The organism is Herbiconiux liangxiaofengii (genome assembly GCF_041927335.1).
Classification (GTDB): domain Bacteria; phylum Actinomycetota; class Actinomycetes; order Actinomycetales; family Microbacteriaceae; genus Herbiconiux; species Herbiconiux liangxiaofengii.
The window spans coordinates 170,774-228,094 of record NZ_JBHFHD010000010.1 but is presented as its reverse complement, the minus strand read 5'-3'; the positions used below and the strand labels follow the sequence as shown (position 1 = coordinate 228,094).

Sequence of the window (57,321 nt, the reverse complement as noted above, 5' to 3'; positions counted from 1 at the left end):
CCAGGGAGTCGACGTGGGAGGCGATCACGGTCGTCCCCTCCTCGCTCCACGGCGAGGGGCCCCACTTGTACCAGGAGGCGATGTCGGGGTCGTCGGGCAGCGCGAGCGCTCCGGCGTCGTCGACGCCCTCCGGGGCCACCGAGACGTCGATGCCGAGGTCGCCCACCTGAACGCGCACGGGCGGAACCGTGGGCGTGGGGGTGCCGAGACTCGCATCGGCGCGGGGAACGTCGGGCACGGGAACCGCGGGCGGCGTGGCGCCGGCCGCGGCATCCGGAGTCGGCGTGGGCGTCGCGGTCGCGGCCGGGCTGGACACGGGCGGAACCGGCGACGACTCGGCTCCGCCGGCGGCGCAGCCCGAGAGAAGCACGACGCAGGCTATGACGGATGCCGCGGCCGGGGCGAGTGCCCCGGCCGCGGTGCTCCCGGCGTGCCGACCGATCAGCGCGAGGCCTTCGCCAGGGCGCGACGGCGGGTGACGGCGCCGGCAGCGGCGGCGATCAGCGCGAGGACGGCCGCCCCGATCCACAGGCCGGTGGCGTCACCGGGCTGGTTGGTGGCCACCAGGCCCGCGGAACCGGCCGGAACGCCGCCCGGGGTGGAGTGCAGGCCGTCGATGGTCTGCGTGGCCAGGGCGAGGTTGCCCGCCTCGAGGCTGCCCCAGGCGTAGACGATCGTGTTCGTGCCCTCGGCCACGTTCACGTCGGCCGGGCCGATCACGGGGGTGGTGGTGCCCGTTGCGGCGACGGCCGCCGACACGGTGCCGGCCGGAAGGGTCAGCACCGACTCGGCCGGGTTCGACAGGTTCGTGATCACGGGCGCTCCACCGGCGAGCACGTCGACCGCCGGGGCGGCAGCCACGTGGCGCACCGTGAGGCGGCCCTCGCCGGCCGCGAGGGTGGCGGTGTCGTTGGTGAACAGCGTGGCCGTGGGGTCGCCCGCCGCGTTCAGGTGGGCCACGGCGGTGTAGTTGCCGCCGGCGGCCAGAGGCAGGTCGATCGGGCCGATCAGCGGTGCGCTGGCGTCGGCCGCATCCGAGGCCGTGATGGCCACCGAGTACGTGCCGGCCGGGAGCGGCAGCGGGCCGGCGAGGGTGCCGGGGGTGAAGTCGTCGAGCGTGAGCGCGTTGTTGACGTAGACGTCGACGGTGACACCGGGAACCGCGTGCAGCACCGACAGCGACGCGTCGCCGTCGGCTGCGGCGGCGGGCAGTGCTGTGCCGACGGTCACGAGGGCGCCGGCTGCGATGCCGGCGATGAGGGTCTTGCGCATGAGTACCTCCTGATGATGCTCCGGGGAGCAGCGGGAAATTGACTTACACCCCCCACTTCTCCCCGAACCGCCCGTTTGGATGCACACTCATGAACTTTTTTCGCGCCGACCTGTTCACGTCGGTGTGGGACACTCTGCTCATGGCTAAAGACGTGACCGACGAAGACACCATCCAGCAGGTCGTGGAGCGCCTGCAGGAGAAGTTCCCGAACACCCCGAAATCCGAGATCGAGCAGGCCGCCCGGGCCGAGCTCGACGAGCTCGCCGGACGCCCGGTGCGGGACTACCTCGCCATCCTGGTGGAGCGCGCCGCGAAGAAGCGGCTCAAGAAGTCGGGTGCCGAGAAGGCCTAGCCCTGCCGTCGGTGTCGAGATGGTCCGACCACGAACGCGTCGGCTCGAACCCGAGCAGCCGCCTGGCCTTCGCGATCGAGATGCCGGAGGCGTCTACCCGGTCGAGCTCCCGCAACGGGATGCTGGTGCCGTAGTACCGCTTCAGGATCTCGGCGAAGTCGTGGCCGCCGGCGTTGTCGGGCGAGGCGATGTAGAACACCTCGTGGCCCTCGAGCTCCGACTCGGCCGAGAGCACGATGGCGTCGGCGAGGTCGTCCACGTCGATGTAGCTCCAGAGGTTCGCGGTGAGCACCGAGGGGTCGCGCACCTGGGGGCCGAGGTTCAGTTCGTAGTTGTCCTCGTTGTGCACGGTGCTCGGTCGCAGCGAGATGGCGCGGATGTCGGATCTCCGCACCGCCGCATCCATCAGCTGCTCGCCGAACAGCTTCGACAGCGCATACGGATCCTGCGGCAGCAGCGGGTGCTCCTCGTCGACCGGCGCGTAGTGCGGTAGGAACGGCCGCTCGGGGAAGAAGTTGCCCACGATGCTCTCGCTGGAGACGTTCACGAAGCGCTTCACCCCGAAGCGCACGGCGGCCTCGATCATGTTGAAGGTCGACATGAGGTTGGTCTGCATCACCACGTGGGCGGGGTTGCCGGTGGGCTGCGGGATGGCGGCGATGTGCACCACCACGTCGGCACCGGCCGTCACGGCGAACGCGGAGCCGGCATCGGTGAGGTCGGCCATCTGGTAACGGCCGGGCACCACCACTCCGGCGTCGAACACGGGCCGCAGGAGGTCGACGCCGAGCACGTCGTGCCCCGCGTCGACGAGGGCCTGGGTGGCGGCCCGGCCGACCTTGCCGCGTGATCCGGTGACGACGATCTTCATGGGTTCTCCTTGCATCGGGGGTTGTCGCCGACGCGGGACGTCGGCGGACCCTCCGAACCCTCCCACGCCGCCGCGGCAACGCCAACGCCCTGGCGCGAAACGGGACGCGCCCGACTGGGGGCCCGGGCGGTAGCGTTTCCGGGGTGAGCATCGACGACAGCACTCCCGACTGGTGGAAGGGCGCGGTGGTCTATCAGATCTACCCGCGCAGCTTCCAGGACTCGAACGGCGACGGGATCGGCGACCTGCGCGGCATCCGGCAGCGGCTGGATCACCTGGAGACCCTCGGGGTCGACGTGATCTGGCTGTCGCCGGTGTACCGGTCGCCGCACGCCGACAACGGCTACGACATCAGCGACTACCAGGACATCGATCCGGCCATGGGCACCCTCGACGACTTCGACGAGCTGCTCGCCGACGTGCACCGGCGGGGCATGAAGCTCGTGATGGATCTGGTGGTGAACCACACCTCCGACGAGCATCCGTGGTTCGTCGAATCGCGCTCGAGCGTGTCGAACCCCAAGCGCGACTGGTACTGGTGGCGGCCCGCCCGCGAGGGCCACGAACCCGGAACCCCCGGCGCCGAGCCCACCAACTGGGAGTCGTTCTTCTCGGGGCCCACCTGGGAGTACGACGCCGCCACGGGCGAGTACTACCTGCACCTGTTCGACCGCAAGCAGCCCGACCTGAACTGGGAGAACCCCGAGGTGCGCGAGGCCGTCCACTCCATGATGCGGTGGTGGCTCGACCGCGGCGTCGACGGCTTCCGGATGGACGTGATCAACCTCATCTCCAAGAACCTCGCCCTGCCCGACGGCGAGGTGGCGCCCGGGGCACGGCACGGCGACGGCACCCCGCACTACACCGGCGGCCCGCGGCTGCACGAGTTCCTGCAGGCGATGCACCGCGAGGTGTTCGACGGGCGGCCGGGGCTCATCACGGTGGGCGAGACCCCGGGAGTCACCATCGAGGAGGCCGTGCTCTTCACCGACCCGGCGCGGCGCGAGGTCGACATGGTGTTCCAGTTCGAGCACGTGGGGCTCGATCACGGCCCGCTCGGCAAGTTCGGTGCGCGCCGCCTCGAACCGGGCGAGCTCGCGGCGAACCTCACCCGCTGGCAGCAGGCCCTCGCCGACGTGGGCTGGAACAGCCTCTATCTCGCCAACCACGACCAGGCCCGATCGGTGTCGCGCTTCGGCGACGACGGGGAGCACTGGCGGGCCTCGGCCACGGCGCTCGCCACCATGCTGCACCTGCAGCGCGGCACGCCCTACGTGTACCAGGGCGAGGAGATCGGCATGACCAATGCGCCGTTCGCGAGCATCGACGACCACCGCGACGTGGAGTCGCTGAACTGGTACGCCGAGGCGACGGAGTCCGGCGTGAGTGCCGAGCAGGCCCTTCGCGGCCTGGCCTCGATGAGCCGCGACAACGCCCGCACTCCGGTGCAGTGGGACGCCACGCCCTCGGCCGGCTTCACCACCGGCACGCCCTGGATCGCGGTCAACCCCCGCAACGACCGCATCTCGGTGGCGGCTCAGGATGGCGACGAGCACTCCGTGCTCGCGCACTACCGCGCGCTCATCCGTCTGCGTCACGAGCTGCCCGTCATCGCCCGTGGCGACTTCGAGCGGCTCGACGTGGGCGACGACGCGATCTTCGCGTTCGAACGATCGCTCGGCGACGAGCACCTGCTGGTGCTGGCGAACCTGTCGTCCACGCCGCGCAGCCCGCGGTTCGGCGACGCGCGGGCAGCGGACTGGGAGGGCACTCCCCTGCTGCTCGGCAACCTCAGGCAGGCGGCGTCGGCGGCCGACGATCTCGCCCCGTGGGAGGCGAACGTCTTCCACCGGTAGACGCGACGGACACGGAAGGGCGGGCCATCCGATCGGATGACCCGCCCTTCGTCGCCTGACCCCGCGCTACGGTGCCTGTCGGCGGCGCCGCGCGATCAGGAACGTCGCCGCTCCGGCACCCAGCACGAGCAGCGCGATCCCCGCGATCAGCGCGGCCTGGCTGCCGGTGATCGCGAGCCCGTCGCCCGAGGAGCCACCGGCCTGGTCGGAGCCCGGCTGACCCGGTCCGGGTTCACCCGTGCCCGGCCCGCCACCCGTGCCGGGGCCTCCACCCGTACCGGGGCCGCCGCCCGTACCGGGGCCGCCCGTCCCCGGATCAACCACGGTCACCCCGAACACCGACGCCAGCAGCGTCACCGCGGTGACGGCGTCGCCGCTCAGCAACTCGTGCTCGGCGTCGGCCGTGACGGCCTCCGACCGGTCGCCCGTGACATCGGTGCCCGCCACCATCGCGTCCTGCGCCAGGTCTCGGATGACCGAGACCAGCTCGTCGGCGGCAGCGAGGGTCGGCGCGTCGACCCCGGCGAGGCTCTCGGCCGTGGCGTCCGTCGCCGTTGAAGCGTCGCCCTGGGCGGCTCCCGTGAGCGCCGCCGCGGCCTCCGCCCCGCGCTGGGCGGCCGATGCCCGCGCCTCGTCGGAGTCGATCACGGCTCCCGCCGCATCCCACACCGGAGCCGCCACGAAGGCGTCAACCGCGGTGCGCGCCGAACCCTCGGGCAGCGCCGCCGACAGCGCCTCCAGCCGCGCCTTCGGGGCATCCGTGCGCTCGCCCCAACCGTAGGCGAACGCGGGCTGGTACGCCTCGTCACCGACGTTGATCGGCACCTGGGCGGCGTCGGCCGGCCAGGTCAGGGGCAGCCGGCCGGTGAACGGGATGTCGCCGAACAGCGTGTCGGCCACTCCGGCGCCCTCGCTGCCGGGGAGGAACGAGGCCACGAGACCCGAGATCTCCGGCAGCTGGTCGGTGACGATCTGCGACCGGCCCGACACCACCAGCACCACGCACTCCATCGCTCCGCACACGGTGTCGATGGTGGCGCGGTCGGCGTCGGTGAGCGAGAGGCTGTGCCCGTTGTTGCCGACGTCGCCCTGACCCTCCGCGTACGGGGTCTCCCCCACCACCACCACGCCGACGTCGCTGCCCGTCATGGGAGCCGAGGCGTCTTTCGAGTAGGTGATCGTCGCATCCGGAGCCACCTGCTTCATGCCGTTCAGGATGCTGGTTCCCGTCGTGGCGGTGGGGCCGGAGCCGCCCTGCCAGGAGATCGTCCAGCCGCCCATCTGGTTGCCCAGGTCGTCGGCGTTCGATCCGGCCACGTACACCGAGGCGTCCTTCGCCAGCGGCAGCACGCCGTCGTTCTTCAGCAGCACCTGCGACTCGGCGGCGGCCTGGCGCGCATCCGCCCGGTGGGCCTGGCCGCCGAAGCGGTCGGCCGCGCTGCGATCGGCGAAGGGCTGCTCGAACAGGCCGAGCTCGAACTTCTGCGTCAGGATGCGCTCCACCGCGTCGTCGACCCGGCTCTGCGGGATCGTGCCGCCCGTGGTCACCGCGGTCTCGACCGCCGTGATGAAGGCGTCGAAGTTGTACGGCGCCATCGCCATGTCGAGTCCCGAGTTCACCGAGCGAACCACCTTCTCGGCGTAGGTACCGCCCGGCAGCTTGTCGATGCCCTCCCAGTCGCTGATCAGGAAGCCGTCGAAACCGAGCTCGCCCTTCAGCAGGTCGGTGTTCAGTGCCGTGTTCTCGTGCATCCGCACGTCACCGGTTCCGGCGATGTCGACTCCCGAGTAGGAGGGCATGATGCTGCCCACCCCGGCCTCGATGGCGGGCAGGTACGGGTCGACGTGCGTGCGGCGGAAGTCCTCGAGCGACGGCGACACCGTGAGCCCCTGGTCGATCGGATACCCGTTGCCGGCCTTCGTGGGGTCATAGCCCGTGCCGCCGTCGCCCACCCAGTGCTTCGCCGTGGCGAGCACCTCGTCGGTGGCCGACTTGTCGCCGGCGCCGTCACCCTGCAGGCCCACGATGCTCGGAGCGGAGAACGATTCGACCAGGGCCGGGTCCTCGCCGAACGACTCGTAGGTGCGGCCCCACCGCTCATCGCGGCTGACGCACAGACACGGCGCGAAGGCCCAGTTCACGCCGGTGGTCTTGGTCTCCACCGCCGTGTCCTCGGCGAGCTGCTGCACGAGGGCCGGATCGCGGGTGGCGCCGAGCCCGATGTTGTGCGGGAAGATCGTGGCGTCGATCACGTTGCTGTGGCCGTGCACGGCGTCGGCGCCGTAGAGCAGCGGGATCTGGAGCGAGGTCGACAGCGCCTGCTCCTGGAATCCGTCGATCATGTCGGCCCAGGCCTCTGGGGTGTTCTCGGCCGGGGTCGAGCCACCTCCCGAGAGGATCGAGCCGAGCCCCAGATCGGCGATCTGGCCGGGTGAGGTGAGACCGAGCCGCTCGGCCTGGGCCATCTGGCCCACCTTCTCGGCCAGGCTCATCCGGCTCATCAGATCGTCGACCCTGGCGGCGGTGGGCAGCGACGGGTCGAGGTAGGGCAGACCATGGGCGTTCACCACCACGCGAGGGTCGGCGGCCGGCAGCTGGGCGCCCTGCGCGTCGAGCACCACGGGGATGCTCCGGGCCTGGTCACCGGCCGACGCCGCAGCCAGGGCGGTGACGTCGAAGGTCTGCGTCGAACCCGACACGGTGCCCGCCGCGAAGGTGAGGGTGCCGCCGAACGACGCCACATGGGTGCCGATCTCAGCGGTCCCGGTACCCGGCGCGTAGGTCACCTGCACCGCATCGGTGAGCGGGTCGCCGTTCGAGGTGGTGAGGGTCACCCCCACCGGCGCGGTCTCGCCCGGGTTCAGCAGGTACACGTCCTTCGAGGTGGTGACCGTGAGGTTCGCCGCCTGCTCGGGGGTGCCGTAGAGCTGCACGTCGTCGACGGCCCAGTTCGTGCGCGTGGGCTTGCCGGGCGCGAACGTGATGGCGAAGCCCCAGGCGCTCGTCAGGTCGAGGGAGCCGTTCTGGGTCTCGGCGCTGCCGGGCTGGTAGCCGCCGATCGAGAAGGCGCTGAACGGCAGCTCCACCAGCTTCCAGCGACTCGTCGAGCTGCCCCAGTTGTCTTTGAAGGTGGCCGCCCAGAGCTCGGAGTGCTCGCCGTCGGGGCCACCGTCTTTGAGCTCGACCTTGATGTCGTCGCCCGCCGTGGGCGAGGCGGGGTTCGAGGCCTGGGAGGCGTACCACCAGAACCGCAGGCCCTGGTAGCTGCTCCAGTCCTGTGACGACGCGAGGTTGTCGCTGAATCCCGCGTAGCCGCCCGAGGGGATGAGGTAGCTGCCCGAGAGCACGCGGTTGTCCGGTACGTCGCCCCGCTGCTGCGCAGTCACCTCCATGCTCGCGAGACCCTCGTCGGAGCCCCAGGTGAAGAAGCCCACCGGGTTCGTCGACGTGCCGATCGGCATCTCGCCCTGGAAGTCCTCGAGGGTGGTGGCCCGTTCGAAGGTGGAGAAGTCGTCGAACGACCAGGTGCCGGCGCCGAGTCCGGTGAGGGTGACGGCGAATCCGGTGGAGGCCGACGGGAGGAAGCGGGCCGGGCTCGAGTGGTCGTTCTTCAGGCGCAGGTCGGTGAAGAGCACGCGCACCTCGCGCCAGCCGGTGCTGTCGTCGACGAGGCTCTGGTCGAACAGCTGGCCGCCCGACTTGACCTCGTAGCCGAGCGTCTTGCCGCTGCCGGTGCCGAGGAACCAGAAGCTGAAGCCGTCGGAGGCCGACCAGTCCTGGGCGGCCGTGTCGTTGGTGAAGCCGAACCAGTCGGCTGCCGAGGGCGTTCCGCCCACGGTCGCCACGAGCACGTGGTTGTCGACCGCCGCGCCCGGGATGCCGTCGTCGACGGCCGTCGTGAGCACCGGTTTCACGGAGTCGGCGCTGGCCCAGGTGGAGTAGTCGGAGGGCACTCCGGCCTCGAAGTCCTGCAGCACCGTGCGGGCGCCGTCGTTCGGGAGCTCGCCGGTCGGGCGGACGGTGACGACGGCGGTGCTGCGCGGGCCGATGACGATGCCGTCCGAGGGCTCGGAGAGGCTCAGCATGAAGGTGCGCTCGGGGGTGAGCGCTCCCTGCGAGACGGTGGGCACGGTGACGGCCGCCGAGGTCTGGCCCGCCGGAACGGTGATCACCTGGTCGACGGCGGTGTAGTCGGTTCCCGCGGTGGCGGAACCGTCGGTGCTGGTGACCCGCACCGACTGGTCGGCATCCGAGGGGCTGTTCAGCGTCACGTTCAGCTCGGCGTCGCCTCCGGCGCCGACGGAGACGGCCTGCGCCTCGAACCCGGCGGTGGGCACGGCCACCGAGCCGTGCACGGCGAGGGTGTAGACCGAGTAGCCGTAGTAGTGCAGAACGGGCGCCTCCCACGTGGCGGCCGCGCGCTCGAGCATCGCCAGCCGCACGTAGCGGGCGTCGACCGGGGCGTCGAACACCACCTGCTCGGTGCCGCCGACTCCCGCGGTCTCGCTCGCGGCGGTGCTCCAGCTGGCGGGGTCGTCGGGGTTCGAGGTGGCGACCTGCACGTCGTAGGCCACGGCGTAGGCGGCCTCCCAGGTGATCTCCACGTCGGTGACGGTGGCCGTGGAGCCGAGGTCGGTGGTGAGCGACGCCGTGAAGGTGGTGTCGGAGTCGGGACCGTTGCCGCTCGCCCACCGCGTGGCCGCATTGCCGTCGGTGGCGTTCGAGGCGGGGAAGCTGCCGTCCTGGTCGTTCTGCGAGGCCGAGGCGGTGGTGGTGCCCGCGCGCGCGAGGTCGGGGGCGGCCGCGTTCGCCGTCTGGCCGGCCACGAGGCCCGCTCCCAGCAGGGCGACGGAGAGCCCGGCCGCGAGAAGCCCTCGCAGAGGTCGGCGTCGGGATGTTCGGGCGGCGAGCCTCTGGCCGGGTGCGGGCACTGTCACTCCTTCATGACGAACCGTTCTGATTCGAACGGAACGTCAAGTACAGCCCGCGAATTTGTCCGGCGGAAGGACGAAAGCGCGGTCGTCGCCGGGCGGATGTCGCCGGAGGCCCACGCCGCGGAGAGCGCCCGATCGATGATGCCCACGAGCTCCGACCGCTCGCCGAGCACCGCGGCCCGCACGTCGACCCGCGAGGCGCCCGCATCCGGCCCGGCCGTCCCTCCCCCGTCGGCGGCCTCACCCCCCGGCAGGTACCGCTCGAACGCCTCCCGTACTCCGTCGACCAGGGCGGCCGAGCCCCCGAAGGTGCCGCCGAGGATGACCGTCTCCGCATCGATGAAGGCGCACAGCTGCGCGATGGCGCGCCCCACCCGCAGCCCCGCCAGACGGTGGTCGGGAAGACTCTCGGCCACCACGGTCTCGAGGCAGCCGCGCCGGCCGCAGCGGCAGAGCGCTCCCCCGGGCACCACCTGGATGTGCCCCATCTCGCCGCCGGTCCCCCGAGCACCCGACAGCAGCATCCCGTCGACCACGAGGCCGGCCCCGATGCCGTGACCGAGTTTCACGTAGAGGAGGTTGTCGAGCGTGCCGTCGGCACGGGCCGGATGGGCGCGGTGCCCGTGCACCCGTTCGCCCCAGGCCCCGAAGTTCGCGTCGTTGTCGGCCACGAGGGGGCCGGAGATGCCGGGGGGCCGCGCCCGAGCGGCCTCGGCGTGCTGCCAGCCGGCCAGAGCGGCCGGGGCCCGCACCGTTCCGGTGGCCTTCATCACCGGGAACGGCAGCGACACCCCGAACGCCTTCACCTCGGCGGCCACCGCCCCCGCCTCGCGGAGCGACTCGGCCGTCATCGCGTGCACGCGGCGGAACGTCGGCGCCGACCCCTCGTCGACCGGGAACGGGATGCGGCGCTCGGCCAGCACGCCCCCGTGCAGGTCGCAGGTGGCCACGGTGAGATGCCGGTGCCCGATGTCGGCGGCCACCACGACACCGCGCTGGGGCGCCAGCTCGAGCACCGAGGTGGGGCGGCCCCGGCGCGCGCGGAGCGCTCCGGGGGCATCGGTCGGTAGCGGGTCGACGCGCCGTTCCACCACGATCCCCTGGGCGATCAGCTCGGCGACGCCCTGCGCCACCACGCTCCGCGACAGCCCGGTGTGCTCGGCGATGGCCTTCCGCGTGGTGCGGCCCGCGCGCCGGATGAACTCCAGATGGTCGCCGTGCCCCGGCCCACCCGCTGCTGCTGTCACCGCGCATCCCCCTCGATGGCCGACCTCGTGCACCCGGCGTCGCCTCTGACGTCGGGGGCATCGCCGCCCCCGAACAGGGCACGCGACATCTCTCATTGAAACACACCCAGCGGCCCCGCAGACTGGCGGGATGAGCTCCGTATCCGGCGACGACGCCGTGTCCTCCTCCGTGCGCCCCCACGACGCCCTGGCGGCCGTGTTCGACGGCGATTCGCTCCTCGACGACGAGCAGCGCGGGTGGGCGATCCGGGCGCGCGCCTTCGCGCGTGACCGCATCCTGCCCACCGTCGACGACGACTTCGAGAACCATCGGTTCCGTGCCGAACTCGTGACCGAGCTGGGCGAGCAAGGATTTCTCGGCATGCATCTCTCCGGTCACGGCTGCGCCGGTGCCGACGCGGTGTCGTACGGCGCCGTCTGTCTCGAGCTCGAAGCGGCCGACAGCGGATGGCGCACCCTGGTCTCGGTGCAGGGATCGCTGGCCATGACGGCGATCGACCGGTTCGGCTCCGAGGAGCAGAAGAGTGCATGGCTGCCCCCGATGGCCCGGGGTGCGGTGCTCGGCTGTTTCGCGCTCACCGAGCCCGAGGGCGGCAGCGACCCGGCCGCGATGACCACCCGGGCCGTCAGGTCGGGCGGCGACTGGGTGATCGACGGGGTGAAGCGCTGGATCGGGCTCGCCAGCGTGGCCGGCGTGGCCGTGGTGTGGGCGCAGACCGATGAGGGCGTGCGCGGCTTCCTGGTGCCGACCGATACACCCGGCTTCCGCGCGACGCCCATCGCCGGGAAGCTCGCGATGCGCACCTCGGTCCAGTGCGACGTGGTGCTCGACGGCGTGCGGGTTCCCGAGGCGGCGCGGCTGCCGGACGCCCGCGGACTCGGTGCGCCGTTCACCTGCCTGAACGAGGCGCGGTTCGGCATCGTCTGGGGTGTGATGGGGGCGGCCCGCAGCTGTCTGGTGGCGGCGCTCGGGCGGTCACTCGACCGCGAGGTGTTCGGCGGCCCGATCGGGCGGTTCCAGCTCACCCAGGGCAAGCTCGCCGACATGCTGCTGGAGTACGAGAAAGGTCTGCTGCTCGCCCTGCATCTCGGCCGGCTCAAGGCGGCGGGCACCCTCACGCCGGCGCAGATCAGCGTGGGCAAGCTCAACAACGTGCGGGAGGCCATCGCCGTCGCGAGCCTCGCGCGCTCGGTGCTGGGTGGCGACGGCATCACCTCGGCCTTCCCGGTGATGCGCCACCTCGCCAACCTCGAGGCGGTGCGCACCTACGAGGGCACCGACGAGATCCACGCCCTCGTGATCGGCCGGGCGCTCACGGGCCTCGCGGCCTTCGGCTGAGCCGCGGCCGCGGCCGCGCCCGCAGCCGCCGCCCCGGGCCTGCGTGGCCTCGGCCGACGCTCAGCCCCGCGCGTTGACGGCGGCCACCGCGGAGTCGTAGCGCCCCTCCACCTCGGCGAAGCGCAGGAACCGCACCGTGTCGACGAGGATCTCGGTGGCGTCGGGCTGCGCCTGGATGAGCGCCATCACCTCGTCGGCGAAGGCGTCGAGCGGCATGAAGTGCTCGTTCACGGAGTTGCCCGCCATCAGCTCGGTCTGCACCGCGGGCGGCACGAGTTCGAGCACCCGCACCGAGGTGCCGGCGAGCTGCAGTCGGATCGACTCCGAGTACTGGTGCACGAAGGCCTTCGTGCCGTTGTAGGTGGGCGTCGCGGCCAGCGGGGTGTGGGCGAGGCCCGACGAGACCGTCATGAGCGTCGCATCCGGTCGCGACTGCAGGTGCTCGATGAAGGCCGACACCAGCCGCAGCGGCCCGAGGATGTTGGTGTCGACGATGCGCTCGGCGGTGGTCAGGAAGCCGGGGTCGGTCACCTGCTCGGCCTCCATCACGCCGGCCATCGCGATCACCACGTTCAGCTCGGGGTGGCGGGCGAGCACCTCGTCGCGGGCGGCGAGAACGGATGCGGCGTCGGTGGTGTCGATGGTCACCGCGTCGAAGCCGTGCTCGGCCACGAGGCGGTCGAGCAGGTCGGTGCGGCGGCCGCCGATCACGACGGTGTTGCCGGCGGCCTGGAACCGCTCGGCGAGGGCGAGTCCGATGCCCGAGGTGGCGCCGGGGATGAAGATGGTGTTTCCGGTGAGGTTCATGGCTCCAGTGTCGGCCGCACCGGGCGCCGGTGGCAGAGCGCCGTCATCCGGGGACCGCCGATCCCTGTCTGACGGCGGCCGGATGGCGGAGGATGGCAGCATGGACCGTTCCGAGCTCGCCGCCTTCCTCCGCTCCCGTCGCGAGGGTCTGCAGCCCTCCGACGTCGGGCTGCCGGCGGGCGCCCGCCGGCGGGTGGGCGGCCTCCGCCGCGACGAGGTGGCCGCGCTCACCGGCATGTCGACCGACTACTACACCCGCCTCGAGCAGTCTCGCGGCCCCCAGCCCTCTGAGCAGATGCTGTCGGCGCTCGCCCGCGCGTTGCGGCTCTCGAGCGACGAGCGCGACTACCTCTACCGCCTCGCCGGCCACAACGCGCCCGCGCGCAGCCCGCTCGACTCCCACGTGGCGCCCGCGCTGATGCGCGTGCTCGACCGGCTCGACGCGACACCGGCGCTCATCCTGTCGAGTCTCGGCGAGACACTGGCCCAGAACCGGCTCGGCGCAGCGCTGCTCGGTGAGCACTCCGGCTACCGGGGCATGCGGCGAAGCAGCGTCTACCGCTGGTTCACCGACCCGCACGAGCGCTCGATCTACCCCGTCGCCGACCAGGCGAGGCAGAGCCGGGCGCAGGTGGCGAGCCTCCGCGCCGCGTACGGTGCGGCCGGGGCGCAGTCGCGGGCCGGCATCCTGCTGCGGGAGCTCGAACGCGTGAGCCCCGAGTTCACGGAGGTGTGGGAGCTGCACGACGTGGCCACCCGGTTCAGCGACCACAAGACCCTGCTGCACCCCGAGGTGGGCGCGATCGAGCTCGACTGCCAGGCGCTGTTCACCGAGGACCAGAGCCAGACGCTGCTCGTGCTGACCCCCGAACCGCACTCCGAGTCGGCCCGCAAGATCGAGCTGCTCGCCGTGCTCGGCCAGCAGACCTTCAGCGCGGAGGAACTGCCCGGCTGAGCCGGCCGTCGCGGCGTGCGGCGGGTTGCACACGTGGTACGGAGGTTTGCTCGGTAGCGTCGATCTCGACATTTCCCGAACTCTCTGTGAGGTGGAACATGTACGACTTCGGAACCTGGGTGCTGATCATCGTGGTGGCGGCCGTGGTGGTCTCGATCGTGGTCTTCTCCGTGATCGTGGGGGCCAAGCGGCGGCGGATGGCGCACGAGTTGCGGGAGCGCAGTCTGGGTGACGCGGCCCGGTCGGCCGACGGCCGGGTCGAGGGCGCGATCGACGAGGGCACGCACGATGCGGTGCCCGACAACGCGCTCGGCGACCGCAGCGACATCCTGCACCGCTCGCGACGCGGGTTCTGACGGCTCGCCGCGCGGGCGGCGGATAGTGGATGGCGGGTGACCCCAGCAGAGCCACCCGCCTCGGGGCGTGACAGCCCTAACCTGAGGGCGTCCACGTTCGTGCCCGCTCCGAAGGGATCGCTGTGTCGCCGAAGCCGGTGCCGTCCAGCCCTGCCGACTCCCCCTCGCCGAAGTCCGCCACCGCACGCTCCTCGGCCGGTGCCGCCGCGTCGGCCTGGGCGCCGATGGCGATCACCGCCTTCCGGGTGCTCTGGTTCGCCCAGCTCGGCAGCAACATCGGCTCCTGGATGCAGACCGTCGGCGCCCAGTGGTACCTCGTCGAGGCCGCCGCCGGAGCCACCGTGATCGCCCTGGTGCAGACGGCGAGTCTCGCACCCGCGATGCTGTTCTCGCTGCCGGCCGGGGTGCTGGCCGACTCGCTCGACCGGCGCAAGCTCCTCATCTGGGGTTCGGCCGCGAGCGCGCTGATCGCCGTGGCACTCACCGCCGTCGCCGCCCTCGGCTCGCTCACGCCCCTCACGATCCTCGCCTTCACCTTCCTGCTCGGCATCACGTCGACGTTGACGTCTCCGGCCTGGCAGGCCATCCAGCCCGAGCTGGTGCCTCGCGAGCTCATCGGAGCGTCGTCGGCCCTCGGCGGGGTGACGGTGAACGGGGCCCGCGCCGTCGGGCCGGCACTGGCCGGGGTGCTGCTGTCGTTCGCCGGGGCGCCCGTGGTGTTCGGCATCAACGCGCTCAGCTTCGTGGGCGCGGTCGCCGCACTGTGGTGGTGGAAGCGTCCGCCGCAGGCCGGGCTCGACGATCGCGAGCCGTTCGGGCCCGCACTCCGAGCCGGGGTGCGCTATGTGGCGTCGGCACGGCTCGTGCGCCGCATCCTGCTGCGGTCGGCACTGTTCGCCCTGCCCGCGAGTGCTCTCTGGGCCCTGCTGCCCGTCACCGCCACCCGCCTCGGTCTCGACTCGAGCGGCTACGGCCTGCTGCTCGGGGCGATCGGCGCCGGAGCGGTGCTCGGCATCGTCGTGCTGCCCGTGGCCCGCAAGCGTGTCTCCGACAACGTGGTGCTGGCGGCGAGTGCGGTGCTGTTCGCGGTGGGCACGCTCGCGGCGGCATTCCTCCCCTTCGCCCTCACCCTCGTGCTCCTCGTGCTCGCGGGGGTGGCCTGGATCGGCACCCTCACGGTGCTCAACGCCGCCCTGCAGCTCACCCTGCCGCAGTGGGTGCGCTCGCGCGGCGCCTCGATCTACATCCTGGTGTTCATGGGCACGATGGCGATCGGCTCGTTCGGCTGGGGCGTCGTGGCGCAGCTGGTGCACACCCCCGCGGCGCTCGCGGCAGCCGCCGTGCTGCTCGGGGTGGTGGCCGTGAGTGTGAAACCGTTGCCTCTCCTGGCCGGCACGGGCACCGTCGACCGGTCGATCTCGTCGACGTGGGCCACGCCCACCCTCGTGTTCGAGCCCGATCCCACGGATGGCCCGGTGCTCGTGCAGATCACCTACACCGTGCCGCCGGCATCCCTCGCCCGGTTCCGTGAGGCCATGCGGCAGGTGGAGGGATCGCGCCGGCGCACGGGAGGCTCGCGGTGGGGCCTGTACCGCAGCGGCGAGCGGCAGCACGAGGTGCTCGAGTCGTTCTTCGTACCCTCGTGGGGCGAGTTCCGGCGCCAGGAGACCCAGCGGCTCACCGGCCGTGACCGCGAGATCCGGGCGGCGGCCCTGGCCCACACCGACGGCGCGCCGGTGGAGCGGCACTACTTCTCCTGCGACCACCTCTCGTCCGACCCCGGCACCCCGGGCCCCGACGCGTCGCGCCCCGGCGCGCGCTGACCCGCGGGCGGGTCCGCCCTAGGCCTGATGGAGGGTGGGAGGTGCGCGCCATTCGCTCATTCATCACACGGCGTCGGCTTGTTCGTCCTTCTCAAGTGCCCGGCGCACGGTGGAGGCTCCGACGCCGTGAGCGGCACCGATTGCCTCCCACGTTGCCCGAGAGGGGTCAGAGCGCAATTGGAGTTCGTCGGCGAGACGTACTTCGATCAGCGGCACGTCGCCGTGCATGCATTCCAGAAGGGCGACCTTTCGTACCTCTACCGACCGCTACTCGACGACGACACCCGGTACAACATCGCTCGCCCACTTAGCCATCACTCCGCGATCGCTGGCTGCACGCGTTGCACGAAGGTCTTCGCTTCCGTGAGGTCATCCGGGCGAATACGACCCAGCACCCGCTCAGTCGTCGAAGACGTTCCAGCAGAGGGCGCTCCTCCGGCGCTGGTCGTCGAGCACGAGGTCGCGCACCTCGGCCGGGATGATCGCCCGCTGCCACGCCCGCTCGGCGGCGCGCGCGGCGTCGGCCCGGTCGGCCGCCACGGATGCCCCCACCGCCCTGATGGCGTAGGCCGCGGCCCCCAGGTCGTGCGCCGCCACGTGCGCCACCGCCACCGCCTGCCCTGCCGCCAGCGCGGCGAACCGGGCGGCATCCGGCAACCCACGCCCGGCGGCGTTGGCCTGGAAGGCCGCCCGGTGCGCCGTGGCCATGGGCACCTCACCGCGCGCCCAGGCGCGGGCGATGGCTAGGGCATCCCGAGGCCGGGGGTCGACGGCACCGGTGGCCGTGCCGGCCGGTGCACCGGCTGCCGTGGCGCCCGCCTCCCGCTCGAACAGGGGCAGCACGTGCTCCGCGCAGGCGATCGACCAGGCCATCAGCGCGCGGTGGTCGTCGTCGCTCAGCGTGCCGCCCCGGCGCAGGGTGACGAGCCGGGGGTCACGCTCTTTCGGCAGGATCGGCACGCCCTATTCGTACCACCGCATCCGGGCCCGGTCGAGGCCGCTGGCGTCGATGCGCTACGTTAATGAGAACCGTTCTCATCAAGAGGCGCAGACCGAACCGAGGACGTCATGACCACCACCGCGCCGCTGGGCCCCGCGGTCGCCGGCATCCGGCGGGCGCGCCGTCGTGGGGCCGCCGTGGTGCTGGTTCTCGTCGTCGTGCTCGCCGCGACCGCCGTGACCGCCGTCGCCATCGGGCCGGTGCCGATCGACCCGGGCACCGTCGGCTCGGTGCTCGCTCACCGCCTCCTGCTCGCCCCCGCCGGCGACTGGAGCGACTCGGTCGAGCAGATCGTCTGGGCCACCCGCGCGCCCCGGGTGGCCATGGCCGTGGTCGCGGGCGCCGTGCTGGCGGCGGCGGGGGCGATGCTGCAAGCGCTGGTGCGCAACCCGCTCGCCGACCCGTACCTGCTCGGCATCAACTCGGGCGCCTCCACGGGGGTGGCCGTCGTCGTGCTCGCGGTGGGTGGCGGGGGCGCCCTGCTGTTCTCGGGCGCGGCCCTCGCAGGAGCGATCGGCGCCGTGCTGCTGGTGCTGCTGCTGGCCGGCGCCTCGAGCCGGCGCGGACCGTTCCGTCTCGTGCTCGCCGGCCTCGCGGTGGGCTACGCCCTCAATGCGGTCACGAGCTTCCTCGTCTTCTCCAGCGACTCCCCCGAGGCGGCCCGGTCGGTACTGTTCTGGCTCCTCGGCTCCCTCGCCGCGGTGCAGCCCGCCTCGCTCGCCGCAGCAGCCCTCGCGGGTGCCGTCGGGCTCACGGCGCTCATCCTGATCGCCCCGCTGACGGATGCGCTCGCCTCCGGCGACGACTCCGCACGCTCAGCGGGCATCGATCCCGAGCGCACCAGGCTCGCCCTCATGGTGGGCGTCTCGGCGATGGTGGGCGTCACCGTGGCAGCAGTGGGCGGAGTGGGATTCATCGGGCTCGTGGTTCCCCACCTCGCGCGACGGCTCGTGGGCGGCCGGCACCGGCTCGTGCTGCCCGTGTCCGCCCTGCTCGGCGCGATGCTCCTGGTGGCCGCCGACACCGTGGCCCGCACCGCCCTCGCTCCGCAGGAGATCCCGGTGGGCGTGATCACCGGCATCCTCGGAGCGCCGTTCCTGCTCCTGCTGCTGCGCGCCTCCGGCCGCACCGACTAGACCCGAACCCCCACCCGACCCGAAAGGCCGACACACCCATGACCCCACCCCGCCCTGCCCGCCTCGCGATCTCCGTCGCCCTCACGCTCGCGGCCGCCACGGCCCTCGCCGCCTGTTCGGCCGCACCGGCCGGCGCACCCGGCCAGGCGGGCGACCCGCCCGCATCCGGAGCGGCCGTCTCGGTGACGAACTGCGGCACCGAGGTGTCGCTGGATCACCCCGCGCAGCGCATCGTGCTCGTGAACACCGACGCCCTCGCGAACCTCGAGGCCCTCGACGCGGTCGACCGGGTGGTGGCGCTCACCTCGCTGCCCGAGCCGGGCCTCTACGACGACTCCACCTACAGCACCCTCGACGGCCTCGGCCTGCTGTCCACCGAGAAGAACTCGACGGGCGGGTCGATCGTGTCCGAGGAGAGCATCCTCGGGGCCGAGCCCGATCTGGTCATCGCCCCCGAGAACGCCGTCGACCGGTCGGCCCTGGCCGCAGCCGGCATCGCGGTCTACTCACCGAGCGCCTACTGCACCTCGCCCGGCCCCGAGCTGAGCGGGCGCGCCACCTTCGACCGGGTGTGGAGCGAGGTGCGCACCCTCGGTGCCCTCCTCGGCGAGAGCGGGCGAGCCGACGATGCGATCGCCGCGGCCTCCGCCGGCCTCGATTCGAGCGCGCCCGACGCCGGAACCGCCGCCGCGCTCTACGTCTCCTCCGGCGGCTCGGTGCTCTCGCCCTACGGGGGCCCGAGCATGGTGACGCCCGTGTTCGAGGCGGCCGGTCTCCGCAACGTCTACGCCGACTCCGAACAGCGGGTGTTCGACGCCAACGTCGAAGACATCGTCTCGCGCGACCCCGCCACCATCGTGCTGCTCTACTCCAGCGGCGACCCGCAGGCCACGATCGACTCCTTCCTGAGCGCCCCAGGCGTCGACGCGCTCTCCGCGGTGCGGTCGGGCCGCGTGCTGGCGCTGCCGTTCGCCTTCACCGACCCGCCGAGCATGCTCTCGGTGCGCGGCCCGGCCGAGCTCGCCGAGCGACTGGCCGCACTGGCGTGATCGAGGCCTCGCGGCTCACCGTGCGCACCGGCGGGCGGGTGCTGCTCGACGACGTCTCCTTCACCGCTCCGTCGGGCTGGGTGACGGGCATCGTGGGGCCCAACGGCAGCGGCAAGACCACGCTGCTCCGGGCCCTGGTGCGCGCGATCCGGCCCACGGATGGGCGGGTGAGCATCGACGGTCACGATCTGCAGCGCCGGTCGCGCCGGTGGATCGCCCGCCGCGTGGCCGAGGTGGGGCAGCGCACCGACCCCGACCCGGCGCTCCGCGTGGTCGACGAGGTGGGTCTCGGCGGACTCGCGGCGCACGGCGTGCTCCGCTCGGGGGCCGCAACGTTCGACGAGGAGGTGGCGGCAGCGATCGACGCCGTCGGCCTCACGCCGCGCGCGGGCGACCGGGTCGCCACCCTCTCGGGCGGCGAGCTGCAGCGGGTGGCGATCGCCCGGGCCATCGCGCAGGGCGCCGGACATGTGCTGCTCGACGAGCCCACGAACCACCTCGACCTGCGCGCCCGGCTGGAGGTGGTGCGGCTGCTTCGCCGCGTCGCCCCCACGGTCGTGGTGGTGCTGCACGACCTCGACCTCGCCTCGGAGGTGTGCGACCACGTGGTGATGCTCGACCGCGGTCGCGTCGCCGGGTGGGGCACCCCGCGGGCGCTCCTCACCCCCTGGCTGATCGACCGCGTCTACGACGTGAGCACCCGCGTCTCCGCCTCCGCCGACGGGCAGACGCACTTCTCGTTCGCGCTGCCGGCACCAGTGACCCAGCCCGCCCCAGCGACCCAGCCCGCCCCACCGCCCCGAAAGGCCGCACCATGACCGACCACCCCAGCACCGCGCTCGTCGACCCGAACCCCTCGCCGGAGACCCTCACCCCGACGATCGTCGCCGGCGCTCGAGCCCTCGCCGACCGATGGGATGCGCAGCAGACCGGCTACATCCGGCATCGCGCCGCGCGTTTCGACACCATCGCGCGCGTCGTCGCAGGGGTCTGCGCCGGCGTCGCCGAGCCGCGCATCCTCGACCTGGCCGGCGGCACCGGCTCCCTCGCCCTGAGAGTGCTGCGGGAGATCCCGCACGCCCGCGCCGTGGTGGCCGACAAAGACCCGGTGCTGCTGGCCATCGCCGCCGACCTGTCCGACCCACGCCTGGCGACCGCCGCCGTCGATCTCGCCCACCGCGACTGGGCCGCGCATCCGCTGATCGCCGACGGCCCGTTCGACGCCGTGGTGTCCTCGACCGCCCTGCACTGGTTGCAGCCCGGCGTGCTCGCCGACGTGTACCGCCGGCTGCCCGCGCTGCTGCGCCCGGGCGGGATCGTGCTGAACGGCGACCACCTCGCCTACAGCTCCCACCACGAGAGCGTGCTCGCCCGCATCGCCCGCGACGACGACGCCACCGTGCAGCGCGAGACCTTCGCCGGCGGCGCCGACACCTGGGACCAGTGGTGGCAGGCGGTGGCCGAGACCCCGCGATACGCGTCGGCACTCGAGCGCCGGAGGGCGGTGTGGGGCCCAGAACTGCACGTGGCGCCGCCCCTGGTCACCCTGGGCTACCACCTCGAATGCCTGCGCAGCGCGGGGTTCGCCGAGACCGGCACCGTCTGGCAGTACCTCGACGACCACGTGCTCTACGGGGTGACCGCCACGGACTGAGAGACGCTACCGCGGCTCGACCGTCGCGCCGTCCGCGGCGACCCGCTCCCGTACCGCCCGGGTGTCCAGCGGCCGGGAATAGTGGAACCCCTGCACCACGTCGCAGCCGAGCTCGCCGAGCAGCGCCTGCTGCTCGGCGGTCTCCACCCCCTCCGCCACCACGCCGATGCCCATCGCCGCGGCGAGCCGGATGCAGCTCTCCACGATGGCCGTGTCATCCGCCGAATCCGCGAGCCCGCTCACGAAGCTGCGGTCGATCTTGAGCTCGTCGATCGGAAAGTCCTTGAGGTACGCGAATCCCGCGTGCCCGGTGCCGAAGTCGTCGATCGAGAGCCGCACTCCGAGCTCGTGCAACCGGGCCAGATTGGTGGCCGCGGCCACGGGGTCGGTGATGAGCCCGGTCTCGGTGATCTCGAGGGTGAGCAGCGACGGTTCCAATCCGCTCGCGGCCAGCAGCTCGGCGATGGAGCCCGCGAACTGGGCGTCGCCGAACTGGCGGGCCGAGATGTTCACCGCCATGCGCACCGGGCGGCTGCCAGGGGCGTCGTTGAGCTCCGCGCACAGCAGGATGGCGGTGCGGCAGGCCCAGCTGCCGAGCTGGCTGATCAGACCCGACTTCTCGGCCACGCCGATGAAGCCCGCCGGGGAGATCTCGCCGCGCTCGGGGTGGCTCCATCGGATGAGCGCTTCGAAGCCGTGCAGCCCACCGGTCGCGAGGTCGAGCTGGGGTTGGTACTCGAGCCGCAGTTCGTCACCGGCCAGCGCCGATCGGATCTCGCCGAGCAGCCGCAGCTCGTCGATCGCCCGGTCGTCCTCGGCCGTACCGGCGATGTACGGCTTCCACCGATTGCGGCCGGCGGCCTTGGCCTCGTGCATCGCCGTGGCGGCGTTGCGCAGCAGGCTCTCGGCATCGGTGCCCGGAAAGCCGGCCCGGGGATCGCCGGACCACACCTCGACGGCACCCAGGCTCGCCGTCACCACCACCTCCAGATCGGCCACCACCATCGGCCGCGCCACCGCCCGCACGATCTCGTCGGCGAAGCCCTCGATGCCGGCCTCGCCGCCGCGGGCCACGGCGAACTCGTCGTCGCCCACCCGCGCGATCGACACCTGCTCACCCAGCTGCTCCCGCAGGCGTTGCGCCACCGTTCGCAGAACCTCGTCGCCGGCGTCGCCGCCGAGACTCTCGTTCACCACCCGGAAGTGGTCGAGACCGAGCATCCCGAGCCACACCTCGCCCACGGCCGGGCGGGCCTCCAAGATGCCGCGCACCTCGCTCAGCAGGCCGGCCCGGTTGAGCAGGCCGGTGAGAGAGTCTTCGGCTGCCGCCTGCTCGAGGGTCAGTTCGGCGTCGAGGCGTCGCGCATCGGAGAGCTCCGCGCGGTGCACGGCGCCGATCAGCGCCGCCTCCTCGATCGAGCGCTCTCGCCTGGGGCCGATCGCATATGCGGTGATCGGCGGCGTGCTCTCGATCCGCGACGCGGCCAGCCAGGCGGCGAGAGGCACGCGCTGGTGATCGAAGACCGTCAGGGCCACATCCCGCACCCGGCCGGCCAGCCCCAGCAGCGGGGCCACCCGGGTGGCGAACAGGATGCGGTCGCCCACCGGGATGAGCCGGAGCAACGATGTGCCCACCAGCTCCTCGCGGCGGCGGCCCGTCCAGGCGAGGAACGCGTCGTTCACCTGCAGGATGACGTCGCCCTCGCCGGTGACGACCGAGCCCACCGGGGCGCCCCGGAACAGCGCGGCGTAGTCGAAGGCGTCGTCGCTCACGCCGCGCCGAGGTAGTCGAGGATGGCCAGCGCGGTCTCCTCCGGTGCACTCACCTGCGGAACATGGCCGGTGGCCCGGAGCACGACGACCCGGCTGTGCGCGAGATGCTCGTGCAGGTACTCGCCCACGGAGGCGGGTGCGAGGGCGTCGTCGGAGCACTGCAGGATGAGGCTCGGAACCGTCACGCCCGACAGCTGTGCGCGCACGTCCGAGAGGAAGGTCACGCGCGCGAAGGTGCGCATGACGCCGGGGTCGACCCGGCAGAACGAGCGCTCGAGCTCGTCCACGAGCACCGGGTGCTCGGTGTTCGCCATCACCACCGGGGCCATCGCCGCCGCCCACGCCAGGTGGTTGTCGTCGAGCGAGTCGAGCAGATCGGAGACGTCGTCGGCCGAGAGCCCGCCCACGTAGTCGTCGGCAGCGTCGTCGATGTACGAGGGCGAGGGCGCCACGAGCACGAGGCGACTGAACAGCTCGGGGCGGTCGATCGAGGCCAGCAGGGCCATGGCCGAACCGACGCTGTGCGCGATCACCGTCACGTCGTGGAGCGCGAGGGCGTCGCAGATCTCCACCAGGTCTCGGGCATAGCGCTCGAGGCCGCTGTAGTCGACCGGGTCGTAGGAATCGAGCGTGGAGCCGCCCGAACCCACGTGATCGAACAGCACGAGCCGGTAGTCGTCGACGAAGAACGGCAGGATGCGGCTGAACATGTCCTGATCGCAGCCGAATCCGTGCGCGAACAACAGCACGGGCCCGTCCTCCGGGCCCTGCATCGTCACGTTGTTACGGGTCGTGACCGTTTCGGCGGCTGAGGGAACAGCGCCCTCGTCTGGCACATTTCCCAGCATCTCATACAAAATCATCAATCTCGGAGTAGGTTCCCCCTCGTGATGCCCATCCGACTCAATCAGCGGTGCACCAGTTGCCCCGACGGCGAGTTGCTGGTGCTCGACCAGTTCGTGTACTGCTCCCGGTGCGACCCGGCGCCCGGTGACCGCGTTCCGGAGCCGGTCGAGCCGCTGTCATAGCCGGCGCTGGAAGAAGTCGGCGCTGAGCGGCCCGAATCCCGAGCTGGTCTCGTCGAGGCCGTTCCACGGCGTGTCGGCCCAGTCGTGCGCTCCGCCGTCGACGGCGTGCCACTGCACCTCGACCCCCGCCGAGCGGAGGGTGTCGCGCAACGCCTCCCCCTGGCTGAAGGGCACCACCTCGTCGCGGGTGCCGTGCACGATCATCGTGGGCGGTGCGGCCGAGGTCACGTGGCACACCGGGCTGATCTCCGCGAGCCGCTCGGGGGTGGGGAGCCCGCCCAGCAGCCGTCCTACCTCGTCGTCGGCGCGCACCGGCAGCGGCCGCAGGTCGGCGGGGCAGGCGGCCAGAGCCGCGGCCCGGATGCCCTGGGCCGGGTCGACCGCGATCAGCGCCGCGAGATGGGCGCCCGCCGAGAACCCCTGGATGCCGATGCGCTCGGGATCGCCGCCGAACCGGGTCACGTTCTTCCGCACCCAGGCGACGGCGTCCCGCACGTCGTCGAGCTGCGCCGGCCAGGTCGCGATGCCGCTCAGCCGGTAGGTGGGCGACACCGTCACGAACCCACGGGCGGCGAGCAACGGGTTCAGCCACGGGTGCAGCGCGGCACCCCGGTCGCCCTCGTGCCAACCGCCGCCGTGCAGGTAGATCACCACGGGCCGCAGAGTCGCCGCCGGTTCGGGGGCGAGCACGTCGAGCAGCAGCTGCCCCTCGGGCCGGGAGGCGTAGGGAAGGCCGCCGAAGAACGACAGCGGCGCGAAATCGGGGGTCATCGCATCTCCCTGAGGTCGAGGAGGATCTTGGGTCGGCTGCGGCGGCGTTCGGCGAGTGCCGCGAACGCCTCCTGGGCGTCGTGCCAGGGCAGCACGCGATCGATCAGCTGCCCGGCCGGGAAGCCGGGGGTGGCGATGAGCTCGGCCATCCGCCCGTAGTGGTCGAGGCCGTGGAAGATGCCGTGCAGGGTGATGCCCTTCATGGTGATCAGGGCCGGCAGGAACCCGGGTGCGGAGCCGTTCACCACGCCCACCAGGGCTGCCCGCCCGCCGGGGCGGAGCATCCGGCCCAGCAGCGCGACGGAGTCGGCCTGGCCGGAGGCCTCGATCACCACCGTGTAGTCGTTCTCGCCCACCTCCTCGGGCCGCAGGGTGCGGCGGGCACCGAGCTCGGCCGCGAGCGCCAGCCCGGTGGGGTTCACCCCGATCACGTCCACCGACGGACTCACCCGCAGCGCGACGGCGAGCGCGAGCAGGCCCAGGGCACCGGTTCCGATCACGGCCACGCGGTCGTCGAACCGGGTGCCGCAGGTGAGCACCGCGTTCATGGCCGTCACGCCGGGTTCGATCAGCGTCGCGTCGCGCAGTGAGGCTCCCTCCGGCAGCCGGGTGAGCGCGGTCGCGGGCATCGAGATGTACCGGGCGGCGGCCCCGTCATGGCCGAGCAGCCCCACCTCCTGGTGGTTCAGGCAGGCCGAGCGGTCGCCGGCCTGGCACGGCCCGCAGGCGCCGCAGGTGATGAGGGTCTGCCCCACCACGGCGTCACCCGGCCGCAGGGAGACCACTCCGGGTGCCACGGCGACGACGGTTCCGGTCCACTCGTGGCCGAACACCAGCGGGTACTCCGACAGCCCCTGCTCGATGAAGAAGCTGGTGCTCTGCAGCAGATCGACGTCGGTGCCGCAGATGCCGAGGTAGGCCACCTCGACGAGCACCTCGCCGGGCAGTTCCGGGGGAACGGGTGCCGTTCCGGCCATGACCTCACCGGGGGAGATTCTCAAGACGGGCATGTCGCCCACGGGCCAGTTCACCGGATCGGCATCCCTTCACTGCGACGGACGATGTCGCGAGGCTACCCCATCCTGTCGGGAGGAACCGACGCGCCGCTGCCCCGTCGGGCGGCACGGGTGCGCCGCCGCGGGCGCGCGAGGAGGTTCAGCAGCCGCAGCAGCCTCAGTGTGCCGCGCCGGCCGACGGCTCCGCCGCTGACCGTGGGGAACATGCGGAAGGTGAGCTGGGCCACCACCTCGCCCGCCACCGCGTCGACCGGCATCCCCTCGGGCGCACCGATCGCCTTCAGCCCCTGCGACTTCACGAGCCGGAACAGCATCCGCCCGGCCCGCGACCGCTGCATGTCGCGCACCGCCGTGTCGAGTCCGTACTGGCCGGGCCGGGGAGCGCGTCCGGGTGCGACCGGGTGCCCGAGCAGCTGTGCGAAGTCGGCCTCCGGGAAGCCGGCCGTGCGGGAGGGGTGCCGGTACACCTCCGGGTCGTCGCCCGCGCCCGCGACGGCTCCCTCGAGCTCCACCTCGCCCCGCCACCGGATGTCGCGCGAGGACCGCCCCACCCGCACCTCGAAGCGCCCCGCCTCGACCACCCAGCCGTGCGCCGCGGGGCTCCAGAAGCTGAACGCCCGCCGATCGAGACGCACGTGCACCTCACGGCTCTCCCCGGGTCGCAGCTGCACCTTGGCGAAGCCGCGCAGCTCCTGCTCGGGCCGGAACACCGAGGCCTCGGCGTCGTGCACGTACACCTGCACCACCTCCGATCCCTCCCGCTTTCCCGTGTTCGTCAGCACCACGCGCACGACCGCCCCCGCCGACTCGCCCGCACCCGTGGTCTCGACCCGCGCATCCGACCACTCGAACCGCGTGTACGACAACCCGTGCCCGAACGGGAACGCCACCCGCTCCCCGGCGCTGTCGAAGTACCGGTACCCCACGTACAGGCTCTCGCGGTAGCCACAGGTCTCGGGCCCGTTCGGCAGCGCGGCGACCGGATGCTCGTCCCAGCGCTCGGGGAAGGTCTCCGCCAGTCTCCCCCCGGGCTCCGCCGCCCCGAGCAGCACGTCGGCGAGGGCGCTGCCCCCGGCCTGGCCGCCGAGGTAACCCTCCAGCACGGCGCGCACCCGGTGCCGCCAGGGTAGCTCCACCGGCGACCCGTTCTGCAGCACCACCACCGTGTTCGGATTCGCCCGCACCACCTCGTCGATCACCCGCTCGTGCGACTCCGGCAGCCGCAGGTGGGTCCGGTCGACGCCCTCGGTCTCGAACGACTCGGGGAGCCCGACCACCACCACCGCGACATCCGCCCCGCCCGCCGCGGCCCTGGCTTCCGCCAGCTGGGCGTCCGACGACGAGTCGTGGTGCCGGTCGTACCCGGGCGCGTAGTCGACCGCCGCCACGCCCTGGGCCACGGCGAGAGCCTCGAGGAGGGTGTCGACCCGCGTGGGCACGACGTGAGAGCTGCCCGCACCCTGGAAGCGTGGGTCCTCGGCGAACGCGCCGATCACCGCCAGTCGCAGGCCGGCCGCCAGCGGCAGCACCCCGTCGTTCTGCAGCAGCACGGTTCCGGCCGCAGCCGCCCGCCGCGCCAGGTCGTGGTGCGCGTCGAGATCGGCTGCCGGGGCCGCCTCGGCCACCGCGACGTGCTGCGAGACGAGCCGCAGGATGCGCCCCACCGAGGCGTCGAGGTCGGCCGGCTGCAGCACCCCCGACCGCAGCGCCCCGAGCACGTACGCGTCGTCGCGCCGCCCGAGTCCCGGCATGCTGAGGTCGGTGCCCGCGGGGATCGAGAGAGTCCGGTCCCACGAGGCGCCCCAGTCGGAGACGACCGCGCCGGCGAAACCCCACTCCTCGCGCAGGATGCCGGTCACCAGCGGCCCGTTCTCGGTGCAGTGCGTGCCGTTCAGCCGGTTGTAGGCGGCCATCACCGTCGCCGGCTGCTCGTCGATCACGATGCGCTCGAAACAGGCGAGGTAGAGCTCCCGCAGGGCGCGCTCGTCGACCACGGCGTCGATGCCGTACCGGCGCTGCTCGGTGTTGTTGGCCGCGAAGTGCTTCAGCGAGGCTCCGACGCCCGTGCTCTGCACGCCGCGCACCCAGGCCGACCCGAGGCGGGAGGTGAGGCACGGGTCTTCGGAGAAGTACTCGAAGTCGCGGCCCCCCGTTGGCGTGCGCTTGAGGTTCACGCCGGGGCCGAGCAGCACCCCGATGCCGTGCGACGCCGCCTCCCGGCCGAGCGCCACCCCCACCTCCTCCACCAGCGTGGGGTCCCAACTGGCGCCGAGGCTCGCGGCGGTGGGAAAGCAGGTGGCGGGGTGCGAGTCGAACATCGACATGCCCGATCCCTCACGCGGTCGGCGCACTCCGTGCGGGCCGTCACCCAGGCGCAGCGCCGGGATGCCGAGCCGCTCGACGGCCGTGGTCGACCACGCGTCGGCCCCCGCGGTCAGAGCCACCTTCTCGGCGTCGGAGAGCTGCGCGATGAGCCGGGTCGTCGCATCCGTCATCTGCCTCATCGTAGAGCCCTGTCGCGCCGGCGCACCCCTCTGCCAGACTGAATCCGCCGGGTGCGCCGGGCGGGCCGGATGCCCGCCGGCCCCCGGGTCGCCCTGCCCACCCCTGAACGAAGGACGCCGTGCACTCCGAGACCCCGCCCCAGAGAACCGCCGCGCTGCCTACGGTGTCGATCGTCATCCCCGCCTACAACGAGGAGGCCGGCATCCGGCGCTGCCTGGTGGCCGCGATCGAGCAGACCGTGCCGGCGCTGGAGATCATCGTCGTCGACAACCGCTCCACCGACGGCACCCGTGCCGCGGTCGAGTCGATGCAGACGGCCTTCCCCGACGCGGGCATCCGACTCATCCAGCAGAACGAGGAGCAGGGCATCACCCCCACCCGCAACGCCGGCTTCGACGCCGCCACCGGCACCGTGATCGGCCGGATCGACGCCGACAGCGCCCTGTCGCCGAACTGGGTCGAGCAGGTGCAGCGTGCGTTCGCCACGGGTGAGTTCGTGGCGGCGAGCGGGCCGGTCGAGTACTACGACATGCCCATGCGCGCGTTCGGGCACCACGCCGACGACACGGTGCGGAAGCTCCAGGTGAAGCTCGCGGGCGACTACGTCTTCCTCTTCGGCACCAACATGGCCATCACGAAGGCGGCCTGGCTCGCCGTGCGCGGCGACGTGTGCGCCGACCGCGAAGACCTGATGCACGAAGACCTCGACCTCGCGGTGCATCTCGCCCTGAAGGGCCTGAAAGTGGGCTACGTCTCGGCCATGGTCGTGGGCATGTCGGCCCGCCGGCTCGACTCCTCGCCGCGCGACTACCTGTACTACGTGGAGCGCTTCAAACGCACCTACGACGCCCACGGCATCCGCGACATCCGGCTGCTGGCGCCGATGGCCGTCTTCCTTGGAATCTACCCGGCACTGCACGTCGAGCGCCGCCTGCGCGAGCGACGCACGGCGCAGACCTGGGGCGGCGTGCCGCGCGGCCCGGCCGTCGAGAAGGGCTGACACCCGTCCTCCGCCTCACCAGCGCTCGCGGAGGCGCTCTTGATCCACCACGGCGTCCCGGTCGGCGAGCCGGCGGAGCCCGGCCAGGGGCTGGGCCATGCGGTTGTTGTGACGGATGCGTGGCTCCACCCGGTCGAGGAACGCCCAGTACCCGGCGGTGAACGGGCACGCGTTCTCGCCGAGCCGCACCTTAGGGTCGAAGACGCATCCGGAGCAGTAGTCGGACATCTTCGCGATGTACGCCCCGCCCGACGCGTAGGGCTTGGTGGCCACGATGCCGCCGTCGGCGTGCTGCGACATGCCGATCACGTTCGCGGGCATCACCCAGGGGGTGCCGTCGACGAACATGTCGACGAACCAGTCGTTCAGGGCAACCGGGTCGTAGCCGTGCTGCAGCGCCCAGTTGCCGAGCACCATCAATCGCTGGATGTGGTGCGCCCAGCCGTGCCGGCGCATCCCGTCGATGGTCTCGCGCAGGCAATTGGACTCGATCGCGGCGGGGTCGAGCTCACGGAAGGCGGCCGGCAGCGGGGTGTGGGCGCCCAGGGCGTTGTTCCCCGTGCGGTAGCCCTCGCCGAGATGCCAGTACAGGTGCCACACGTAGTCGCGCCAGCCCATGATCTGCCGCACGAACCCCTCGACGCTCGCCAGCGGCGCCCGGCCCGCGTGGTACTCGGCCTCGACGGTCTCGATCGCGTGCAGCGGGTCGATCAGGCCCAGGTTCATCGGCGCGCTCAGCAGCGAGTGCGCCATGGTCCAGTCGCCGCCGAGCATGGCGTCCTCGAAGGGGCCGAAGTCGTTCAGGCGCGACTCCACGAAGTCGGCCAGCGCCGCCTCGGCTTCCGCGGCGGTCGCGGCGAAACGGCGCGGGCCGTCCTCGCCCACGAGCGTCACGGCGCCCTCACGCTGCCAGCGGTCGAGGTCGGCGCGCACCTCGTCGTCGATGGCGTCCTCCACCGGCCACCACGGGGCGGGCAGGCCCAGGCTCGCCGCGCCCTTGGGCGGCGGGTTGCGGTTGTCGTGATCGAGGTTCCACTGGCCGCCCTCGGGCTGGTCACCCCGCATCAGGATGCCGGTGCGCCGGCGCACCGAGCGGTAGAAGTCCTCCAGCAGCAGCCGCTTCCCCACCCGCGAACCGGCCCACTGCCCGAACTCCTCCTCCGAGGTGACGAATCCGCGGCTCGGCAGCACGGCGATGCCGTGGCGGCGCACGAACTTCCGGGCCGCCCACGAGGTGGGGTCGATCACCTCGAGATCGTCGCGACCCCCGACGACGTCGGAGTAGCTCTCCACCCGGTGGTACTCCACCCGGTCGCCGAGCTCGGCCGCCCGATGCCGCATCGCCGAGAGCAGGAGGTGCGCCTTGGCACGGTGCATCGGCCGGCGGCCGAACACCGACCGCGCCTCCACGATCATCATCGGCCCACCGTCGTCGAAGAGGGGGCCGAGCTGGCCGGCGAACACCCAGCGGGTGCGATCGTGCTGCGTCACCCTCTCAGCGTGCCACGGTGCGCGCCCGTCAGGTCGAACCCGGTCGAACCCGGCCGAGCCCGCCGGCTACGACGTCGGCGCCTCGTCGCGCGGGGCGAACAGGCGCGGGTAGAGCAGCGCGGGGACGGCACCGCCCACGAGCGGGAACACGATGAACACCCACAGCTGCCCGAGCCAGTCCCCGCCGCCGAACACGGCGGTGGCGAGCGAACGGGCGGGGTTGATCGAGGCGTTGTCGATCGGCAGCGCCACGAGCAGCATCGAGGTGAGCGTGAGCCCCACCACGAGCGGAGCCAGCGGTGTGCCCTTGGTGGGATGCGTGGTCGCGAGCACCACGAACACCAGCACGGCCGTGGCCACCAGTTCCACGACGGCCACCGGCAGCAGGCCGTACTGGCCGGGCGACAGCGTGTCGAAGCCGTTGGAGGCGAACCCCGCGGCCACGGCCTTCTGCTGCACGCCGCCCTGCGCACCGGCGGTCAGCCCGAACACGAGCGCCGCACCGGCCACCGCGCCCGCCACCTGGGCCAGGAGGTACACGGGCACCAAAGCCCACGGCAGGCGCCGGGCGATGGCGGTGCCCACCGTCACGGCCGGGTTGAAGTGACCGCCCGAGATGGGCCCGAACGCGAAGCCCCCCGCGGTCACCGCGAGCCCCAGGGCGAGCGCCACGCCGAGCAGCCCCGTGCCGGGTTGGTCGGCCGCGCCGTTCGAGTCGGGCGAGGTGAGCAGGGCGGCCCCCACGAGGCCGAACACGAGCAGGAAGGTGCCCGCGAACTCGGCGGCGAAGCGCGCGAACGGGCGCGATTGCGCCGGGAACGGCCGCTGCTGGGGATTCGTCATGCGGCCACGGTAGACAGCGGCCGCCCCGGCGCGCTCGCACCCGCGTCGCAAGACGATACGACGATGCGAGCACCTCTCGACGATCGTCGAAAAGGATCAGGACACCGGTCCGCACCGCCGCACCCTCGCAACCTCTAGCGTCGTGACGAACCGGGCCCACCCTCGAGAGGAGACCAATCGTGCCGCAGAACCTCGCGACGGGAGCCGCCGGCCGCCTCGACATCGCCGTGGTGGGCGGCTCGATCGGCGGGTTGTTCGCGGCCTCGCTGCTCACCAGGGCCGGACATCGGGTCACCGTGTTCGAACGATCGGTGCACGGTCTGGCGCGTCGTGGGGCCGGGCTGGTGGCGCAGCAGGAGCTCTTCGACCTGCTCGAGCTGGTGGGGCGGCGCGACGCCGGCCGAGTGGGCGTGGTGGCGCACGAGCGCATCACCCTCGACCGCTCGGGAGCCGTCGTCATCCGCGACCCGTCGCCGCAGACCCAGCTGTCGTGGGACCACCTCTACGAGGTGTTCCGCTCGCTCGTGCCGGCCGAGCGCTACCGCCTCGCGCATCCGGTGCTCTCGGTGCGGAGTTCGGAGCAGCACGCGGTCGTCGAGCTCGCCGACGGCACGCGGGAGGCGTTCGACCTGGTGATCGGCGCCGACGGCCTGAACTCCGTCACCCGCACCGCTGTGGTGCCCGAGCACACGGCGAACTCCTACGCGGGTTACGTCACGTGGCGCGGCCTCGTGCCCGAGGCCGACCTTCCCCGGGCCGCCGCCGCTCCCCTGCTCGAGCGCTTCGCCTTCTTCACCGGACCGCGCGCCCACATGCTCGGCTACCTGGTACCCGGCCCTGCCGGCGAGGTGACCCCGGGACTCCGCCGCTACAACTGGGTCTGGTACCGACCGGTGACCCTGGATGCCCTGGCCGCGCTGATGATCGACTCCGGCCGCCCGGCCACCGATGTGTCGCTCGCTCCTGGCCAGCTGCCCGCGGCACTCCGCGAGGGCCTGGTCGACGCGGCGGCGCTCGAACTGCCGCCCCCGTTCGCGCTGGCCGTGGCGGCGGAGCCGCGCCCGTTCCTCCAGGCCATCTTCGACTACGTGCCACCCCGGATGGCGAGCGGCCGCGTGGCGCTGCTGGGCGACGCCGCCGTGATGGTGCGCCCCCACACCGCGATGGGAGCCGCCAAGGCCGCCGCCGACGCCATGTCGCTGGCCGCCCTGATCGACGCCCTCCCCCTCGCCCAGGCTCTCGATCGCTACCAGCGCGAACGGCTCGCGGCCGGCCGGGCCATCTCCGAGTACGGCCGTCGGCTCGCGGCGTCGTTGCCGTTCGCCACCTGACCGGCCGATCTCGCCTCCCCCACCAGCCCCACCGAAAGGACCGATGTCATGCACGCCCCCGAGAATCTCTCCGCCGGAGCCCGGCGCACCCTCGACCAGATCGAGTACCACCCCGTCACCCACAACCTGGGCTGGCACGACCTGGTCGAGATGCTCACCGAGGTCGCCGAGGTCGAGCAGCACGCCGACGGCGCGAAGATCACCGTGCATCTCGGCAACCGCAAGCTCGAGCTCACGAGGCCCGAGGGTGTGCCGGTGTCGGAGGCCGCCCTGCTCGAGGTGCGCCGCCTGTTCAAAGACGCCGGCTTCATGTGATCGACGTGCCTGGTCGGCAACGACCAGCCTCACGGAACGAACCCGCAACCCGAATCGAAGGAGACCTGAGATGACCCTGCCCGACGACCCCGATCAGACCGGTATCGAGTTCGCGGGGGTGCCCGCCGAACCCGACCCCGACGGCGCGATCCTCGACGAGCCGATCCCCGAGACGTCCAGCGAAGCCGACGACGAGGGCGCGGTCGACGAGGAGTACACGGGCGTCGATGCCGACGACCGCTCGGCATCGCAGCCGAACTGGAAGGACTTCACCTCCGAGGTGCTGGAGCCCGACGAGGGCCAGCCGTTCGGCGACAAGACCCCCGACGACCTCCGCGACTGAACGGACTCCGCAGCGCGCGCCCGGCGGCTGGGGATCAGTCGTCGCGCACGACGTCGAGCGCGTGCTGCAGGTCTGCCGGGTAGTGGCTCTCGAACGACACGTACTCCCGGGTCTCCGGGTGCACGAAGCCGAGCCGCATGGCGTGCAGCCACTGCCGGGTGAGGCCGAGCCGCGCCGACAGCTGCGGGTCGGCGCCGTACATCGCATCGCCGACGCACGGATGCCGCTGCGCCGCCATGTGCACCCGGATCTGGTGCGTGCGGCCGGTCTCGAGGTGGATCTCCAGCAGCGTCGCCGCCCGGAACGCCTCGAGCGTGTCGTAGTGGGTCACCGAGTTCTTGCCGTCGGCCGTCACCGCGAACTTCCAGTCCGAGCGCGGATGACGGCCGATCGGCGCGTCGATGGTGCCGCGGAACGGGTCGGGGTGGCCCTGCACGAGGGCGTGGTAGATCTTGTCGACCTCGCGGTCGTGGAACAGGCGCTTCAGCCAGGTGTAGGCGGCCTCGGTCTTCGCCACCACCATCAGGCCGCTCGTGCCCGCATCCAGTCGGTGCACGATGCCGGCGCGTTCTGCCGCCCCGCTGGTGGCGATACGGTAGCCGGCTCCCGCGAGGGCGCCGAGCACCGTCGGGCCGTCCCAGCCCACGGAGGGATGCGCGGCGACGCCGACCGGCTTGTCGACCACGATGATGCTGTCGTCGTCGTAGACCACGTCGAGCTCGGGCACCAGCACCGGGATGATGCGGGGCTCCTCTTTCGGCGCCCACTCCACCGAGAGCCAGGTGTCCCGGCGCAACCGATCGCTCTTGCCCACGGTGCGACCGTCGACGCTCACGCCGCCGGCCTCCACCACCTCGGCGGCGAAGGTGCGCGAGAATCCGAGCAGCTTCGCGATCCCCGCATCCACCCGCGTGCCGTCGAGCCCGTCGGGCACGGGCAGGGTGCGTGACTCCACCGTCAGACCTGCTCGCGGTCGTCGCGCGGCGACACGGAGGTGTCGCCGACGGGCTCGGCCTTCGGCCCGCGGGTGCCGTCCAGGCCCACTCCGCGCAGGGTGAGGATGAGGAAGAGCACCATCGCCGAGGTGATGCACACGTCGGCCACGTTGAAGATGGCCGGTAGCAGCGGGATGGTGAGGAAGTCGATCACGTGCCCCACGCCGAAGCCGGGCTCACGGAACAACCGGTCGATCAGGTTGCCGATGGTGCCGCCGAGCAGCAGACCGAACACCCACGCCCAGCCGAGCGAGCGGATGCGCCGGGCGAACCAGATGATCACCACGGTCACAGCGGCCGCCAGGATCGAGAAGATCCAGGTGTATGCGTTGCCGATCGAGAAGGCGGCGCCGGAGTTCTTGACGAAATGGAACTGGATGAGGTCGCCCACGACGGGAACGACCTCACCCAGCCGGAGATTCGACACGACGAGGAACTTCGAGAACTGATCGATGGCGATCGCCGCTATCGCGACGACCGCCAGAACGACCAGAACCCCGGGGCGAGCCTTCTGGGGCTCGCTATCCGCCAAAGCCGCTGAAGCTCGAGGTCGGGCTCTTCTCGTTGTCGACGCCCGACGACGTCAGGTCTTTCAGCTGCTCTTCGATGTACGACTTCAGACCGGCGCGGTAGTCCTTCTCGAAGGTGCGCAGCTCGTCGATGCGGTGCTCGATGCCGGCCTTCTCCTGGTTGAGACGGGCCAGCTCGTTGCGCTGCTTGGTCTCGGCCTCGGCGACGATGCGCGCGGCGGTGGCGTGACCCTCGGCGATGAGCGCATCGCGCTTCTCGGCACCCTCCTTGACGTGCTCGTCGTGCAGACGACGAGCCAGCTGCAGCAGGTTGGTGGTGGAGACCGACTCGTCGTCGACCTCGGCTGCGGGAGCCGGGGCCGCGGGAGCAGCGGCGACCGGGGCCGGAACCTCGGCGACCGGGGCGGGAGCCTCCTCCACGACGGCCGGAGCCGGCGTGGCGGCAGCGGCGGGCGCGGAGCCGCCGGCCTCGAGCTGAGCCTTCAGCTCCTCGTTCTCCTGCGTCAGACGGCGGAGCTCGACCACGACCTCGTCGAGGAAGTCATCGACCTCGTCCTGGTCGTAGCCCTCGCGGAACTTGGTCTGAGAAAATCGCTTGTTAACAACATCTTCCGGAGTTAACGCCATGGTTTTCCACCTTTTATTGCTTTGACAGACAGTGATAACGCGTTGCTAACCGTAGCAACATTCCCGCCGAACGTCCCGTGAACGGGGTGAACGGGCGGGCCCGTTCGTTTCAGGATACATGCGCCCTCGATCGAGGGACATGCCGAGCCATCAGGCGGTGCGCAGGAACCCTGCCACCGAGAGCCCGATGATGACGATGAGCATCACGATGCTCCAGCCGAAGTCCAGTGCCACAGGGCCCACCCGAAGAGGCGGGATGATGCGGCGGAAGAACCGGATGGGCGGATCGGTGACCGTGTAGGCCGCCTCCGCCAGCACCAGCAGCGCACCGGCCGGCCGCCAGTCACGGCGGACGGTGCGCACGAGGTCGAGGACGAACCGCCCCCACATCAGGAAGAAATACAGCAGCAGCGCGAAATAGACGACGGTCGCGATGATGACGACGAGTGAACCCACTCAGTAATTATGACTGGACGAAGAAGGAGGACTCTGCACGAGCCTCTCCTCCGGCGTCACCGGAGACCGACACGTGCGACGGCGAGAGGAGGAAGACCTTGCTCGTCACGCGCTCGATCTTGCCGTAGAGGCCCTGCGAGAGGCCGCCGGCGAAGTCGATCAGACGGCGCGCATCGGCATCCGTCATCTGCGAGAGGTTCATGATGACCGGAATGCCCTCGCGGAAGTTCTCGGCGATGACCTGGGCATCCTTGTACTGCTTGGGGTGCACGGTGAGGATTTCGTTCATTTCAGCAGGAGCCACATTCTTCGTGTGAGAGGTGTGCGAGGTCTTGCGGAGCGGCGTCACGGGGGCGCGGTTGCCCGAGTGCGAGGCCGACGACGCCGGAGCCGACTGAGCGGCCTGCGGGGCGTGCGGGTGCGGAACCGGCGCCACCGGCGCCTGGCGCTGCGGCTGCTCGGTCGCGGGAGCGTCGTACTCGAGCTCTTCGTCGGCGAGCCCCAGGTAAACCATGGTCTTGCGGAGCGGGTTGGCCATCGGAACCTCCGGTTGTCAGTGCGTGTTCTTCCTACCCCTGAGATTAATCGCGGGGCGGCCGAATTCCGGTGATTGCGGTCCCGATCCGCAGGTGTGTCGCGCCCTCGGCGATCGCGTCGGCGAAGTCGTGCGACATGCCGGCCGACATCGAGGTGGCGGTCGGCACGACCGTGCGCACCTCGTCGCCGAGTGCCCGCAGCCGCGCGAACGCCGCCCGGGGTTCGCCCTCAAGCGGGGCCACTCCCATCACGCCGAGCAGCCGCAGCCCGTCGCGGGCGGCGACCTCCTCCGTCAGGGCGAGAAGCTCCTCGGGCCGCACTCCCCCGCGCTCCGGGTCGTCGGTGAGGTTCACCTGCAAGAACACGTCGAGCGGATGCTCGCCCTCCGCGAGCCGGTCCACCAGCGCCGAGCGGTCGACGGAGTGCACGACCGAGGCGTACTCGCGGGCCTGACGTGCCTTCTTCGACTGCAACTGCCCCACGAAGTGCCAGCGGGCGTCGAGGTCAGCCAGCTCCACGGCCTTCTCGCGGGCCTCCTGGTGGCGGTTCTCGCCAAAGTCTCCGAGGCCCAGTGCGGAGAGATCGCGGATGAGCTGGGCGGGGTGGAACTTGGTCACCACGATGAGCGTGAGCTCGTCGCGGGAACGGCCGGCGGAGCGGGCCGCATCCGTCATCTCGGATTCGACCCGCTCGACACGCTCGGCGAGGGAGGGTTCGCTCACTTCAGGAAGTCGGGCACATCCAGGTCGGCGTCGTCGTCTTCCGAGGCCGGGTCGAGCGCCACGGCGCCGGTGAGCCCGAGATCGGCGGACGAGTTCGACCACGACGGCTGAGGGGCGGCGGGCGCCTCTTCGGCCGGCTCGGCACGCTGGTCGCGACGGAGGGTCGCGGTGGCCACCGCCGGGCGGGCGAAGGTGTCGGCTTCCGGCGCCTCGGCCACGAACGATCCGCGGCGGCTCTCGGCCGGCGGGGTGTTCGCGTTGGGCTCCCCGCCGTCGAAGCCGGCGGCGATCACCGTCACGCGCACCTCGTCGCCGAGGGTGTCGTCGATCACGGCACCGAAGATGATGTTGGCCTCGGGGTGCACCGCATCCTGAACCAGCTTGGCGGCGTCGTTGATCTCGAAGATACCGAGGTTCGACCCGCCCTGGATCGACAGCAGCACGCCGTGCGCACCGTCGATGGAAGCTTCGAGCAGCGGGCTCGCGACCGCCAGCTCGGCGGCCTTGATGGCGCGGTCGGCCCCCCGCGAGGAGCCGATGCCCATGAGGGCCGAGCCCGCGCCCTGCATGACCGACTTGACGTCGGCGAAGTCGAGGTTGATGAGACCGGGGGTGGTGATGAGGTCGGTGATGCCCTGCACACCGGCGAGCAGCACCTGGTCGGCGGTGGAGAAGGCCTCGAGCATGCTGATGCCTCGGTCGCTGATCTCCAGCAGCCGGTCGTTCGGCACGACGATGAGGGTGTCGACCTCGTTCTTCAGCGTGGCGACGCCGTCTTCGGCCTGGGCGGCACGGCGCTTGCCCTCGAAGCCGAAGGGCTTCGTGACCACACCGATGGTGAGCGCGCCGATCGACTTGGCGATGCGAGCCACCACGGGGGCTCCACCGGTTCCGGTTCCGCCACCCTCACCGGCGGTGACGAACACCATGTCGGCGCCCGCCAGGGCCTCCTCGATCTCCTCCGCGTGGTCCTCGGCGGCGCGGCGGCCCACCTCGGGGTCGGCTCCGGCGCCGAGCCCGCGGGTGATCTCCCGGCCCACGTCGAGCTTCACGTCGGCGTCGCTCATCAGGAGCGCCTGCGCATCCGTGTTGATGGCGATGAACTCGACTCCTCGGAGCCCGAGCTCGATCATGCGGTTCACGGCGTTCACGCCGCCACCGCCGATGCCGACGACCTTGATCACGGCGAGGTAGTTCTGGTTTGAAGTCACGTCCGGCCTCCGCTGGAACCTTAAAGTTCAACTTGAAAGTTAAAGTTATTCCGAGTATGTATTTCCTACACCGAAGCTACGCGACGATGGGGAGCGCCCGTGTCCGACGCGCCGCGTGTCAACGGATGACGGGGCTCTGCGGGCTCGACACGTCGTACTCCACGGGCAGCGACGGATCCTGTGTGGCGATCAACCGCTGCAGGATCTGAGCCTTCAGCTCGGACTGCTCCGCATCGCCCCAGACCACCCGCTGGCCGGCGCCCGTGAACACGAGCGTGACGCTGTCGGGGGTGGTTCCACTGATGCGGTCGACCTGCGACAGCAGGGCGTCGGGCAGCGACATGAGCACCGCCGCGGCGGCCTGGAATCCCGGGCTGCCCACCTCGGTGCCGGTCAGGTCGAGCACGGGGAAGCCGGGGATGCGGTCGGGAGAGGTCTGCACCACCACGCCGGCGGCGTCGATCAGCTGGAACTGGGTCGGGGTCTGCAGCAGAGCCACCGGGCGCCGTTCGATCAGGCGCACGGCGAGCGTGTCGGGCGGCCTGGCCTCGACGGAGTACGACTCCACGAGCGGGAACCCGGCGAGATCGCGCTGGATGGCGCCGTAGTCCACCAGCGCCAGCGGCTTGCCGAGCTGGTCGTCCAGCGCCGCCGCGACGGTGGCCTGGTCGAGCCGGGAGGTGCCCTCGACGGCGATCTGCCGCACCGCCAGCAGGGGCGAGTAGGCCGTGAGCAGCACCACGAGCACGAGGCCCGCCAGCGAGCCGCCCACCACCATCCAGGCGATGCGCCGTCGACGCGATCGCTGGGTGAAGCGCCGCGCCTCCGCCCGCTCGTAGCGCCGCCTGGCCGCGGTGGCCTTGCGCAGCTGACGCTTCGCGTCTCCCGCACCGCTTCGCCGACGGTCTCCGGATGCGCCGTCCGGCTTGTCGTCCGCGGCCTTCTCCGGGCGGGGCGCGATGAGCGGGGTGGTGAACTCGATCGGCTGGGTCAGCTCGGCGTCGGCCGGGGTGCGGCCGGCGGACTTCGCCGCGGCGGGCTCGGCGGCGCGCTTCGCCGCAGAGGGCTCGGCGGCGCGCTTCGCCGCAGGGCGCTCGGCGGCAGGCTTCGCTGCGGGGCGCGCGGCCGGCTTCCGCGGCTGCGATCGCGGTGCGGCAGGGCGGCCGGGCCGCTCCCCCGGCGGCTCGGCGGCCGGCGGAGGTGGCGGCGTGATGCCCGGGGGTCGCTTCACTCTCCTGGAACGCCCGCGCCGACGCCCGTGACCGCGGCCGTGCCGATCGCTTCGTCGCCGCTTCCGGCCGAACGCCGCTCGAGCGCGTCGAGCAGCTGCGGCACCAGCAGGTTCACGTCGCCGCAGCCCAGGGTCACCACGAAATCGCCCGGCTCCGCCACCTCGGCCAGATGATCGGCGGCCCGCTGCCAGTCGTCCACGTACGCCACCTTGGCGGCGTCGTCGAAGCGCCCGGAGACCAGTTCGCCCGTGACACCGGGAATGGGGTCCTCCCGCGCGCCGCACACCTCGAGCACGATGGTGTAGTCGGCCGTGCGCTCGAGGGTCTCGGCGAACTCGCCCGCCATCAGCTGGGTGCGGCTGTAGAGGTGCGGCTGGTGCACCGCGATGATGCGGCCCTCGCCCACCACGGTGCGGGCCGCCGTGAGCGCGGCGTCGACCTCGGTGGGGTGATGGGCGTAGTCGTCGTAGACGCTCACCCCGTTCACGGTGCCGTGCAGTTCGAAGCGGCGGCCGGTGCCGCCGAACGCGCCCACCGCGGCGATCGCCGCATCCGTCGCGAAGCCCAGACCCACCAGCACCGCCACGGCGCCGGTGGCGTTCACGGCGTTGTGGCGGCCCGGCACGCGCAGTACGGCCGGGTACGAGACGCCGTCGTGGTCGATGACGAAACGCACCGGCCCGTCGGTCTGCACCGAGTGCAGCCGGAAGTCGGCGTCGGCGGCCTCGCCGAAGGTGAGCACCCGCGGGTGCGCGAGCCGGCTCGACACCCGCAGCGCGCCGGCATCGTCGCTGGAGATCACCACGAGCTCCGACGCGGCGTCGGCGAACCGCACGAACGCGTCTTCGACGGCCTCGACCGATCCGTAGTGGTCGAGGTGATCGGGGTCGACGTTCGTGATCAGTGCCACCGCGGTGTCGTAGAGCAGGAACGAGCCGTCGGACTCGTCGGCCTCCACCACGAAGAGCTCGCCGTCGCCGAAGGCCGAGCTCGTGCCGAGCTCGGAGATGACGCCGCCGTTGACGAAGCTCGGCTCGGCATCGAGGTCGAGCAGCCCCGTCACGATCATTCCGGTGGAGGTGGTCTTGCCGTGGGCTCCGGCCACCGAGACCAGGCGCTTGCGGGTGGTGAGCCAGGCCAGTGCCTGCGAGCGGTGCAGGATGGTGAGCCCGCGCTGCTGCGCCAGTACGTACTCGGGGTTCTCGGGCCAGAGGGCGCTCGTCACCACGAGGGTGTCGGCGGTTCCCACGTTCGCGGCGTCATGGCCCACGGCCACCGGGATGCCGAGGTCGCGCAGCTTGGCGGCGGTCTTCGAGTCGGTGCGGTCGGATCCGGTGACCGTGAGGCCGGCGGCCTTCAGCAGGCGGGCGATGCCGCTCATGCCGGCGCCGCCGATGCCGACGAAGTGCACGGCGCCGAGGTTCTCGGGAATGGGGATCGACAGATCGGGCTTGATCACCGATTCACGCCCTTTCTGTTCGCGGGAGAGCGGGGGTACGCGGCCTCCGGGGTCATGGGTGCCGCAGACAACGTTACGCTCACCCTCACCCGGTGCCGTTCAGCGCACGCTCGACCAGGGCGGCGAGCCGGCCCGCCGCATCCGGGATGCCGACCGAGCGGGAGGCCGCCGCCATCGCGTCGATCCGGGCACGGTCGGCGAACAGCGGCAGCACCTCGCTGTCGACCCAGGCGGGGGTGAACCCGGCGTCGGCCACCAGGGTCGCGCCGCCGGCGTTCACGAGATCGAGGGCGTTGAAGCGCTGCTCGCCGTTGCCCACCGGGTAGGGCACGAGAACCGAGGGGACGCCCACGACGGCCAGCTCCGACACGGTCGAGCCGCCGGCCCGTGACACGGCGAGGTCGGCTGTCGCAAGCGCGAGATCCATCCGGTCGCAGTAGTTCAGGAACACGTAGCCCGGCAGGCCGGGGTCGGCCACCTCGGCACGGTCTCCGGCGATGTGCAGCACGTTCCAGCCGGCGTCGACGAGCCGGGCGGCCGACTCCACGACGGTGGCGTTGATGCGCCGGGCACCGAGCGACCCGCCGGTGACCAGGAGGGTCGGCCGTTCCGGGTCGAGACCGAACAGGTGCGCCGCCTCGACGGCGGCCTCGGCGCGCACCGCGGGGTCGGCCAGCGCGGTCACCTCCCGGCGCAGGGGCATGCCCACCAGGGTCGCGTTGGGCAGCCGCGTGGTGGCGAAGCTCACGCCCACGAACGGGCTGAAGCGCGCCCCCAGCACGTTCGCGAGCCCCGGCTTGGCGTTGCCCTCGTGGATCACGAAAGGCACGCGGGTGCGCCGGGCGCCGAGGTAGCCGGGCGCGGAGGCATACCCGCCGAACCCCACCACCACGTCGACCGAGCGGGCCCGGATGAGGGTGGCCACCTGGCCGATCGTTCGGCCGAACGCGGCCGGAAACCGCACGGCCGCGCCGTTCGGCCGGCGGGGGAAGGGCAGCTTGGGAATGGTGAGCAGCTCGTAGCCTCGCTCGGGCACCAACCGGGCCTCGAGCCCCTCCGCCGTGCCGAGCACGAGCACCTCGGCGCCGGGTTCCCGTCGGCGCAGCTCGTCGGCCGTGGCCAGCAGCGGATTCACGTGGCCGGCGGTGCCACCGCCGGCGAGGAGGTAGGTGGTCACTTCACGCCCCCGGGCTGGGCGTTCTCCCGGGCGATGGCGAGCACGATGCCGATGGCGGCGAGAGTGGTGAGCAGTGCGGAGCCGCCCGAGGAGATCAGTGGCAGCGGCACGCCGAGCACCGGCAGCACACCGAGCACCACGGCGATGTTCACGAAGGCCTGCCCGATCAGCCACACCATCACCGCGCCGGTCGCGACCTTCGAGAACATGTCGTTCGACGAGCGGATGATGCGCACGAAGGCCACGGCGAGGGCGATGAACAGCAGCAGCACCACCACGGCGCCGATGAGGCCGAGCTCCTCGCCGATGATGGCGAAGATGTAGTCGTTGTCGGCCGCGGGCAGCCACGACCACTTGGCGCGGGAGTTGCCGAGGCCCACGCCGAACACGCCGCCGCCGGCCAGGGCCCACTCGCCGTGCTGGGCCTGCCAGTCGGTGCCCTCGTAGTCGGCGTTGGTGCCGCTGAAGAACGACATGATGCGGGTGGTGCGGCTCTCACTGGAGAAGGCCACCACCACGGCCAGCAACGAGCCCACGACCACCGGCACGATGAACATGCGCAGTTTGATGCCGGCGTAGAAGAGCGCGCCGAACACCAGGCCGGCCATGATCATCACGGTGCCGAGGTCGCCGCCGAGCAGCACGAGCAGGATGGCGCCGCCCGCCACCGGGAGGATGGGGATCACGATGTGGGCGAGGGAGCCCAGCAGCGGCTCCTTCTTCGCCAGGATGGCACCCACCCAGATGACCAGCGCGAGCTTCACCAGCTCCGAGGGCTGGAAGTTGACGCTGCCGATGCCGATCCAGTTGAGGTTGCCGCCCACCTCGATGCCGAGCGGCGTGAACACCAGCAACTGCACGCCCACCGCCACGAAGATGGCCAGCCACGCCCACTTCTTGAAGAACCAGATGGGCAGCCGGGAGATGACGAGCATCAGCGGGATGCCGATCAGCGCGAACATGCCCTGCTTCCAGAACACGCCGAAGAATCCCTGCCGCCCCACGTAGGAGTCGATCGAGCTCGACGAGAGCACCATCACCAGTCCCAGCAGCACCAGGAAGAGCGTGGTGCCGAGCAGCAGGAAGTAGTTGCTCGACTCGGCCGCGAACACCTGGCCGAGCGAGATGCGAGCCGAACGCGGACCGTCGGAGGTCAGGCCGGCCGGGCGGGAGCGGTCAAATCCGCGTGGGAGGCTCCGGGAGGGGCTCGTCACCGTCACTACCTCCCACGTACTTCTGCACAGCCTCCGCGAATCGGGTGCCGCGGTCGGCATAGTCTGCGAACTGATCCATCGATGCCGCAGCCGGGGCCAGCAGCACGACGTCTCCGGGCAGAGCCGCACGGGCCGCCAGGGCGACCGCCGCGGTCATCACGTCCTCAGTCTCTTCGTGATCGACCTCGAACAGCGGAAGGTCCGGCGCGTGTCGCCGGATGGATCCGACCACCTCGGCGCGGTCGACGCCGATCACCACCACGGCGCGCACCCGGCTGCTGCCGCCGCCGAGCGAGGCGGCGACGAGCGGGTCGATGTCGACCCCCTTGAGGAGGCCGCCGACCACCCACACGATCGACGGGTAGGCCTTGATCGACGCCTCGGCCGCGTGCGGGTTGGTGGCCTTGGAGTCGTCGACCCAGGTCACGCCCCCCGCGGTCACGACGTGCTCGATGCGGTGCCGGTCGAGCGAGAAGGTGGCCAGGGCGGCACGCACCGCCTCGACCGAGATGCCGTAGCTCCTGGCCAGGGCGGCCGCGGCCAGCACGTCGGCCACGGTGTGGGGGGCGCCGAGCCCGCGCCGGGCCAGCTCCTCGACCGTCGCGATCTCCAGCGCGGAGTCGCGCCGCTCCTCGAGGAACGCGCGATCACAGAGGATGCCGTCGACCACGCCGAAGTCACTCGGGCCCGGCACGCCGAGCCCGAAGCCGATGGCGCGGGCGCCCTCGATCACCTCGGCCTCCTCCACCATGGTCATGGTGAGCGCGTCGGCCTTGTTGTAGACGCAGGCGACCTGCGTGTTCGTGTACACCCGGGCCTTGGCGGCGGCGTAGGCCTCGAAGGAGCCGTGCCAGTCGAGGTGGTCGTCGGCCACGTTCAGCACCACCGCCGCGTACGGCGACATGCTGGAGGTGGAGTGCAGCTGATAGCTCGACAGCTCCACCACCAGAACGTCGAACCCCTCGGGGTCGCGGATGGCGTCCAGCACCGGGATGCCGATGTTGCCGCACGGCGCCACCCGGTGGCCGGCGGCGAGCAGCATCGAGGCGGTGAGCTGAACCGTGGTGGTCTTGCCGTTGGTGCCGGTCACCGCGATCCAGTCGGCCGGCCGGCCGGTCTCGGCGTTCACCACCTTGTCGCGAAGGCGCCAGGCCAGCTCCACGTCGCCCCACACCGGCACGCCCTGCGACTCGGCCCACGCGATCAGCGCGTCGTCGGGGTGATAGCCGGGAGACGCCACGACCAGCTCGGGCGCGTGCGCGACCAGCGCATCCGGAACCGTGCCCGACGGAGCGAGCTCGAGCCGGGCCCCGATCACCGGAATCAGATCGGCGTACTCCTGCGCGGCCTTCGCGGCCACCACCAGAACGGATGCGCCGAGCTCGGTGAGGGTGTCGGCCACCGAGAAGCCGGTCACGCCGAGACCGAGCACCGCCACACGCAGGCCCGTCCAGTCGGAGTGCCAGCTGGTCAGCGCCGTCAGGTCGCGGGAGGGGGAACCGTCGCGCGCGCCGGAGGGAGCGGAGGCGGCATCCGTCATCGCGAGAGCCATTCGAGGTAGAAGGAGCCCACCGCGCCGGCCACGAAGAGCCCTGCGATGATCCAGAACCGCACCACGATGGTCACCTCGGCCCAGCCCTTCATCTCGAAGTGGTGGTGCAGCGGGCTCGCGCGCCAGATGCGCTTGCCCTTGGTGAGCTTGAAGTAGGTGAGCTGCACGGCCACCTGCCCGGCCACGATCACGAAGATGCCGCCGATCAGCACGAGCAGCAGCTCGGTGCGCGACAGGATGGCGAGGGCCGCCAGGGCCCCGCCGAGGGCCAGCGAGCCGGTGTCGCCGAGGAAGATCTTCGCGGGGTTGGTGTTCCACCACAGGAAGCCGATCAGGGCGCCCACGATGGTGGCGGCCACCACGGCGAGGTCGAGCGGGTCGCGCACGTCGTAGCACTTGTCGAGCACGTCGAGATCGAGCGTGGCGTTGGCGCAGGACTGGTTGAACTGCCAGAAGCCGATGATGATGAACGAGCCGATGGCCAGGATGCTGGAGCCGGGTGCCAGGCCGTCCAGGCCGTCGGTGAGGTTCACGCCGTTGGAGGTCGCGATCACCATCACGCAGATCCAGATCACGAAGGCGATGGTGCCGAGCACGATGCCCCACGACAGGAAGTCGAACGGCAGGTCGCGGATGAACGAGATCTGGGTCGACGCGGGCGTCTCGCCCTGCGTGTTCGGGAACTGGATCGCCACCAGGGCGAACACCACGCCCACGATGATCTGGCCGATGATCTTGGCCCACGGGCTGAGGCCGAGGCTGCGCTCCTTGTGCACCTTCAGGAAGTCGTCGATGAAGCCCACGATGCCGAGACCGGTCATCAGAAACAGCACCAGCAGGCCCGACATGGTCGGCATCTCCCGGGTCAGCAGCGCCGAGACGAAGTAGCCGAAGAGCACCGCGAGGATGATGACGATGCCGCCCATGGTGGGCGTTCCGCGCTTGACGTGGTGCGCGTCAGGGGTGTCCATGTTGATGAACTGGCCCCAGGCGAAGCGCTTGAAGAGCCGGATGAACACCGGGGTCAGAAAGAGTGAGAACGCCAGCGACAGCGAGGCCGAGCCGAGCAGGGTGATCATGAGGTCGCCTCCGCGATCCGGTCGCCGAGGAAGCGCAGGCCCGCCGAGTTCGACGACTTCACCAGGATGAGGTCGTCGGCGCGCAGGTCGGCGCTGACCCGGTCGAACGCCTCGTCGGCCGACTCGACGAAGACGGCCTCGCCGCCCCACGAGCCCTCGTGCTCCGCGGCGAGGTGGATGGCGCGCGCGCCCTCGCCCACCACGTAGAGCTTCTCGATGTTCAGGCGCACCACCATGCGGCCGATGCGGTCGTGCTCCTCGACGGAGTACGGGCCGAGTTCGCTCATCTCGCCCAGCACGGCCACGGTGCGCTGCCCGGGAGCGGCGATCTGCGCGAGCGTCTTGAGGGCGGCGGCCATGGAGTCGGGGCTGGCGTTGTAGGCGTCGTTGATCACGGTGGCGCCGTTCGTGCCGCCCAGAACCTCCATGCGCCAGCGCTCGGCCCGGGTCACCGTCTCCAGGGCGCCCACGATGTCGTCGATTCCGACGCCCAGCACGTGCGCGGCCGAGGCCGCGGCGAGGGCGTTCATCACGTGGTGCTCCCCGAGCACGGCGAACCGCACGGTGCGCGACGCCCCGTCGGGCAGGTGCAGCACGAACGAGGTGCCGGAGGCCGTGGCGTCGATGTCGGTGGCACGCACGGCGGACTCCTCGCCGAGGCCGAACCAGAGCACGCGGGCCCTGGTCTTCTCCGCCATTCCGGTCACGCGCGGGTCGTCACGGTTCAGCACCGCGACATCCGTCTCGTCGAGGTCGATCACCATCTCGGTCTTCGTGGCCAGGGTGGTCTCGATGCCGCCGAACTCGCCGGCGTGGGCGAGCCCCACGGTGAGCACGACGCCCACGTCGGGCTTCGCCATCCGGATGAGGCGGGTGATCTCGCCCTTGCCGCTCGCGCCCATCTCGGCCACCAGGAACCGGGTGCCGGCCGTGAGCTTGAGCATGGTGAGCGGGGCGCCGACCTCGTTGTTGAAGGAGTCGCGCGGAGCCACCGTCTCGCCCACGCGCTCGAGGATGGCCCGCAGCAGGTTCTTGGTGGTGGTCTTGCCGTTCGAGCCGGTGATGCCCACGACCTTCAGGTCGCCCGCGGAGCGCACCCGCGACACGACGTCGGTGGCGAAGTGCCCGAGGGCGAGCACCGAGTCGGCCACCACGATCTGCGGCACCGCGACCTCGAAGGCGTGCTCCACCACCACGAGCGCAGCACCGGCCGCGACGGCCGGCTCCACGAAGCGGTGCCCGTCGTCGAACTCGCCGCGCTTGGCCACGAACACGTCGCCGTCGCCGATCAGGCGCGAGTCGGTGTCGACCGTGCCGTTCACGACGGTCGACGGGGTGTAGCCGGCGTCGGCGGCCGCGTCGGTGATCACCAGGTCGCCCTGGAGGGCGGTGGCGATCTCGGAGAGTGTCAGGTCGAGCATGGGTATCAGAGCCATCCGTGTTCGTGCAGAGCGTTGCGCGCGTCGTCGCGGGCGGAATAGGGGATCCGCTCCCCCGCGACCTCGTGGTAGTCCTCGTGGCCGGGGCCGGCGTAGAGGATGACGTCGCCGTCGTCGGCGAGCGAGAGAGCCGTGCGGAAGGCGGCCCGGGGATCGGGCACCTCGTGGATCTCGCGCTCGGGCACCGCGGCCCGGGCACCGGCGATCAGGGCCGCCCGGATCGACGCGGGGTCTTCGTAGCGCGGGTGGAAGTCGGTCACCACCACCACGTCGGAGAGGCGGGCGGCGATGGCCCCCATCTCCTCGCGCTTGGAGGGGTCGCGGTCGCCGTCGGCGCCGAACAGCATGATCACCCGGCCGTTCGACACCCGGCGGATCGACTCCAGCGTGGAGGTGAAGGCATCCGGGCTGTGTCCGTAATCGATGTACACGATCGGCCCGTGCTCGCCCGAGACCTTCTCGGCCCGGCCGGGGATGTACACGTCGATGCCGGCCACGAAGCCGTCGTCGTCGATCTCGTCGCCCTGCTCGTCGTGCGCGATGTTGAGGGCGTGGGCGATGGCGCCGAGGTCGAAGCCCGACTCCACCAGCATCACGATCGCGAGGGCCGCGTTGGCAGCCATGTACGACCCGAGCAGCGGCACCGAGGTGCTGAGCTCACGGTGGTCGGGGCCGCGCAGGGTGAACGAGGTGCGCTCCGGGCGCTCGTCGTCGATCGTCAGGGTCCACTCCGCGTCGGCGGCGGGGTCGGTGGCGATGGTGGTGATCGGGATGCGGGACTCCTGCGCGAGCCGGCCTCCCCAGTCGCCGTCCACCATCACGACGCCCCGGCGCGCGCGGTCGGGCTGGAACAGCTCCCGCTTGGCCGAGTAGTAGATCTCCATCGTGTCGTAGTCGTCGAGGTGGTCGTGGGTGAGGTTGGTGAACCCCACCACGTCGAACACGATGCCGTCGATGCGGTGCTGGGTGATGGCCTGCGCCGACACCTCGAGCACCACCGAGCGCACGTCGGCCTCGCGCATCCTGGCCAGCATGGCGTGGATCTCGGTGGCCTCGGGCGTGGTGAGCTTCGAGACGATCACCTCGTCGCCGATGCGGCGCTCGGCCGTGGTGCTGATGCCGGCCACGACACCGAGCTGGCGGAGGATCGCCTCGAGCAGGTAGGCCACGCTGGTCTTGCCGTTGGTGCCGGTGACGCCGAACATCGTCGGCGGCTCCTCGCGGGTGCGGTAGATCCACGCGGCGAGCTCGCCTAGCGCGAGGCGCGGGTCGGGCGTGACGATCACGGGCAGGCCGGCGTCGACGGCGATCTCGGCGCCCTCGGCGTCGGTGAGCAGCGCGACGGCGCCCGCCTCCTTGGCCGCGGCCGCGAAGCGCGCACCGTGGTGGCGCTTTCCCGGAAGACCCACGTAGAGATCGCCCGGAACGACGTCGTGCGACGAGAGCGTGATGCCCGACACGACGTCGGCGACCGGAAGGCCGCGCTGTTCGAGACCGAACTCCTCCACCAGGTGCGGCAGCGACCTCTCGATCGGATGCTCGGGTCGAAGGGCCGAAGAACCCCGATCAGCCACTGGTCTCCTCGGTGTTCACTAGTTCGGTGCTCAATACGTCGTCGGCAGGTCTGGAGCGGGGATGGTGGAGGGGAGCACTCGCTTCTCCTTCAGCACCTGCGACATGATCTTCTGGAAGACCGGCGCCGCAGCCAGGGCCGACTCAATGGTAACGGGCTTCGCGATGGTGACCGAAACGACGTACTGCGGATCCTCCGCCGGAGCGAGGCCGGCCACCGAGGTGATGTAGCTGTCGCCGTACGCGCCTGAGCCGTCGCTCATCTGCGCGGTGCCGGTCTTCGCGGCCACCCGGTAGCCCGGGATCTCCAGCGACGACGCGGCGTATCCGCCGGTGACGACCGTCTCGAGCATGTTGACGACGTCGGTCGACACGGTGCTCGGCACCACCTGCTCGCCGGTCGCATCCGGAACCTCGGTCATGCTGCCGTCTTCGGCGCGGCAGCCCTCGACGAGTTGCACCGGCAGGCGCACGCCGCCGTTGCCGAGCGTCTGGTAGAGGCTCGCGATCTGGATGGCCGTGTTCGACACGCCCTGGCCGAACGTGGTGGTGAGGTTGGTCTGGTCGTCCCAGTCCTGCCACGGCGCCAGGATGCCGCCCGACTCGGCCGGGAAGCCGACCTCGCTGGGCTTGGTCATGTGGAACTTCTCCATGTACGCGTAGCGCTGCTCGCTGGAGAGCAGTTCGCCGAGCATCGCGGTACCCGTGTTGGAGGACTCCTGCATCACGCCCGCGAAGGTGAGACGCAGCGGGTCGGTGTGGAATTCGCTGTCGCGGGTCGAGGCGCCGTTGGCGTCGGTGTAGATGAACGGGGCCTCCACCTGGGTGCCCACGTCGGCCAGTCCCGCGTCGAGCACCGAGGCGGCGGTGAGCGCCTTGAAGGTCGAGCCAGGCTCGAACGGCGACTGGAACGCGACGGATCCGCGCTGGTCGGCGGGTGTGGCGTCGATGTTGTTCGGGTCGACGCTGGGGTAGTCGGCCACGGCGAGCAGCTTGCCGGTCTTGACCTCCTGCACCACCACGGTGCCCCAGGCCGCTCCGGTCTCCTGGATGCGCGCCAGCAGTGCCTGCTGCGAGAACCACTGCAGGTCGCTGTCCAGGGTGAGCACCGCCGTACCGCCCTGTTCGGCCTGCACCACCGTCTTCGTGGAGCCCGGGATGGCGACGCCGTCGGCGCCGCGCTCGTAGGTCTCGACACCGTCGGTGCCGGTGAGGCACTGGTTCTGCATCTGCTCGACGCCCGAGAGGCCCACCTGGTTCGCCTCGTCGCCGTCGGTGGTCTCGGCGTCGGAGCCGTCGGAGGTGTCCTCGCCCATGAAGCCCACGATGCTGCCGCCCACCGCGCCGTTCGGGTAGGTGCGCTTGGGATGCGAGGCGTAGTAGAGCCACGGGATGTCGAGATCGCGGATGGCGCGGAAGGCGTCGACGTCGATGTCACGCACCACGTAGGCGTGGTTCGACGACGGGTCGGCCGTGAGCGTGCCGTACACCTGATCGGCGGTCTGGCCGATGATGGCGGCGATCTCCCCCGCGGCCTGGTTGGCCGTCACCTCTTCGGTGGTGCCGTCGTCTTTGGTGCGCTCGAAGTCGGTCACCGACTTGGGCGAGGCCGTCACGTCGTAGCGCAGCACCGTCGTGGCCAGCACGGTGCCGTCGTCGTCGACGATGTCACCTCGAAGGCCGTAGCTGGAGGACTCGGCCGAGAGCTTGTCGAACGCCTCGGCGTTCAGGGTGTCGGCCTGCACGATCTGGATGCTCACCAGTCGAACCACGAACACGGCCACGACGGCCAGAACGGCGGCCACGGCCAGCGCGGCGCGCCGACGGGTGCTTCGGTCGACGGCGGAGATCACGGCCGCGCCGTCAGCGGGTGGTCGGGGAGGGAAGCGCACCTGACCACGGTACGTCGGCCGGGGCGTCGGTCACGGGAGCCGCACCCGCCGTGTCGCCGGTGGCCGCCGCAGCAGGGGCCTCGGGGGCGGGCGACTGCGGGGCCGCCGCGGCGGGCGCGGCGAGCAGTGAGTTGGGAATGAGCAGCTGGCCACCGGAGACGGTGGGGTTCGACGCCGAGGCGGGAGCCGGCGAGCCGAGCACGGCGCCGTCGGAGAGGCGCAGGTACACCGGGGTGCTGTTGGCCACCATGCCGAGCGCCTCGGCGCTGGCGGCCAGGTGCTGCGGCGAGGAGAGCGAGTCGTACTGCTCGCTCAGCACCTGGTTGGTGCGGTCGAGCTCCTTCTGCGACTGCTGCAGCGACGAGATCTCGTAGGCCCCGTCGGAGAGCCCGATCGACAGCAGCAGCTGGGTGACCACGATGGCGAGCACACCCGTCACCACCACGGCGGCGTAGGCGATCTTGGGCCGGGCCCGGCGCTGCGTGCGCGAGGGCACGATCTCGATCCGTGGGGAGATCCGCGGCAGGTCGAAGCCCGGCTCGTCGAGCTCGGGCTCGCGCTCGGCGAGAGCGGTCTGGCCCATGGTGGGGCGGGGGCGGGACATGTAGGCGCCGGCCAGGTTCGTCATGCGGACCTCCTGATTCGTTCTGCTGCTCGGAGGCGGACGGGGATGGATCGGGGGTTGCGGGCCCGCTCGTCGTCGTCGGCGAGTTCGGCGCCGCGCACGAGCAGCTTCAGCTCGGGCCGGTGCTCGGGAAGCTCGACCGGCAGCCCCGCGGGAGCGGTCGAGACCGACCGCTTCGCCAACTCGCGCTTGACGATGCGGTCTTCGAGCGACTGGAAGGCGAGCACCACGATGCGGCCGCCCACCACCAGAGCGTCGATGGCCTTGGGCAGCGCGCGCTCGAGCACGGACAGCTCGGCGTTCACCTCGATGCGCAGAGCCTGGAAGACCCGCTTGGCCGGGTGGCCGGAGTTGGAGAACTTGGCGGGCGTGGCCGCCTGGATGATGTCGACCAGCTGACCGGAGCGGAGGATGGGCGACTCGTCGCGGGCCCGCACGATGAAGCGGGCGTAGCGGTCGGCGAGCTTCTCCTCGCCGTAGTCGCGGAAGATGCGGCGGAGGTCGGCCTCGGAGTAGGTGGCGACGATCTCGGCGGCGGTGAAGTCGGCCGTGTCGTCCATGCGCATGTCCAGCGGCGCATCCTTCGAGTACGAGAAGCCCCGCTCCACCTCGTCGAGCTGCATCGACGAGACACCCAGGTCGAAGAGCACGCCGTCGACCTCGGCGATGCCGAGCCCGTCGAGGGCCTCGTCGATCTCGTCGTAGACGCAGTGCACGAGGTCGATGCGCTCGGCGAAACGCTCTAGCCGCTCCCCCGCGAGCCGGAGGGCGTTGGGGTCGCGATCGAGCCCCACGAGGTGCAGCTCGGGAAAGGCCTGGAGGAAGGCCTCGGAGTGACCGCCGAGCCCGAGGGTGCAGTCGACCAGCACGGCACCCGGAGCGCCGAGCGCGGGGCCGAGCAACTCGATCGAGCGTTCGAGGAGAACCGAGGTGTGGATGTCGGAGAAGTCCATGAGCATCCGGCCACTGCTTCGTCGTCCCTGATCCCCATCCATTCCGACCTGGCACCGGGGAAGTGTGTCAGGGCGTTCGACCTGGCGCCGGGGAAGTGCGTCAGGGCTGTGAACGGCTGGGAGTCAGGGACGACGACTCAGAAGAGGCCAGGGATCACCTCCTCGTCGGTCTCGGAGAAGGCGGCCTCCTGGGCCGCGAGGTAGGTGCTCCACGACTCGGAGTCCCAGATCTCGGCCCGCGAGCCGACGCCGATCACCACGAGGTCGCGGTCCAGGCCCGCGTAGTGGCGCAGCGGCGCGGGGATGGTGACGCGGTTCTGCTTGTCAGGCGTCTCGGCACTCGCTCCGGAGAGGAACACGCGCTGGTAGTCCCGCGCCTGCTTGCTGGTGACGGGGGCCTGACGGATCTTCTCGTGCACGGTCTCGAACTCACGGGTCGAGAACACGTAGATGCAGTTCTCCTGGCCCCGGGTCATGACCATGCCGCCGGACAGCTCGTCGCGGAACTTGGCGGGAAGGATGACGCGCCCTTTTTCGTCGAGCTTGGGTTCGTAGGTGCCAAGAAACATCTACCTCCCCGTTCTCTCCGGCCAGATTGTTGTGGGCTTGACCTCCACTTTACTCCACTACGCACCACATACCTACGACATTCGCCCTTTTGACCCCACTTTGTGCGGATTCTGGCCCGGAATGTCAGGGAAGTACCGGGTGGAGGGAAATGGAGCGTTCTGGCCCGCTACGACGGGATTTCGGGCACAAAAAAAGACCGGCCCGAAGGCCGGTCTCTCTGGTGGGGAGGAAAGTGGGGGGCTGGCGCCTACTCGCCGCGATCGTCGTCGCGCCGCTCCCAGCGGTCGTTGAGTCGATCCATGAACCCCGACTTCGAGGTGGCGGTGGCTCCTCGGCCGGCCGCGGGCGTGCCGCCCAGCGGGGCCTTGGGGGCCGGACCGCGATTGCTGCGGCGAAGGGCCAGCAGCACGCCGCCGAACATGGCCACGAAACCGGCCAGACCGATCAGCGGCTGGTGCAGGATGACACCGGTGATCACCACGCCGAGGCCCAGGATGCCCACCAGGATGCCCAGCACGAGGGCACCGTAGTTGAGTCGCCCCCGGCCACCGCTGACCGCCGACACGAAATCGGCGTCGTTGTGGTAGAGACTGCGCTCCATCTCATCGAGGAGTCGTTGTTCTTGCTCCGAAAGCGGCATGCTCTTCAACCTCAGGCTCGGGACCGACGCGTGGTAACGCTGATTCTAGTGTGCGTGGTCTGGCTAGGCTAGGCGAGTGATGGAAAGCCCGCGCCTAGTCAATCTCGTCGATGCTCGAATCGTGGAGTTCCTCGCATCGCGTGACACCATTCTCAGCCGGGTGGCCCCGGAACTGGCCCCCTTCTCGCGGTTCTCGCGGGATCTTCTCAGCGGCGGCAAACGCTTCCGGGCACTGTTCTGTTACTGGGGCTGGCGGTCGGTATCGCCCGCCGCGTCCGCATCGGCGACCCCGTCGGAGAAGGAGCTCGACGCGCTGGTCGACCTGTGCGCCGGGCTCGAGCTCTTCCACGCCGCGGCCCTCGTGCACGACGACATCATCGACAACTCCGACACGCGGCGCGGCATGCCCTCGGCGCACCGCCGGTTCGAGTCTCTGCACACCGAGGGCGGCTGGCAGGGCAGCGGTCGCACGTTCGGCGAGGGCAGCGCCGTGCTCCTCGGCGACCTGCTCCTGGCGTGGAGCGACGAGCTCATCGCACGGGCCGTGCTCGGCGCCCCGTCGCTCGAGACGCACCTCGCCGCCCGCGAAGCCGTCGACACCATGCGCACGGAGGTCACGCTCGGTCAGTACCTCGATCTGCTCGAGGAGCGCGCCTGGGCCACCACCGATCCCGAGACCTCGCTCGACCGCGCCGAACGCGTGATCGTGTACAAGTCGGCGAAGTACAGCGTCGAGGCCCCCCTCGTCATCGGCGCATCGCTCCGCGGCGCGGCGCCGGAGCAGGTCGACGCCCTGCGGCGCTTCGGGCTGCCGCTCGGCATCGCGTTCCAGCTTCGCGACGACGTGCTGGGCGTGTTCGGCGACGCCGAGCTCACCGGCAAGCCCTCCGGCGACGACCTCCGCGAGGGCAAGCGCACCGTTCTGGTGTCGCTCACCCGGTCCCGGCTCGACCCGTCGGCGCGCCGGCTCTTCGACGAGCTGGTCGGCGACCCCGACCTCGACGCGGGCCAGATCCGGATGCTGCAGCAGACCATGGTCGAGACGGGCGCGGTCACCGAGGTGGAGATGATGATCTCGGGCCGCCTGCGCGCAGCTCTCGGCGAACTCGAGCGCGCTCCGCTCGGCGACACGGCCCGCGCCGAGCTCACGAGCCTCGCCAAGAGGCTCGTCAACCGCGCGGCCTGAATCCCCGGCGACGCAGCGCCGCGTTCGGGGCCTAGAAGCCCAGCGCCTGCGCCACCCGGCGCACCTCGGCCTTCCGGCCGGCCCGCAGCGCCGCGATGGGCGTGGTGTCGAGCAGGTCGTTGGGCTGCAGCAGCCACTCCATGATCTCGTCGTCGCCGAACCGGTTGTCGGCCAGCACGATGATCGTGCCGCGCAGCTCGGTGAGCGGCTCCCCGTCTTTCACGAAGTCGGCGGGCACCGAGAGCACCCCGTCGCGCCGCACCGCGATGAGGTGGCGGTCTTCGATGAGCCGGCGCACCCTGCTGGGGGTGAGCCCGGTGAGGTCGGCGAGGTCGGGAACGGACAGCCACTGGGTGGCGGGCAGATCAGTCACGAGTACAGATTGCCACGCGAGCGGGGCGGGGCCGCAATCGGGTCTCATCACGGTTGCATAAATTTGCGCATCCGGATGCCCGCTCGCCCGGTGTCTATGCGGCCAACAGGATGACCCTCTCTCTAGACTCGGATGCGTGACCAGCGCCCCGCCCGACCCCATGATCGGACGCCTCATCGACGGCCGGTACTCGGTGCGGTCGCGGATCGCGCGCGGCGGCATGGCCACCGTGTACCTCGCCACCGATCTGCGGCTCGAGCGTCAGGTGGCCATCAAGATCATGCACGGGCACCTCGCCGACGACGCGGTGTTCAAGGAGCGCTTCGTGCAGGAGGCCCGCTCGGCGGCCCGGCTCGCGCATCCGAACGTGGTGAACGTGTTCGACCAGGGCCAGGACAGCGACATGGCCTACCTCGTCATGGAGTACCTGCCCGGGGTCACGCTCCGCGATCTGCTGAAGGACTACGGCAAGCTCACCACCGAGCAGACCGTCGATGTCATGGATGCGGTGCTCGGCGGCCTGGCCGCGGCCCACAAGGCCGGCATCGTGCACCGCGACCTCAAGCCCGAGAACGTGCTGCTGGCCGATGACGGCCGCATCAAGATCAGCGATTTCGGCCTCGCCCGTGCCGTGAGCGCCAACACGGCCACCGGTCAGGCGCTGCTGGGCACCATCGCCTACCTCTCCCCCGAGCTGCTCACCCGGGGCACCGCCGACGCCCGCAGCGACATCTACGCGGCCGGCATCATGATGTACGAGATGCTCGTCGGAGCCCAGCCCTACGTGGGCGAACGGCCGATGGCCATCGCGTTCCAGCACGCGAACGACCCGATGCCGGTGCCGAGCGTCGCGAACCCCGGGGTTCCCGAACAGCTCGACGACCTGGTGCTCTGGGCCACGGCCAAGAGCCCGGACGAGCGGCCGAACGACGCCCGCGAGATGCTCGAGCAGCTGCGCGAGGCCGAGCGGGCGATCGTGGGCACCCGGCCCTCCGGCAACGCCACCGGCCGCACGGTCGTGCTGCCCGAGACCTTCGACGCCGACCTCGACCACGCGCAGACGCAGGTGCTCGAGTCGCGCCGTCGCACCGGTCAGATGGCGGCGGTCGCTCCCCCGGCCGGGGCCACCACCGCGTTCGCCGCGCCATCGGCCGCCGCGCTCGCTGCTCCGTCGGAGAACCGCGGAGGACCTGGGGCCGGGTCGCCCACGCGCGACCGCCTGGCCGTCAAGAGCGCCCGGCGCCGTCGTCGCGGGTTCTGGGTGTTCGCCCTGGTGCTGCTGCTGGCCGCCGGTCTCGGCAGCGGGGCGTGGTACTTCGCCGCAGGCCCCGGCGCCATGATCACGGTGCCCGATGTCAGCACCCAGGCCCCGGATGCGGCGGTCGCCACCCTGCAGGGCCTCGGCCTCCAGCCCACCCAGCAGCAGGCCACCAGCCCCACGGTGCCGGTCGGCTCGGTGGTGGGCACCGATCCCGGCCCGGGCTCCAGGGTGCAGAACGGCGGACCGGTGACCGTGCTCGTGTCGAGCGGCCCCGCCATGCTCCCCGTTCCCACTCTCACCGGCATCGACGAGGGTTCGGCGAAGACCACCCTCGAACAGGCGGGCTTCACCAGCGCGCCCTCGCAGACTCGGTTCTCCTCCGACGCGGCGGCGGGCGTGGTGCTCGCGGCCCTCGGCGCCGACGGCAACCAGCTGGGCGCGGAGTACGGCGAGCAGCAGCCCATCACCCTGGTGGTGTCGCTCGGCCCGGTTCCCGGAGTGATCGGCCTCACGCTCGAAGACGCCCAGGCGAAGCTCGCCGCCGTCGGGCTCGTCGGGGTGGAGGGCTCGTCCGACTTCAACGAGGACGTCCCGGAGGGTCAGGTGTACAACGCCATCCTCCCGGAGGGCGCCATCACCCAGGGCACGTCCATCACGCTCGACATCTCCCGCGGGCCGGCTCCGGTACCCGTGCCCGACGTGGTCGGCCAGACCTGGGACAAGGCGAAGCAGACCCTCACCGACGCGGGCTTCTCACTCGATTACAACTTCGGGGCCGACCTCGCGCCCGGCCTGGTGCGTGTCACGGGCACCAACCCGGCGCCCGGCACCATGGTTCCCAAGGGCTCAACCCTCACGGTCACCTTCGTCTGACGCGCGCGCTCCCACCCGGGGCGAAACAACAGCGACCCGTCGCAATCCGCCCCAGCTGGGTGCTTTTCAGGGCGGAT

General features: G+C 71.4%; 50 protein-coding genes and 1 pseudogene (1 of these 51 running past the window's edge). 16 read left to right on the top strand and 35 right to left on the bottom strand.

Annotated elements, in window-relative coordinates; genetic code table 11:
• Window positions 1-370: the 5' portion of a class F sortase gene (locus ACEXOR_RS11690; protein ID WP_374849813.1), read on the bottom strand. Its footprint begins 260 nt before the window's first position; 370 of the gene's 630 nt are visible here — the first part of the coding sequence; its start codon is at window positions 368-370; the stop codon falls past the left edge of the window.
• Between the two features lie 71 nt (window positions 371-441).
• On the bottom strand, window positions 442-1,272 hold the full coding sequence (locus ACEXOR_RS11685) for a DUF4397 domain-containing protein (RefSeq protein WP_374849812.1): 831 nt from the start codon (window positions 1,270-1,272) through the stop codon (window positions 442-444).
• Between the two features lie 89 nt (window positions 1,273-1,361).
• Here ACEXOR_RS11685 and ACEXOR_RS11680 point away from each other — a divergent pair, with 89 nt between their 5' ends.
• On the top strand, window positions 1,362-1,625 hold the full coding sequence (locus tag ACEXOR_RS11680; RefSeq protein ID WP_374849811.1) for a three-helix bundle dimerization domain-containing protein: 264 nt from the start codon (window positions 1,362-1,364) through the stop codon (window positions 1,623-1,625).
• Here the strand turns inward: ACEXOR_RS11680 and ACEXOR_RS11675 are convergent.
• Complete coding sequence (locus tag ACEXOR_RS11675; protein WP_374849810.1) at window positions 1,597-2,496, bottom strand: NAD-dependent epimerase/dehydratase family protein; 900 nt, start codon at window positions 2,494-2,496, stop codon at window positions 1,597-1,599. The two genes, ACEXOR_RS11680 and ACEXOR_RS11675, sit on opposite strands and share 29 nt — an antisense overlap.
• Before the next feature lie 143 nt (window positions 2,497-2,639).
• Between ACEXOR_RS11675 and ACEXOR_RS11670 the strand changes: the two genes are divergently transcribed.
• A complete protein-coding gene (locus tag ACEXOR_RS11670; RefSeq protein ID WP_374849809.1) occupies window positions 2,640-4,352 on the top strand; it encodes an alpha-glucosidase in 1,713 nt (570 codons plus the stop codon).
• Between the two features lie 66 nt (window positions 4,353-4,418).
• Here the strand turns inward: ACEXOR_RS11670 and ACEXOR_RS11665 are convergent, their stop codons facing one another.
• The gene (locus ACEXOR_RS11665) at window positions 4,419-9,284 is read right to left on the bottom strand and encodes a glycoside hydrolase family 3 N-terminal domain-containing protein (RefSeq protein ID WP_374849808.1); all 4,866 of its coding nucleotides are present in this window, start codon (window positions 9,282-9,284) and stop codon (window positions 4,419-4,421) included.
• A 2-nt stretch (window positions 9,285-9,286) separates the two neighbouring features.
• The gene (locus tag ACEXOR_RS11660) at window positions 9,287-10,534 is read right to left on the bottom strand and encodes an ROK family transcriptional regulator (RefSeq protein ID WP_374849807.1); all 1,248 of its coding nucleotides are present in this window, start codon (window positions 10,532-10,534) and stop codon (window positions 9,287-9,289) included.
• Window positions 10,535-10,664: 130 nt separating this feature from the next.
• Here ACEXOR_RS11660 and ACEXOR_RS11655 point away from each other — a divergent pair, with 130 nt between their 5' ends.
• The gene (locus ACEXOR_RS11655) at window positions 10,665-11,873 is read left to right on the top strand and encodes an acyl-CoA dehydrogenase family protein (protein WP_374849806.1); all 1,209 of its coding nucleotides are present in this window, start codon (window positions 10,665-10,667) and stop codon (window positions 11,871-11,873) included.
• A gap of 60 nt (window positions 11,874-11,933) precedes the next feature.
• Here the strand turns inward: ACEXOR_RS11655 and ACEXOR_RS11650 are convergent, their stop codons facing one another.
• Window positions 11,934-12,680 carry an SDR family oxidoreductase gene (locus ACEXOR_RS11650; RefSeq protein WP_374849805.1) on the bottom strand — a complete coding sequence of 249 codons (747 nt, stop codon included), beginning with the start codon at window positions 12,678-12,680 and terminating at the stop codon, window positions 11,934-11,936.
• A 100-nt stretch (window positions 12,681-12,780) separates the two neighbouring features.
• Between ACEXOR_RS11650 and ACEXOR_RS11645 the strand changes: the two genes are divergently transcribed.
• The 3 genes from ACEXOR_RS11645 (at window position 12,781) to ACEXOR_RS11635 (ending at window position 15,814) form a co-directional block, all read left to right on the top strand.
• Window positions 12,781-13,635, top strand: a complete 855-nt coding sequence (locus ACEXOR_RS11645; RefSeq protein ID WP_374849804.1) for a helix-turn-helix transcriptional regulator — start codon at window positions 12,781-12,783, stop codon at window positions 13,633-13,635.
• A 98-nt stretch (window positions 13,636-13,733) separates the two neighbouring features.
• Window positions 13,734-13,991 (top strand): hypothetical protein, encoded by a 258-nt coding sequence (locus ACEXOR_RS11640; protein WP_374849803.1) that lies wholly within the window; start codon window positions 13,734-13,736, stop codon window positions 13,989-13,991.
• 122 nt (window positions 13,992-14,113) lie between these two features.
• The gene (locus ACEXOR_RS11635; protein WP_374849802.1) at window positions 14,114-15,814 is read left to right on the top strand and encodes an MFS transporter; all 1,701 of its coding nucleotides are present in this window, start codon (window positions 14,114-14,116) and stop codon (window positions 15,812-15,814) included.
• Between the two features lie 399 nt (window positions 15,815-16,213).
• Here the strand turns inward: ACEXOR_RS11635 and ACEXOR_RS11630 are convergent, their stop codons facing one another.
• A complete protein-coding gene (locus ACEXOR_RS11630) occupies window positions 16,214-16,774 on the bottom strand; it encodes a putative immunity protein (protein WP_374849801.1) in 561 nt (186 codons plus the stop codon).
• A gap of 108 nt (window positions 16,775-16,882) precedes the next feature.
• Here ACEXOR_RS11630 and ACEXOR_RS11625 point away from each other — a divergent pair, with 108 nt between their 5' ends.
• From ACEXOR_RS11625 to ACEXOR_RS11610, 4 genes are read left to right on the top strand one after another with little or no spacing between them, the layout of a single operon-like run.
• Entirely contained in the window at window positions 16,883-17,950 is a 1,068-nt protein-coding gene (locus tag ACEXOR_RS11625; protein ID WP_374849799.1) for a FecCD family ABC transporter permease, read from the top strand.
• Between the two features lie 38 nt (window positions 17,951-17,988).
• Window positions 17,989-18,999: an ABC transporter substrate-binding protein gene (locus ACEXOR_RS11620; protein WP_374849798.1), complete on the top strand. Its 1,011-nt coding sequence runs from the start codon at window positions 17,989-17,991 to the stop codon at window positions 18,997-18,999.
• A complete protein-coding gene (locus ACEXOR_RS11615) occupies window positions 18,996-19,817 on the top strand; it encodes an ABC transporter ATP-binding protein (protein ID WP_374849797.1) in 822 nt (273 codons plus the stop codon). The genes ACEXOR_RS11620 and ACEXOR_RS11615 overlap by 4 nt, the downstream gene beginning before the upstream one ends.
• Window positions 19,814-20,653, top strand: coding sequence for a class I SAM-dependent methyltransferase (locus ACEXOR_RS11610; RefSeq protein ID WP_374849796.1), 840 nt, complete (start codon window positions 19,814-19,816; stop codon window positions 20,651-20,653). Before ACEXOR_RS11615 ends, ACEXOR_RS11610 begins: the two co-directional genes overlap by 4 nt.
• Before the next feature lie 6 nt (window positions 20,654-20,659).
• Here the strand turns inward: ACEXOR_RS11610 and ACEXOR_RS11605 are convergent, their stop codons facing one another.
• From ACEXOR_RS11605 to ACEXOR_RS11585, 5 genes are all read right to left on the bottom strand, one after another.
• The gene (locus ACEXOR_RS11605; RefSeq protein ID WP_374849794.1) at window positions 20,660-22,426 is read right to left on the bottom strand and encodes a putative bifunctional diguanylate cyclase/phosphodiesterase; all 1,767 of its coding nucleotides are present in this window, start codon (window positions 22,424-22,426) and stop codon (window positions 20,660-20,662) included.
• Window positions 22,423-23,199, bottom strand: coding sequence for an alpha/beta fold hydrolase (locus tag ACEXOR_RS11600; protein ID WP_374849793.1), 777 nt, complete (start codon window positions 23,197-23,199; stop codon window positions 22,423-22,425). The genes ACEXOR_RS11605 and ACEXOR_RS11600 overlap by 4 nt, the downstream gene beginning before the upstream one ends.
• Before the next feature lie 249 nt (window positions 23,200-23,448).
• Window positions 23,449-24,225 carry an alpha/beta hydrolase fold domain-containing protein gene (locus ACEXOR_RS11595; protein WP_374849792.1) on the bottom strand — a complete coding sequence of 259 codons (777 nt, stop codon included), beginning with the start codon at window positions 24,223-24,225 and terminating at the stop codon, window positions 23,449-23,451.
• Window positions 24,222-25,226: a zinc-dependent alcohol dehydrogenase gene (locus ACEXOR_RS11590; RefSeq protein ID WP_374849790.1), complete on the bottom strand. Its 1,005-nt coding sequence runs from the start codon at window positions 25,224-25,226 to the stop codon at window positions 24,222-24,224. Before ACEXOR_RS11590 ends, ACEXOR_RS11595 begins: the two co-directional genes overlap by 4 nt.
• A gap of 71 nt (window positions 25,227-25,297) precedes the next feature.
• Window positions 25,298-27,736, bottom strand: a complete 2,439-nt coding sequence (locus ACEXOR_RS11585; RefSeq protein WP_374849789.1) for a glycoside hydrolase family 3 C-terminal domain-containing protein — start codon at window positions 27,734-27,736, stop codon at window positions 25,298-25,300.
• A gap of 128 nt (window positions 27,737-27,864) precedes the next feature.
• On the opposite strand from ACEXOR_RS11585, the gene ACEXOR_RS11580 reads away from it, so the two are divergent.
• A complete protein-coding gene (locus ACEXOR_RS11580) occupies window positions 27,865-28,746 on the top strand; it encodes a glycosyltransferase family 2 protein (RefSeq protein WP_374849788.1) in 882 nt (293 codons plus the stop codon).
• Between the two features lie 15 nt (window positions 28,747-28,761).
• On the opposite strand, the gene ACEXOR_RS11575 is transcribed toward ACEXOR_RS11580, so the two are convergent.
• On the bottom strand, window positions 28,762-30,237 hold the full coding sequence (locus ACEXOR_RS11575; protein WP_374849787.1) for a cryptochrome/photolyase family protein: 1,476 nt from the start codon (window positions 30,235-30,237) through the stop codon (window positions 28,762-28,764).
• Between the two features lie 66 nt (window positions 30,238-30,303).
• On the bottom strand, window positions 30,304-31,080 hold the full coding sequence (locus ACEXOR_RS11570; RefSeq protein ID WP_374849786.1) for an aquaporin: 777 nt from the start codon (window positions 31,078-31,080) through the stop codon (window positions 30,304-30,306).
• A 179-nt stretch (window positions 31,081-31,259) separates the two neighbouring features.
• On the opposite strand from ACEXOR_RS11570, the gene ACEXOR_RS11565 reads away from it, so the two are divergent.
• The 3 genes from ACEXOR_RS11565 (at window position 31,260) to ACEXOR_RS11555 (ending at window position 33,069) form a co-directional block, all read left to right on the top strand.
• On the top strand, window positions 31,260-32,411 hold the full coding sequence (locus tag ACEXOR_RS11565) for an FAD binding domain-containing protein (protein WP_374849785.1): 1,152 nt from the start codon (window positions 31,260-31,262) through the stop codon (window positions 32,409-32,411).
• A gap of 48 nt (window positions 32,412-32,459) precedes the next feature.
• Window positions 32,460-32,726, top strand: coding sequence for a hypothetical protein (locus ACEXOR_RS11560; protein ID WP_374849784.1), 267 nt, complete (start codon window positions 32,460-32,462; stop codon window positions 32,724-32,726).
• A gap of 70 nt (window positions 32,727-32,796) precedes the next feature.
• A complete protein-coding gene (locus tag ACEXOR_RS11555) occupies window positions 32,797-33,069 on the top strand; it encodes a hypothetical protein (protein WP_374849783.1) in 273 nt (90 codons plus the stop codon).
• A gap of 34 nt (window positions 33,070-33,103) precedes the next feature.
• Here ACEXOR_RS11555 and ACEXOR_RS11550 read toward each other — a convergent pair whose 3' ends face one another.
• The 20 genes and pseudogenes from ACEXOR_RS11550 to ACEXOR_RS11455 all read right to left on the bottom strand — a co-directional run bounded on the left by ACEXOR_RS11550 (window position 33,104) and on the right by ACEXOR_RS11455 (window position 53,551).
• Window positions 33,104-34,024, bottom strand: a complete 921-nt coding sequence (locus ACEXOR_RS11550) for an RluA family pseudouridine synthase (protein WP_374849782.1) — start codon at window positions 34,022-34,024, stop codon at window positions 33,104-33,106.
• 2 nt (window positions 34,025-34,026) lie between these two features.
• Window positions 34,027-34,596, bottom strand: coding sequence for a signal peptidase II (gene lspA / locus ACEXOR_RS11545; RefSeq protein WP_374849781.1), 570 nt, complete (start codon window positions 34,594-34,596; stop codon window positions 34,027-34,029).
• On the bottom strand, window positions 34,586-35,221 hold the full coding sequence (locus tag ACEXOR_RS11540) for a DivIVA domain-containing protein (protein ID WP_374849780.1): 636 nt from the start codon (window positions 35,219-35,221) through the stop codon (window positions 34,586-34,588). Before ACEXOR_RS11540 ends, lspA begins: the two co-directional genes overlap by 11 nt.
• Before the next feature lie 150 nt (window positions 35,222-35,371).
• The gene (locus ACEXOR_RS11535) at window positions 35,372-35,677 is read right to left on the bottom strand and encodes a YggT family protein (RefSeq protein WP_374849779.1); all 306 of its coding nucleotides are present in this window, start codon (window positions 35,675-35,677) and stop codon (window positions 35,372-35,374) included.
• Between the two features lie 7 nt (window positions 35,678-35,684).
• A complete protein-coding gene (locus ACEXOR_RS11530; protein ID WP_374849778.1) occupies window positions 35,685-36,215 on the bottom strand; it encodes a cell division protein SepF in 531 nt (176 codons plus the stop codon).
• Between the two features lie 43 nt (window positions 36,216-36,258).
• The gene (locus ACEXOR_RS11525) at window positions 36,259-36,936 is read right to left on the bottom strand and encodes a YggS family pyridoxal phosphate-dependent enzyme (RefSeq protein WP_374849777.1); all 678 of its coding nucleotides are present in this window, start codon (window positions 36,934-36,936) and stop codon (window positions 36,259-36,261) included.
• Window positions 36,933-38,147 carry a cell division protein FtsZ gene (gene ftsZ, locus ACEXOR_RS11520; protein WP_374849776.1) on the bottom strand — a complete coding sequence of 405 codons (1,215 nt, stop codon included), beginning with the start codon at window positions 38,145-38,147 and terminating at the stop codon, window positions 36,933-36,935. The genes ACEXOR_RS11525 and ftsZ overlap by 4 nt, the downstream gene beginning before the upstream one ends.
• Window positions 38,148-38,265: 118 nt before the next feature.
• The gene (locus tag ACEXOR_RS11515; RefSeq protein ID WP_374849775.1) at window positions 38,266-39,378 is read right to left on the bottom strand and encodes a cell division protein FtsQ/DivIB; all 1,113 of its coding nucleotides are present in this window, start codon (window positions 39,376-39,378) and stop codon (window positions 38,266-38,268) included.
• 28 nt (window positions 39,379-39,406) lie between these two features.
• Window positions 39,407-40,838, bottom strand: a pseudogene (murC, locus tag ACEXOR_RS11510) (UDP-N-acetylmuramate--L-alanine ligase); the annotation flags it as partial.
• Between the two features lie 85 nt (window positions 40,839-40,923).
• On the bottom strand, window positions 40,924-42,015 hold the full coding sequence (locus ACEXOR_RS11505) for a UDP-N-acetylglucosamine--N-acetylmuramyl-(pentapeptide) pyrophosphoryl-undecaprenol N-acetylglucosamine transferase (RefSeq protein WP_374849774.1): 1,092 nt from the start codon (window positions 42,013-42,015) through the stop codon (window positions 40,924-40,926).
• On the bottom strand, window positions 42,012-43,229 hold the full coding sequence (gene ftsW / locus ACEXOR_RS11500; protein ID WP_374849773.1) for a putative lipid II flippase FtsW: 1,218 nt from the start codon (window positions 43,227-43,229) through the stop codon (window positions 42,012-42,014). Before ftsW ends, ACEXOR_RS11505 begins: the two co-directional genes overlap by 4 nt.
• Window positions 43,192-44,769 (bottom strand): UDP-N-acetylmuramoyl-L-alanine--D-glutamate ligase, encoded by a 1,578-nt coding sequence (gene murD, locus ACEXOR_RS11495; RefSeq protein ID WP_374849772.1) that lies wholly within the window; start codon window positions 44,767-44,769, stop codon window positions 43,192-43,194. The genes ftsW and murD overlap by 38 nt, the downstream gene beginning before the upstream one ends.
• Entirely contained in the window at window positions 44,766-45,860 is a 1,095-nt protein-coding gene (gene mraY, locus ACEXOR_RS11490) for a phospho-N-acetylmuramoyl-pentapeptide-transferase (protein WP_374849771.1), read from the bottom strand. The genes murD and mraY overlap by 4 nt, the downstream gene beginning before the upstream one ends.
• Window positions 45,857-47,281, bottom strand: coding sequence for a UDP-N-acetylmuramoyl-tripeptide--D-alanyl-D-alanine ligase (locus tag ACEXOR_RS11485; RefSeq protein WP_374849901.1), 1,425 nt, complete (start codon window positions 47,279-47,281; stop codon window positions 45,857-45,859). The genes mraY and ACEXOR_RS11485 overlap by 4 nt, the downstream gene beginning before the upstream one ends.
• A gap of 5 nt (window positions 47,282-47,286) precedes the next feature.
• The gene (locus ACEXOR_RS11480; protein WP_374849770.1) at window positions 47,287-48,873 is read right to left on the bottom strand and encodes a Mur ligase family protein; all 1,587 of its coding nucleotides are present in this window, start codon (window positions 48,871-48,873) and stop codon (window positions 47,287-47,289) included.
• Window positions 48,874-48,903: 30 nt separating this feature from the next.
• Window positions 48,904-50,763 (bottom strand): peptidoglycan D,D-transpeptidase FtsI family protein, encoded by a 1,860-nt coding sequence (locus tag ACEXOR_RS11475; RefSeq protein WP_374849769.1) that lies wholly within the window; start codon window positions 50,761-50,763, stop codon window positions 48,904-48,906.
• Window positions 50,735-51,391, bottom strand: a complete 657-nt coding sequence (gene ftsL / locus ACEXOR_RS11470) for a cell division protein FtsL (RefSeq protein ID WP_374849768.1) — start codon at window positions 51,389-51,391, stop codon at window positions 50,735-50,737. Before ftsL ends, ACEXOR_RS11475 begins: the two co-directional genes overlap by 29 nt.
• The gene (gene rsmH, locus ACEXOR_RS11465; protein WP_374849900.1) at window positions 51,388-52,341 is read right to left on the bottom strand and encodes a 16S rRNA (cytosine(1402)-N(4))-methyltransferase RsmH; all 954 of its coding nucleotides are present in this window, start codon (window positions 52,339-52,341) and stop codon (window positions 51,388-51,390) included. Before rsmH ends, ftsL begins: the two co-directional genes overlap by 4 nt.
• 137 nt (window positions 52,342-52,478) lie before the next feature.
• Window positions 52,479-52,910: a division/cell wall cluster transcriptional repressor MraZ gene (gene mraZ / locus ACEXOR_RS11460; protein WP_374849767.1), complete on the bottom strand. Its 432-nt coding sequence runs from the start codon at window positions 52,908-52,910 to the stop codon at window positions 52,479-52,481.
• A gap of 248 nt (window positions 52,911-53,158) precedes the next feature.
• Entirely contained in the window at window positions 53,159-53,551 is a 393-nt protein-coding gene (locus tag ACEXOR_RS11455; protein WP_374849766.1) for an SCO2097 family morphological protein, read from the bottom strand.
• A gap of 76 nt (window positions 53,552-53,627) precedes the next feature.
• Here ACEXOR_RS11455 and ACEXOR_RS11450 point away from each other — a divergent pair, with 76 nt between their 5' ends.
• Window positions 53,628-54,737, top strand: coding sequence for a polyprenyl synthetase family protein (locus ACEXOR_RS11450; protein ID WP_374849765.1), 1,110 nt, complete (start codon window positions 53,628-53,630; stop codon window positions 54,735-54,737).
• Between the two features lie 31 nt (window positions 54,738-54,768).
• Here the strand turns inward: ACEXOR_RS11450 and ACEXOR_RS11445 are convergent, their stop codons facing one another.
• Window positions 54,769-55,110: an Rv2175c family DNA-binding protein gene (locus ACEXOR_RS11445; RefSeq protein ID WP_374849764.1), complete on the bottom strand. Its 342-nt coding sequence runs from the start codon at window positions 55,108-55,110 to the stop codon at window positions 54,769-54,771.
• A gap of 136 nt (window positions 55,111-55,246) precedes the next feature.
• Here ACEXOR_RS11445 and pknB point away from each other — a divergent pair, with 136 nt between their 5' ends.
• A complete protein-coding gene (gene pknB / locus ACEXOR_RS11440; protein WP_426983941.1) occupies window positions 55,247-57,244 on the top strand; it encodes a Stk1 family PASTA domain-containing Ser/Thr kinase in 1,998 nt (665 codons plus the stop codon).
• Window positions 57,245-57,321 lie beyond the last annotated feature (77 nt).

What these genes read in the sequence shown, in the direction of transcription:
- ACEXOR_RS11610 (WP_374849796.1), top strand. Translation starts at nt 19,814, where the DNA reads ATGACCGACCACCCCAGCACCGCGCTCGTCGACCCGAACCCCTCGCCG.
- ACEXOR_RS11560 (WP_374849784.1), top strand. Translation starts at nt 32,460, where the DNA reads ATGCACGCCCCCGAGAATCTCTCCGCCGGAGCCCGGCGCACCCTCGAC.
- ACEXOR_RS11675 (WP_374849810.1), bottom strand. Translation starts at nt 2,496, where the DNA reads ATGAAGATCGTCGTCACCGGATCACGCGGCAAGGTCGGCCGGGCCGCC.
- ACEXOR_RS11680 (WP_374849811.1), top strand. Translation starts at nt 1,362, where the DNA reads ATGAACTTTTTTCGCGCCGACCTGTTCACGTCGGTGTGGGACACTCTG.
- mraY (WP_374849771.1), bottom strand. Translation starts at nt 45,860, where the DNA reads ATGATCACCCTGCTCGGCTCGGCCTCGCTGTCGCTGGCGTTCTCACTC.
- ACEXOR_RS11620 (WP_374849798.1), top strand. Translation starts at nt 17,989, where the DNA reads ATGACCCCACCCCGCCCTGCCCGCCTCGCGATCTCCGTCGCCCTCACG.
- rsmH (WP_374849900.1), bottom strand. Translation starts at nt 52,341, where the DNA reads ATGGACTTCTCCGACATCCACACCTCGGTTCTCCTCGAACGCTCGATC.
- ACEXOR_RS11600 (WP_374849793.1), bottom strand. Translation starts at nt 23,199, where the DNA reads ATGCAGGGCCCGGAGGACGGGCCCGTGCTGTTGTTCGCGCACGGATTC.
- ftsL (WP_374849768.1), bottom strand. Translation starts at nt 51,391, where the DNA reads ATGACGAACCTGGCCGGCGCCTACATGTCCCGCCCCCGCCCCACCATG.
- ACEXOR_RS11585 (WP_374849789.1), bottom strand. Translation starts at nt 27,736, where the DNA reads ATGACGGATGCGACGACCCGGCTCATCGCGCAGCTCTCCGACGCCGAG.
- murD (WP_374849772.1), bottom strand. Translation starts at nt 44,769, where the DNA reads ATGACGGATGCCGCCTCCGCTCCCTCCGGCGCGCGCGACGGTTCCCCC.
- ACEXOR_RS11555 (WP_374849783.1), top strand. Translation starts at nt 32,797, where the DNA reads ATGACCCTGCCCGACGACCCCGATCAGACCGGTATCGAGTTCGCGGGG.
- ACEXOR_RS11625 (WP_374849799.1), top strand. Translation starts at nt 16,883, where the DNA reads ATGACCACCACCGCGCCGCTGGGCCCCGCGGTCGCCGGCATCCGGCGG.
- ACEXOR_RS11595 (WP_374849792.1), bottom strand. Translation starts at nt 24,225, where the DNA reads ATGACCCCCGATTTCGCGCCGCTGTCGTTCTTCGGCGGCCTTCCCTAC.
- ACEXOR_RS11570 (WP_374849786.1), bottom strand. Translation starts at nt 31,080, where the DNA reads ATGACGAATCCCCAGCAGCGGCCGTTCCCGGCGCAATCGCGCCCGTTC.
- ACEXOR_RS11655 (WP_374849806.1), top strand. Translation starts at nt 10,665, where the DNA reads ATGAGCTCCGTATCCGGCGACGACGCCGTGTCCTCCTCCGTGCGCCCC.
- ACEXOR_RS11485 (WP_374849901.1), bottom strand. Translation starts at nt 47,281, where the DNA reads ATGCTCGACCTGACACTCTCCGAGATCGCCACCGCCCTCCAGGGCGAC.
- ACEXOR_RS11455 (WP_374849766.1), bottom strand. Translation starts at nt 53,551, where the DNA reads ATGCCGCTTTCGGAGCAAGAACAACGACTCCTCGATGAGATGGAGCGC.
- ACEXOR_RS11640 (WP_374849803.1), top strand. Translation starts at nt 13,734, where the DNA reads ATGTACGACTTCGGAACCTGGGTGCTGATCATCGTGGTGGCGGCCGTG.
- mraZ (WP_374849767.1), bottom strand. Translation starts at nt 52,910, where the DNA reads ATGTTTCTTGGCACCTACGAACCCAAGCTCGACGAAAAAGGGCGCGTC.
- ACEXOR_RS11650 (WP_374849805.1), bottom strand. Translation starts at nt 12,680, where the DNA reads ATGAACCTCACCGGAAACACCATCTTCATCCCCGGCGCCACCTCGGGC.
- ACEXOR_RS11530 (WP_374849778.1), bottom strand. Translation starts at nt 36,215, where the DNA reads ATGGCCAACCCGCTCCGCAAGACCATGGTTTACCTGGGGCTCGCCGAC.
- ACEXOR_RS11645 (WP_374849804.1), top strand. Translation starts at nt 12,781, where the DNA reads ATGGACCGTTCCGAGCTCGCCGCCTTCCTCCGCTCCCGTCGCGAGGGT.
- ACEXOR_RS11685 (WP_374849812.1), bottom strand. Translation starts at nt 1,272, where the DNA reads ATGCGCAAGACCCTCATCGCCGGCATCGCAGCCGGCGCCCTCGTGACC.
- ACEXOR_RS11540 (WP_374849780.1), bottom strand. Translation starts at nt 35,221, where the DNA reads ATGGCGTTAACTCCGGAAGATGTTGTTAACAAGCGATTTTCTCAGACC.